The sequence below is a fragment of the Acidisoma sp. S159 genome (assembly GCF_009766125.1).
GTDB lineage: Bacteria > Pseudomonadota > Alphaproteobacteria > Acetobacterales > Acetobacteraceae > Acidisoma.
In genome coordinates this window covers 659662-716779 of sequence record NZ_LMUG01000059.1, presented here as the reverse complement: position 1 = coordinate 716779, position 57118 = coordinate 659662, and the positions used below count along the sequence as shown (strand labels likewise).

Below are 57118 nucleotides of genomic sequence, written 5' to 3'. Positions count from 1 at the left end.
GGGCCGCCGGTCCCACCGCCAGTCTATTACGCGCCCCGGCCTTACTACGCAGCGCCGCCGGTGTATTACGCGCCCCCGCCACTGCCGCCCACGGTCTATTATCCGCCCCCTGCGAGTTACGGTCCGGGACCGACCGCGCGTAGCTGCTACGCGAGCCCTGTCGTCTGCCCGATGGAGGTGCCGCGGCCCATCGGCGTCGGCTGCTATTGCTCCGATGGCGCGGGTGGACGTGTTTGGGGTCGGACCGGCTGAGGCTTGAGCGCCGCCGCTTTCTGTAGCAGGAGCGCGGCATGAGCAGTTCCTCCCCGCGCCGCGTCCATGCCCTCATCGTCTGTGCCGGGCGCGGGCAGCGCATGGGCGGCGGGGTTCCGAAGCAGTATCGCACGCTAGGTGGGACCGCGATCCTGCGGCGCACCGCCGTCGCCTTCCTCGACCATCAGGCAGTAAGCGGCGTGATGGTGGTGATCCATCCGGACGACCGACCGCTATACGACGCGGCTGTTGCGGGCCTGCCGTTGTTGCCGCCAGTTCATGGCGGGGCGAGCCGCGACGCCTCGGTGCGGCTCGGGCTTGAGGCGCTGGAAGCCGAGGCGCCGGATTGCGTGCTGATCCATGACGGCGTGCGGCCCTTCGTGACGGCGGCGACGATCGCGGCAGTTACCGAGGCGCTGACCTCCGGCCCGGCCGCCATCGCGGCGATGCCTGTCTTCGACACGATCAAGCGTTGCGAGGGCGGCGTTATCACCGCGACCATCGAGCGTGCGCCTTTGTGGCGAGCGCAGACGCCGCAGGGATTCCACTACGCCACGATCCTCGCCGCCCATCGTGCGGCTGCTTCCCGGCCTGGCCATCTCCCGGCTTTTACGGATGATGCAGCTGTCGCCGAGGAGGCTGGTATCCCGGTTCGGGTCGTCGAAGGCACCGAGGACAATTTCAAGATCACGACGGAAGCCGATCTACGCCGCGCCGAGCGGCATTTGCGCGAGCTCTTGTAGGTCGCCGGTCGCGCTCGCAAATCTCCGCTTGACTGGGAATCCTCTCCGGTCAGCCTGGTTGGCTCTTTTCGGTCCGCCACGCTCGATGCCGGCGCGACCAGCCCTCAAAATCGTTTCTGGAGCCTAAAGTCTCATGACAAGCACCACAAAGACCGCCCTCGTTACTGGCGCCAACAAGGGCATCGGCCGCGCCATCGCGAAAGGCTTGGCGAAGCAAGGCTATACCGTCTGGATCGGCGCAAGGGACGCCGGGCGCGGCGAGGCGGCCGCGGAGCAGTTGCGTGAGGAGGGGCTCGACGTTCGGTTCCTCCCGCTCGATGTCGGCGACGACGCCAGTGCCAAGGCTGCCGCCACGAGTCTCGCCGAGCAGACCGACCATCTCGATGTCCTGGTCAATAATGCCGGTGTAGCCCTGGAGGGGATGGACGGGGTCATCAAGCCGAGCACGCTCGAGATGGCGAAGCTCAAGGCAACCTATGAGGTCAATGTCTTCGGGCCAGTCCGTGTCACCCAGGCCTTCGTCCCGCTGCTTCGCGAGGCACCGGCGGCGCGGATCGTGATGATGAGCAGCGGGCTTGGCTCGATCGCGCGGCAAGCCGATCCGAATGGTGCTTTCACGAGCCTCAACCTGCTCGGATACAGCAGTTCCAAGACTGCCTTGAACGCGGTGACCGTCGCCTTCGCGAAGGAATTTCGTGAGACGCCGATCAAGATCAACGCCGCCTGCCCCGGCTATGTCGCAACCGACCTTAATGGAAACAGCGGGACGCGCACCGTCGAGCAGGGCGCCACGATCGCCCTCCGCCTCGCGACGCTTCCGGCGGACGGTCCGAGCGGCGGCTATTTCAACGAGGACGGCCCGCTGCCCTGGTAAGGGCGGACTACTTGGCGGGCGGTGTCAGCGAGACGCCATTCGCCTCCGCGACGAAATCGGACAGCATCGGAACGTAATCCTCGCCGCGTCCAGCGCCCACGGCGGAGGCGAAGGCGTTCCGCACGGCGGCGCCCATCGGATTGGCGAAGCCGCTCGCGCCGGCGAAGCCCGCGAGATAGGTCATGTCCTTGGCGGCGTTGCGGATGGCGAATTGATGGGCGTTGCGGTCACGCTCCAGGACGTATTTGAAGAAGGTCTGGTAGAAGGGACAGTCCATCCGGCCGCCGCGAATCACGCTGTCAAAGACCTGCGGCGTGAGACCGGCCTTGGCGCCTAGAGCGAGCGCCTCCGAATAGAGCGCCGCGTACCCCATCGAGACGAAGTTGTTCAGCAGCTTCATGGTGTGGCCGGTGCCGGTCGGGCCGGTATGCGCGACCCGGCCCGCGAAGGCGTCCAGGACCGGGCGGACCCGCGCCACTGTCGCCTCGTCGCCGCCCACCATCACATCGAGCGTTCCGGCGGCGGCATCCTTAGGCGTGCGGCTGAGCGGGGCGTCGATCAAGGTGATGCCGCTCGCCTTGAGGCTTTCGGCCAGACGCAAGGTTTGCGAGGGGTCGGAGGTCGAGCAATCGACGATCACCAGCGGCTTGCCGGCTGCTGCTAGACCCTGCGGTCCCTCCACCACCGCCGCGACTTCCGGCGAGCCCGTGACGCAGAGAACGACGATGTCGGAGCGCTCGGCGAGATCGCGTGGACTACTCGCTTCCACCGCGCCTTCGGCGACCAGATCCTCGATCGGCGCCCGGTTGCGGTGGGCCAGCACGGCGAGCGGCCAGCCCTTGACGAGGATGTTGCGCGCCATGCCTTGCCCCATGAGGCCGAGGCCGATGAACCCGATGCGTTCCTTGCGGGCGGCCTCGCTCATGATGGTAGTCCCTCTCGTGCAGCGTCAGGCCGTCTATCGCCCGGCGAGCGCGGGTGCGCGGGCGCCGAGGGGCAGAATGACGCGGCCATGCGCCTCGTTGATGATCTCGCCGGCCGAAACGTAGAAGGCGATGATGGCGGTGACCAGCCCGGCATAGCCGCCGATCTTAGTGCAGATGCCCATACCCCAAGCGCCCAGAGCTAGCAGCAGGAAGGTGATCCAGAGGGCGAGGAAGATGAACGACACGGCGCGGGCATGCGCGAGGCTACCGATCCACATGTAGAAGGTGAAAAAGCCCCACATGAAGAGATACCAACCGACGAAAGCTGGCGGAACGTGCGCGGCGAAGAACAGGACGAAAAGCGCGAAGGACCACCAGAAGGCGCCGTAACCGCAGAATGCCACGAAGCCGAAGGTATTGCCGCGCGGCAGTTCCAGCAGCCCAGCGCAGAACTGCGCCGCGCCACCGAAAGTAAAGGCGAGCGCCAGGACCATCGGCACAGCGGCGCCGCCGTACCAGCCGGCATTGACCATGCTCAGCATCCAGGTCGTCAAAGCGAAGCCGGCAAGCCCAAGGGGCGCCGGATTGGCGAGCTTGATCATAGGACTATCCTCCCGCTCGCCGGGCCGGCGTTTCGCCGCCCGGTCATTGCTATTGCACCCGCGCAGCAGGCGGGCGGCGCATTCTATCGCGTCCTAGCAACGACCAGGAAGAAGAAATGTAACATCAGCGGCCTAACGTCCAAACCTCATGGCAGGTTTCCGACGTCGGATGGCGGGCGTCAGCTTTCGTCGAGCTGGGACCGCACCCAGTTGTGCAGTTTATGCACGAGATACTCCTCGGGCATCAGCGTGCCAGTGCGATGACGGAGCGAGTGCAGGCCTTTTTGGTTGAGTTCGCAAAGTGCGACGTCCTGCCGCATCACCAGATCGGCGAATTCCACCGCTTTGGGCAGATCAAAGGCGGGATCGTTCAAGGTCTCGGCCGGGAAGAGCCACTCGGCGGTGAGTTCGGTCTGCTCCGGGCCGAGCGGACGCATATGCACGATGCGCACATAGTCGATATGGGCGACCATGTACATCGAGGGGAGCTTGGTGAAATAGGTCTGGCCGGCGGCGCGCTCCGCTTCGGTCAGCTTCGGGAAGGTGTACGGCAAGGCCCGCCCGTCCATCGACCAGGTCTCGGCGCCGATCTTGAGCCCGCCCTTCAGCTTGGGATCCGTGGTGTCGCCCTGCGCGCGCCAGTTGGGGTCGTCGCGCTGAGACAGCAGGCCGCGGCTGTAAATCGGCACGATGTCCGAGAGCTCGGGATGGGCATGGGCGCAGTGCAGGCACTCGTTGTAATTCTCCCAGAAGACCTTCCAGTTGCAGGCGAGAAGCTTGCGGACTGAGTGCCCGACGCGAAGATCGGCAAGAGGCCAGTTGTCGACGGGTGCTGAATCGTCGCGATCGGGCGCGGCATCGAAGGGTCCCGCATTCTCATCGAGGTTAATGAAGACGAAACCGTTCCACTCGGCCAGGGCGATCTTGTAGAGACCGTGATCCGCCTTGCTGAAGTCCGGCGCACAAAGCTTGGACGGCATACGCGCGAGTTCGCCGGTCAGCTTATAGGTCCAGGCATGATAGGGGCAGGTGATGGCGCGCGCCTGCAATCTGCCGCTGGGCTCGGTCTTCAGCACCGCGCCGCGATGGCGGCAGGTGTTGTGGAAGGCGTTCAGCGCGCCGTTCTCGTCCCGCACGAGCAGCACATTCTGGTCGCCGATCTCGAAGGTGCGGAAGGCGAGCGGAGCATCAAGTGTTTCGCTGCGGCAGAGATAGATCCAGTTACGATACCAGATATTGCGCAGCTCGCGGTGATACTGCGCCGGATCGAAATACCAGTTGCTGGGCAGCGTCGGCTTAACCTGGGTCAGACCATTGACCTCGGGCTCGGCCTCCAGAATGTCACTCATGCGATCCTCCAAAAATCTTCAGGCCCGCGCCGCGGCTTCGGCGGCGAAGGCGAGTTGTTCGTCACGCAGCCGCTTGCGCTCGCGCGACGCCATGACGAAGCCGGCGATGATCGTGCCGATCGTGACGAATGCGATGACGATGGCCGCGAGGGCGTTGACGTCAGGCTTTACGTCCAGCTTGACCTCGGAAAAGATCAGCAGCGGCAAGGTTGTGGAACCGGGACCGGCGACGAAGCTCGAAATCACCAGATCGTCGAGCGAGAGGGTGAAGGCGAGCAGCCAGGCCGATAGCAGCGCGGGGGCGATAATGGGCAAGGTGATGTCGAACAGGATGCGAAGAGGCCGGCAGCCGAGATCCATCGCGGCTTCTTCCAACGAGCGATCCAACGCGACCAGGCGGGATTGCAGCACCACCGTGACGTAGGAAGTGCAGAAGGTGATATGCGCGATGGCGATCGTCAGCATGCCGCGATCGGCCGGCCAGCCGATGAGCTGCCCCATGGCGATAAACATGAGCAGCAGCGAGATGCCGGTGATGACGTCGGGCATTACCAGCGGTGCGGTAATCATGCCGCTGAACAAGGTGCGCCCCCGGAAGGGGCCGAAGCGGGCCAGCGAATAGCCTGCCATCGTGCCCAGCACGACAGCACAGGTGGCGGCGGTCAGCCCAATCTCCAGCGTACGGCGAGCGGCGGCCATCATGAAGCCGTTGTGGAAGAGCGAGGCGTACCACTTTGTCGAGAAACCACCCCACAGCATCACGATGCGGGAGCTGTTGAAGCTGAAGATGATCAGCGTGATGATCGGGATGTACAGGAAGGCAACGCCGACCCCGAAGACCAGCCGGGCGACACCGAGTTTCCTCATGGCGCGTCGACCTGTTTCGCCTGGAGGTATTGAAACAGGATCATCGGGATGACGAGCGCGAGGAGCAGCGCGATGGCGACCGCAGAGGCCGTCGGCCAGTCTCGATTGGAGAAGAATTCGTCGTAGAGCACGCGGCCGATCATGACGTTGCTCGCATTCCCCAGCAGATCCGGGATCACGTATTCACCGACCGCCGGAATGAAGACGAGAAGCGATCCGGCGATGACGCCGGGGATCGAGAGTGGGAAAGTGATGTCCCGGAATACCGCAAACGGCTTCGCGCCGAGATCGGCGGCCGCTTCATCGAGCGTGCGATCGAGCCGTTCCAGGCTCGCGTAGAGCGGCAGGATCATGAAGGGCAGATAGGAATAGACGATGCCGACATAGACCGCGAAGGGCGTGTAGAGCATCTGCAGAGGGGCGTGCGTCACATGCGCCCATTGCAGGAAGCGGTTCAGTAGACCGTTGGTGTCGAGGATGCCGAGCCAGGCGTAAACACGTAGTAGAAACGGCGTCCAGAATGGCAGCACCACGACCAGCAGCATGATGTTGCGCGTCTGCCGCGTGGCCCGCGCGATGGCGAGCGCCATCGGGTAGCCGAGCAGCAGGCAGAAGACGGTCGAAATCGCGGCGATCTTCAGGGAGTTTAGATAGGCGCGGAGATAGAGATCATCCTGCCACAGACTGGCGAAGTTATCCCAGGTGACGGTCAGCGCCAGGTGGTCGCCGTCGGGGTAGCTCAGCAATGGCGTGAAGGGCGGACGAGCGACCACGGAATCGGCGAAGCCGATCTTCAGGACGATCGCGAAGGGGATGAGGAAGAAGAGCAGCATCCAGCCGAAGGGAACCGCGACCATGATGCGCTGCCAGGAGTTCCCTAAGCTGTGCAGCATGTTTCCCGGGAAGCGGAGGCGGTCATTTGGACGTGGGCCGGGCGGCAGACCGGCAAGCTCCTCCGGCACGATGGCGGCACCGGGACCGATCGGCGCCGGGGTGGCGAGACCGCCTGAGTCGAGAAACTCGCTCATGGCGTCACCGAGCCCCGTAACCCGTCATGCTCGGCCTTCGCGTGCCGTGACGGGTTGCTTTGGTCGCACGCCTTCGCGCGCCATGACGGTTGGGTTTGGTCGTGGGTCGGGCAGTGCATCCCCCCCGCCCTCATTCCGTCAGCAGCACGGCGGACGCCGGGTCCCAGGTCAGGAAGACGCGCTCGTCCCAGTCCGCCCGCAAAGCCAAGGCGCGATCGGCGTTGGTGACGTTGACGGAAACCAGCCGGCCGTCTCCGACATCGATGCGGTAGGAGGTCGTGCCGCCGAAATAGCCGAGATCCTTGACCTTCCCTGCAACCATGTTCTGCGTCGCCGCGACCGGCGTGAGTGACAGCCGGATCTTCTCGGGCCGCACGGCGACCCAGACCGGCGTGCCATCCGGCACCGGCGCGCCGGGATGGGCGAGGAGGAAATCTCCGCCCTCCTTGCCCTTCACGCGCAACAACCGGTCCTCAAGCCCCAGCACCACGCCCTCGAACATGTTCATCGTGCCGATGAAGCCGGCGGTGAAGCGGCAGTTGGGATATTCATAAATCTCGATCGGGCGGCCGACCTGATAGACCTGCCCGCGATCCATGACCGCGATACGAGTGGAGAGGGTCATCGCCTCTTCCTGGTCATGTGTCACCACGATGAAGGTGATGCCCACCTTGTCCTGGATGTTCATGAGTTCGTACTGCGTCGCCTCGCGCAGCTTCTTGTCGAGCGCGCCCAGCGGCTCGTCGAGCAGCAGCGCCTTGGGGCGCTTGACCAGGGACCGCGCCAAAGCCACGCGCTGACGCTGGCCGCCGGAAAGCTGGTGCGGCTTGCGCTCGGCATAGGGACGAAGCTGTACCAGCGCCAACGCCTCATCGACGCGCTTGGCGATCTCTGCGCGGGCGACACCGTCTTTCTTCAGGCCATAGGCGACGTTGTTGAAAACGCTCATATGCGGAAACAGCGCATAGGATTGGAACATCATATTGACCGGCCGCTCGTAAGGCGGGACGCCGGTCATGTCCTGGCCGTCGATGATGATGCTGCCGGAACTTGGCGTCTCGAACCCCGCGATCATCCGCAGCAACGTGGTTTTGCCGCAGCCGGAGCCGCCCAGCAGCGAGAAAAGCTCGCCCTTGTAGATTTTGAGGCTGACATCCTGCAGCGCGACGAAGGTGCCGAACTGCTTGCTGACGCCACGGATTTCGATGAAGGGCTTGGCCGCGCTATCGCGCCAAGGCTCCGTCACATCCGGTATCGCGGCGGAAACGCCCCCGGCCGGAAGATTGGTGTCTGGCCGAAGGAGCGTTTCCGCCATTGCATCAGCCTCGCTCAGGAACCGGTCTTGAAGTCGGAGAAGGCGCGGGTCTCGGCCTTGGTCGCCTTGGGCGGTAGCGGCTCCTCGCCGAAAGTGCGCTTCATGGTTTCCGCATCGGGGTAATTCGCCGGATCGCCGGTGATGCTTTTCGGGATGAGCGGTGTCGATTTGTAGTTGGCGTTCGCGTAGTTCGTGACCTCGGTGATGCCGGCCATCACATCGGGGCGCTGCAGGTAGTTGATGAACTTCAGCGCGCCATCGACGTTCTTGGCGTCAGACGGAATGAAGACCGCATCGAACCACAGGCCTGAGCCTTCCTTGGGGATGGTATAGGCGAGATTGACGTTCGCCTTGGCGCTCTGTGCATTCGCGACGGCGGTCGCGTAATCACCCGACCAGGTCATCGCGATACAGATCGATTTCTGCGGCAGCGCGGTGAGGTAATTTGAATTGTCGAAGACGCGGACATTGGACCGGATCTTGGCCAGCATCTCCTTGGCCTTGCGATAATCGGCCGGGTTCTGCGTATTCGGGTTGATGTGCAGGTAGCTCAGCGCCATCGGCATGACGTCGGTCGGGCCGTCGAAAAAGGACACGCCGCAGTCCTTGAACTTCGAGACGACGGCCGGATCGAACAACATCGCGAGCGAACCGACCGGGGCATCCGGCATCCGCTGCTTGATCATGTCGACATTGTAGGTGAATCCGGTGGTGCCCCACATATAGGGCACGCCATATTGCATATCCGGATCGTAAGAGTCGTAACGCTTGACCAAACTCGGATCCAGATTGGCGAGGTTCGGCAGCTTCGACTTGTCGAGCTTCATGTAGATGCCCGCCTTGATGTCCTGCGGGCCGTAATTCGACGCCGAATGGACCACCACGTCGTAACCGGTGTGGCCCGCCATGAGCTTGGCCTGCACGGTCTCGGACGAATCATAGGTGTCGTAGACCACCTTGATTCCGGTTTCCTTGGTGAAGTTCTTGAGTGTATCTGTGCCGATATATTCGGCCCAGTTGTAGACGTAGATGGTCGGCTGGTCGGCCGCGGCGGGCCTATGCCCGGAGAGGAGCGTGGCGGCGGCCAAGGCCCCCACCCAGATCAGCGTCTTCGAGCGCATCATCGGCACAGTTTCCTTGTCACTTGGCGTTTATCCTGCGGCGACCGGCCTCGCGCGCCCCGAGCGAGCTTGGACCCGACCTTGTTACGGCTGACATGATGGTCGCGGGACTTCCCGCTTGGCAACCATGTCCGACCAATCCTCCCAAAACTTCATTTGCCCGAAAATGCGCGAGGGAATACGGCGGCCAGGAAGCTGTCGATAGTCTGGCGGCCCGGCTCGCGGTCGATGCGGCCGGGGCTGAACAGCAGGCCGAGCCATATACCGTCGGTCAAGGCGCTCAAGCCGCTCGCCGCTCTTTCCGCCGCCATCTCCATTGCGGTCCCACCGCCGGCCTCGATCACAGCAGCGCAGAGCCCAACGAGTTCGGCATGATGCTCGGCCTCCCGTTGCGCGCAGCGGGCGAGGAAGGCTGGGCGAGCGCGGGCCTCGCCATAGAAGGCGTGCCAGACGGCGATGCGGCGGCGCGTGCAGACCTGCGGGTCGAGATCCGCCATCATCATCGCGCGCAGACGGGCAGCTGGGGCGGCGCCGGCATTGTCGATGGCGTGCCGCCAGCACAGGCGATATTCCTCGGACAGGTAATCGAGCGTCGCGTCGAGCAACTGGGCTTTGCTGACGAAGTGGAAGTTCACCATGCCGGTGGCGAGCTTCGCGCGCTGCGCCACCCCGGAGATCTTCAGACCCGAGAGGCCGTTCTCGGCGATCTCGGCGACCGTGCTCTCAATCAATTGACGGCGCCGGACCTCGCGGCTGGCGGTGCGGTCCAGGCCCCGACCGGAGCGTTCGGAAGAGATTGGGAGTGGCGCCACATCCTCGTCCTCGTCACGCATTTCTCGATCGAATTCGATCACTGCCCCCTGCCGTCCCGCGTCGCCGATTAAGCCCGATCATGCCTCAGGTAAGGCGAGACACGCAATGCTTTCCTGCCATATCTTGACTGAATATGCATTCAGTCGCTGGACAGAACGCTGGTCTGGGGCGTAGCCTTAGTCTCATAACAGCCCGTGATGAGAAGAATGTCCGTATCGAACCAGAGGCCCCTCACCCGCAGCCGGCAGCAGATGGCGAAAGCCCGAACCAAGCTGCCTTTCGGCGTGGCCTCGACGTTTCGCTACTGGGGCGAGAATACGATCTATGTGAAGGAAGGCCGCGGCGCCCGGATCTGGGACATCGACGACAACGAATATGTCGATTACCGGCTGGGCTATGGCCCCGCCATCCTGGGTTATGCCGATCCCCGTGTGGATGCGGCAGCCATGGAGGGCATGAAGGTCGGCGGCGTTTTCGCGCTGGCGACCGAGAAGGAATACGAGGTCGCGACCCGGATCAGCCGCATGGTGCCGGCGGCCGAGTTGATCCGCTTCTCCAATTCCGGGACCGAAGCCGTAATGGCGGCGCTGCGCCTGGCGCGTGGTTTCACCGGGCGGGACGAGTATGTGATCGTCGAGGGCAGCTATCATGGCCTGTTCGACGCCGCGATGTGGCAGACGGATATGGAAGGCTGGGACGGCACCGGCGAGCCGGAGCTGAAGGCTTATGGCCGTGGTGTGCCGAGCCGGCTGAAGCAGATGATCCATCTCACGCCGCTGAACGACATCGAGCGGCTGGAAGCGACTTTTCGCGCCCATGGCGAGCGCATCGCGGCCTTCCTGGTCGAGCCGATCATGGGCAATTGCTGTGCGCTGACGGCACATACCGAATTCCTCAAGGCAGCCCGCGCGCTATGCGACAAATACGGCGTGGTGATGCTCATCGACGAGGTGAAGACCGGTTTCCGCGTGGCGCGAGGCGGGGTGCAGGAATTGTTCGGTGTGCGAGCCGACCTTTGCACCTTCGCCAAGGCGATGGCGAATGGCTACCAGATCGCGGCCTTCGGCGGGCGCGAGGACATCATGCGCACCATCGAAAAAGGTGTCGCGCATGGCGGCACCTATACGGCGCATTCGATCGCCATTGCGGCGGCCGCGCGTTGCCTGGAGATCCTGGAAGAGACCGATACGCTGGAGCGTATCGCCGATTATGGCACGCGCATGCAGAAGGGCATGAGCGCGATCCTGACGGAAGCTGGGCTGCCGCATTGCTTCACGGGGCACCCGAGCATGGGCGGGCTGTTCTTCCGCGAGGAGCCGCCGACGAATTATCGCGACTGGAAGACCAGCAATTACACCTTCTACGACACCATGGCGCCGCATCTGCATGACCGCGGCGTGCTCTGCGAGCCAGATTCGCGAGAGCCTTGGTTCATCTCGGCGGCGCATGACGAGAGCTGCCTCGCCACGACGCTGAGCGCCTTCCGCGATGCGGTGGCGGTGACCCAGGCCGAGCTTGAGGCGAATCTCGGCGCCGACCGGAAGGGCGATGGAATCATCGGCACGCGGGTGATCGAGGCATCGGCCTCGTGAACGAGATCAGCTCTGTCGCCGGAACCATCGAAGCGCCGGACGCGATCAGCCGCCCCACCGCGCTCGGCGCGCGGAAAGGCGACAAGGTTTGGGACGCGATCGTCATCGGTGCCGGGCATAACGGGCTGATCAACGCCGCCTATCTGCAGCGCGCAGGGTTGAATGTGCTGGTGGTCGAGAAGAACGGCCATATCGGCGGCGCGGCTGTCAGCAGCGTCCTGCATGACGGCTGGACCTATTCCAACTGCTCCTATGTCTGCTCGCTGTTGCGGCCCGAGATTCAGCGCGACCTCGAGCTGTACAAGCACGGGTTGCAGGTCATTCCCTATGAGGGGGGGATGACCATGATGCGGAACGGTGACCGTTTCTGCAGCTACTACGATCACGATGTTTTCCGCGCCGAGATCGCGCGCTTCTCGAAGAAGGACGCGGACGCCTACGATCATTACGCCACGGCCGTGATGAAGATGTGCCGCTGGATCAAGCCGCTTCTCATGCGTACGCCTCCCGACCCGACGCGTTTCCGGCCGCGCGATATTTCCGAGCTCATCTACCTCGCGAAGCACTTCTCCGGCCTCGGCGAGCGCGACATGGGGGAGCTGATCCGTTTCTTCACGCTGTCGATCGCCGAGTTTCTCGACGAGTATTTCGAGACGGATGTGGTCAAAGCGCATTTCGCCGGATCGGGGATCATCGGCACGGCGCTTGGCCCTTACTCCCCCGGCACGGCCTATGTGCTGCTGCACCATTATATGGGCGATATCGACGGCAGCGTCGGCGCCTGGGGTTTTGCGCGCGGCGGCATGGGCTCCGTCAGCAAGGCCTGCGCGGGCGCTTTTCAGGCGGCGGGCGGCACGATCGAAACGAATGCCGAGGTTGGTCGCATTCTGGTGCGCGACGGCCGTGCCGAGGGCGTGATGCTGGCGGACGGCACGGTGCTGCGCGCGAAACGGGTGGTGTCGAACCTCGATGTGAAGCGCACCTTCACCAAGATCGTGCAGGAGCGCGAGCTGCCGTCGGACTTTCTCGACACCGTCAAGAAGTTCAAGATCCGTGGCTCCTCCGGCAAGCTCAATATCGCGCTGGACGGCATGCCCGACTTCACAAATGTCCGCGCCGGCCATCCCAGCCTGCGCGGCGACCTGCATTTTACCGATGGCATGGAGCGCATGGAGCGCGCCTATGACGACTGGAAAGCCGGCCGCTGGTCCCGCGATCCTTACGTTGACATGCTGATCCCGACGCAAATCGACCCCACCATGGCGCCCGCCGGCAAGCATTACATGAGCGTCTTCGTGCAATACGCCCCGCCTGTGCTGGCCGATGGCAGAAGCTGGGACGGTCCGGCGCGGGATGAGTTCCGCGAAACGGTTCTGTCGCAGATCGCCGAACAGAGCCCGAATTTCCGCGACCTGATCCGCCATGTGGAAACCCGCAGCCCCTGGGATATCGAAAACGAGGCCGGCTTGACCGAGGGCAATATCTTCCAGGGCGAACTCACGATGGACCAGCTCATCTTCAACCGCCCTGTACCCGGCTACGCGCAATACCGTGCGCCGATCGCCGGGATGTACATGTGCGGCTCCTCGACGCATCCCGGCGGCGGTGTGATGGGCGCGCCGGGCGCCAATGCGGCGCGTGAAATCCTGCGGGATCTTCGCATCAAAGGCTTCGACCCGCGCGAGGAGCATGACCTGTGAGCACGCGCTACGACCACATCGTCATCGGCGCCGGCCATAACGGCCTGGTCTGCGCCGCCTATCTCGCCCGCGCCGGCCGCAGCGTGTTGGTGCTGGAGGCGGCCGAGGAGGTCGGCGGCGCCGCGCGAACAGCGGAAATCGCGCCGGGTTTCCGCGTCTCGGCCTGCGCGCATCTGCTGTACGGCCTGCATCCGCGTGTGATCCGCGAGCTGAGCCTTCGCCGCCATGGCCTGGACTATGCCTCCGCGAGTTTGCAAACGGCTGTGATGGGCGCGGATGGTTCCGTGCTACGGCTCAAGACCGACCACGCGGCGGGTGCGATCGACGCGGCGGATATCGTGGCGCTGCCGGGTTTTCGTCGCCGCTTGCTGAAGATGGCGCGGCATCTGCGGCCGATGCTGCTTATGCAGCCCCCGCGTTTGGCGGGGCGCGATCTGAAGCAGAACATCGACCTAGCGCGCCTGGGCTTCGCCATCCGGTCGATGGGCCAGGCGGATATGCGCGACTTCCTGCGCATCGCCACGATGAATGTCTTCGATCTCGTGCAGGACAATTTCGCCTCGCCGCTGATCCAGGCGGCCTTCGCGGCGGATGCCGTGCTTGGCACGAATCTTGGGCCGCGTTCGCCCGGCACGGTGCTGACGCTGCTGTATCGCCTCATTGGCGAGGTTGGACCGGTACAGGGTGCGGTTGCCTTGCCGCGCGGCGGCATGGGCGCTGTGACGCAGGCGATCGCCGCCTCGGCCCGGGACTTCGGTGCGACCATCCGCATGGGCGCCGCCGTCGGCCGCATTCGTGTCGAGGGCGAGCGTGTGGTGGGGGTCGAGCTGGCAGATGGCGAGTTCATCGCCGCTGGCAGCGTGGTTTCCAATGCCTCGCCGCAACGGACCTTGCTGGATCTAGTGGGGCCGCGTCATCTGGATGCCGGTTTCCAGCGCGACATCGGCAAGATCCGCGCGAAGGGCAATACCGCGAAGCTGAACCTCGCCTTGAGCGGCCTGCCGGCATTCCGTGGCCTGGACGCAGCCGATCTTGCCGGCCGCATTGTGCTCGCGGGCAGCCCTTCGGCCATTGAGGCGCAGTTCGATCCGAGCAAATACGGCGAGTGGTCGCCCGAACCGCTGATGGAGATCACCATCCCCTCCGCGACCGATGCCACCGCGGCGCCATCCGGCCAGCACGTTCTCTCGGCCGTGGTGCAATATGCGCCCTATCGGCTGAAGGAAGGCTGGGACGCCGCCAGGGCGCGCTACCTGGAGGTTCTGCTCGACCATCTGGAGCGCTTCGCTCCCGGCATTCGGCAGCAGGTGGTGGCACAACAGCTTCTCACGCCGTTGGATCTGGAACGCGATTACGGGATGCCGGGCGGGCATTGGCATCACGGTGAACTCGCGATTGACCAGCTGCTCATGCTGCGGCCGGTCAATGGCGCGGCGCGCTATGCCATGCCTATCGCTGGTCTGTTCCTTTGCGGCGCCGGAGCGCATCCGGGCGGCGGGGTGACTGGTGCTCCGGGGCATAATGCGGCGCAGGCGGTTCTTGCGGAAGCCAAGCCCTTGGAGCGCGCGGCATGAACCCCGATCTCGCTCCGGCGCAGCACGATAGTGCCCGCGCCACCACGCGCATTGGCCTGAAGGAAACGCCCTTCGCGCCGCGCCTGCGTCCGCTCAACCAGTTCGAGGCGCTGGAATATTGGCAGGGCTATTGGTCGCCGGCGCATTTCGGCAATATGGAGCGCGAATACTTCGCGATCCGCAATACCGCGAGCGTCTTCGATATCTCGCCGATGAACAAGTATCGCATCACCGGGCCGGACGCGGATGCATTTTTGCAGCGGCTGGTGACGCGCGATGTCACTAAGATCAGCGTCGGTCGCGTCGCCTATACGGTATGGTGCGACGATGCCGGGCAGGTCATCGACGACGGCACGCTATTCCATCTCGGCGAGCAGGATTGGCGGCTGTGCTGCCAGGAACACCAGACCTTCTGGCTCGAGGCTTCCGCGCGTGGCTTCGATGTTTCGGTGCGTGAGGAAACCGAGGAGGTCGCCGGCCTGTCGCTCCAAGGACCGACGAGCTTTTCGGTGCTGTCCCGTCTCGGGCTGGGTGGGCTGGAGACGCTGAAGCCTTTCGGGATTCGGCGCTGGCCCTTCCGGGGTCATGAGTTGATGGTCTCCCGCACCGGCTTCACCGGCGACCTTGGCTACGAGCTGTGGATCGCGCCCGGCGGGGCGCTCGACCTTTGGGATGCCCTGATGGAGGCGGGCCAGGGCATCGGCGGCGTGGAGCCCACGGGCAGCCACGCGCTGAACATGGCGCGGATCGAGGCGGGGTTCCTCGGCGCCCAGCTCGACTTCATTCCGGCCGACAAGGCTATCCGGGCGGGGCGGACCCGGTCGCCCTACGAGCTGAACCTTGGGTGGCTGGTAGACCTTGCGAAGGGTCAATTTACCGGCCGCAAAGCGCTGGTGGAGGAGAAGGCTCGCGGATCTCGCTACTGCCTGGTCGCGGTCGATATCGAGGGCAAGGAACCGGCCGAAGGGTCGCTTGTCTACCACAAGCAGAAGACCGAGGTGGGCCATATCACCTCGGGCATCTGGTCGCCCACCGCCAAACGGAACATTGGGCTCGCCAGCCTCAAGCGGCCATTCGGCGATACGAAGACCGAGGATCTTTGGGTCGAGATCTATGCCCTGCACGAGCTGCGCTGGGAGAAGGTCATGGCGCGCGTCCGGGTGGTGAAGGCGCCCTTCTTCGAGCCAGCCCGCCGCCGCGCGACCCCGCCGCTGCCCTTCTGATTCGAGCCGGTCGTGGTAGGTTATCCGACGAACCCTGAGGGAGAGAGCGCATGAGCGCGACCAATTGGCATGAGAGAGCGGCGGCGCTGAAGCCGGAGACGCGGTTCTTCATCGGCGGCGACCTGGCGACCGGTTCGGGCGGCCATTTCGAGACCATCAACCCCGCCAATGGCCAGGTCATCGCCGCGGTCAGCGAGGGCACGCCCGCGGATATCGACCGCGCCGTGGCTGATGGGCTGAAGGCCTATCGCAGCGGAAGCTGGTCCCGCATGGCGCCGCGTGACCGCATGGCCGTGATGTATCGCTTCGCCGATCTCATCGAGCAGAATGTCGAGCTTTTCGCGCTGCTCGATACGCTGGATATGGGCAAACCGATCAGCGACATGGTGAATATCGATGTGCCCGCCTCGGTGCATTGCATTCGCTTCACCACCGAATGTATCGACAAGCTGACCGGCTCTACCACGGCGACGCCGTCCAATGTGCTGCATTACATCAATCGCGAGCCGCTCGGCGTGGTGGGCGCCATCGTGCCGTGGAACTATCCGCTGCTCATGGCGGTGTGGAAGATCGCGCCCGCATTGGCCGCCGGTAATTCCGTGGTGCTCAAGCCCGCCGAGCAGTCGCCGCTATCGGCTGTGCATCTCGCGCGGCTTTTCGCGGAAGCCGGCGGCCCCTCGGGCGTCTTCAACGTGGTGAATGGCCCCGGCGAGACGGTCGGCCGGGCCTTGGCGCTGCACAATGACGTGGCGAAGATCAGCTTCACGGGCTCGACCGAGGTCGGCAAGCTGATGCTGCAATATGCCGGCCAGTCCAACATGAAGAAGGTCGCGCTGGAATGCGGCGGCAAGACGCCTCAGGTGATGATGGCCGACCTGCCGGACCTCGCGACGGCCGCCAAAACCGCCGCCGCCGGCATCTATGGCAATATGGGCGAGGTCTGCAACGCCGGCTCCCGCTTGCTGGTGGATCGCAAGATCCATGACGAATTCGTCCATAGCTTCATGCGGGAAAGCGAAAGCTGGATTCCGGGCGACCCCCTGAACGAGGAGACCAATATGGGTCCCCTCGTCACCTTCGAGCAGCAGAAGCGCGTGCTGGGATATGTCGATATTGGCAAAAAGGGCGGCGCTTCGCTGGCCTTCGGCGGCAATGTTCCGCAGGGTCTGGAGAAGGGCGCCTATGTCGCGCCGGGTCTCTTTACGGGCGTCGACAGCGGCATGCGGATCGCCAAGGAAGAGATCTTCGGCCCGATCGCGGCGCTGATCCCCGTCGACGGCGTCGAGAACGCGATCGAGGTCGCCAATGACACGATCTACGGCCTCGCCGCCGGAATCTGGACCTCGAACCTCACCACCGCGCATACGCTCGCTCGCGAGATCGAGGCCGGGACGATCTGGGTCAATTGCTTCGACGAGGGCGACATGACGCAGCCCTTCGGCGGCTACAAGCAGTCGGGCAATGCACGCGACAAATGCTTCGACACGGTGCTGGCCTATACGCAGTCGAAATCGGTCTGGGTGAAGCTGGTCTGACCGTCGGCGGTCAACATGCGCGCGACTTCCCCGCCACCACCATCGCGGTGCGTGACGGGGAAGCTGAGGAAAAGCCTAGGCGGCGACTGCCCAATCCTGCTCGGCCGCCACGACATTGACGTCGATTCTGACTACGCGCTCGTGGTCGGAACGGCCGAGGTCCAGCAGCGCCTGCCCATCCGTCCAGCGCAGTCGGCCGCAGGTCTCGATGCCATGGAAGCCCAGCGCAAGACGGCCGTCATCCAGCGCTAGCGTATCGCCGTTGATGGTGACCGTGGTGATCCCGGCGCCCAAGCGGCGATGATCGCTGGCCGCTCTGGCGGCTACCGAAGCGAGGCGCACAAGGCCACTGCTTCCCGCTGGGACCGTCACGTCATGCGTGCCGACTGCTTCCAGCCATAGCGTCTGGGTCGCGCCTGCGCCCGCGCCGGTGGCGACGGCTCGTCCCTCGACCCGCGCACGGATCACGGCGAGGGCAACCCCGCCCTCGACGAGCGGGGCGCAAGCGCGCGTCCGCCATGCCTCAGAGGCGAGATCGGGGGCGAAGTCCCCGTGCAGATCGGCCGGCACAGCCGCGTTCGCGAACATGCCGCGATTGCCGGTGTCCAGCCAGCTCTCTGCCGCGGCGCCTTCCGCCATGAGCAGGTCGTGCTTCGGCAACTCGACATGGAAATAGGTGATCTCGGCCATGCTCGTGTCGCGAAGGATAGTGCTGCCGTTAACCAACAGCCGCGCCGGAACCAGCTTGCCGTCGAGGCCCATGGCATGCTCAGGGCTGACCAGGAGATCGCGCGACGGTACGCCCGCCGCCAGCGCGCCAGCGCGGATCCGGATCGGCGCTACATCCGGCCGTGCCGCGAGGCTGAAACGACGATGCCCGATCCAGGTCACCGCCGCGGCTTCGCCGGAAGCCGTCACCACGATGTCACCCGCTTTCAGCGACTCGACGGCGACGTAGCCCCCCGTCGTGGCGATCAGTGTGCCGAGCGCGAAACAGGTCGGCGTGCCCGGCGTGGTCACGAAGCCAGCAAGGGTTTCGCCGTTCGAGGTATCGGTGTTTCCGAGCAAAAAAGTTTGAAACTTCCACCCACCGTTCGAGGCGCCTTGGCTGGACGCCTGAACGACAACACCAGAGGAATTGACGCCGAGCACCGTGAAGGTCGTGCTTGCATTCGCCTGGTCGGTCGAAGCCGCTCCGAATGCGAGCTTGCCGCTATAGGTTGAGCCGACGACCAGATCAGAAAATGAAGATACGCCGTCAATCTCGACGAAATAGGCGTCGGTCACTCCGCTCGACAGGTTCTCATGCGATGCCGCGGCATTGAAGGTGCCGTTGGAAAAGCTGCCAGGCGATAAATCTCCGGAAGCTCCGCCATGCTGCGTGAAGCCGTTTGAGTTCTGATTGTAGAAATAGATCGACATTCTGCGGTCCTTCAGGATCGGGGGGGCGGCGAAGCCAGGCTGGCTCGCCACGTCGCGGATCCTGTGTCAGTCGAGGACAGTCATCGTCAACATCATGGAAACGATCCGCAGCTCCGATATCAGGTCAATCAACTTTCTGCTGAATAAGCGACGGATTTTTCCAATACAAACACTGGTCACCTCTAATTTTTTCTTGGTGTTCAGCACTTCAGCGATAGTCAATGCTGGGGCTAAGGGCTTGGTTGTGGAGTGACAAAGCGCGACAATGGGTCACAGCGAAGAAACCGACGCAAGCAGCCCGCATGGTGTCACACCATCAGGCTTGCCAAAGCCGCCAGGAGTGCGGGCGGCATGACGATGGCACCGCGCAAGAGGAACTTCGTGAAGCTCACTTCCTCACCCTCCCGCCGCAATGCCGTCAGCCAAAGGATTGTCGCCAGCGAGCCGGTGATCGAGAGGTTCGGGCCAAGATCGACGCCGACCAACAGGGCGTTCGTCACTACTCTTGGAACATGCGCGGCGGCGACGGCGGAGCCCGCGATGAGGCCCGCCGGCAGATTGTTCATCACGTTGCAAAGCAGCGCGAGCAGCACCCCAGCCCCCCAGGCCGTGCTCGCCGTCGAGACCTCAGAGGCGTGATGTAAGAGGTCGGCGATCCCGGCAACCACGCCGGTCGCGGCGAGGCCCTGGACGAGCACGAACAGCCCAGCCACGAGCGGCAGGACGAGCCACGAAACGCCGCGCAAGGTCTCCCAGGGTGCCTCCCGCTTAGCGGCCAGCACCACGGCTGTCGTGACGACGCCCGAGAGCGCGGTGGGCAAGCCGAGCGGGACGTCCGCACCGGAGGCGGCGAGCAAGACAACGGCCGTCGCCAGAATGCCGGCGGCCGCGACCTTGCCTCCGAAGGGAAGCTCGGCATGCGGGATTTCAGCGGCGATCGGCGCCCTGAGACCGCGCCATTCGACCAGCAGCAAAGTCCCGAGCGTGACGAGGACGCAAACGGTGGCTGGCAACAGGAAGTCAGCGAGCCAAGCCATCAGCGCTGGCATGTGATTGCCGTAGAGCACGAGATTGGCCGGGTTGGAGATCGGCAGGATGAAACTCGCCGCATTGGCGATGAAGGCGCAGATGAAGAGATAAGGCAGCGGATCGGCCTTGGCGGCTCGCGTGGCGGCAAAAACGGCAGGGGTGAGCACGACGGCGGTGGCATCGTTCGAGAGGAAGGCTGTGACAATCGTTCCAACGCCATAGACGAGCAGGAAAAGCCGCGTGGCCGAACCTCGTGAATGGCGCACGGCGAAAACGGCGAGCCAATCGAACAGCCCCTCCCGCCGCGCGACCTCGCTCAGCAGCATCATGCCGAGAAGAAAGAGGTAGACATCCGTGCCCTTGCCGATCGCGAGCAGTGCCTGATGCCACGGCAACAATCCGCTCGCGACGAGCAGGACGGCGCCGCCGACCGCCCAAACCGCTTCGGGCAGGCGCCAGGGTCGGACGATCACACCGGCGGTCGAAACGCCCGCTATGATCCAGGTCGGCGCCGCGGCACTTGCGGCGATCATGGGGTCGGGTTCCGCTCACGGCAAAGCGATGCCGGCATTATCGAATTTACTTCGCCGTTCATCGTGGCTGTTTGGCCTATGCGGGTTGGATAGTCGCTCTGGGAGTTCGTCGTCTACGCGCCGTCATACACACTATCTTGGGCGCATCTTGCGAGACGGCTAGTCCTCGCGAGGTGACGACGCAGCGGAATTTACTTGTTGCTGTCGCCTAAGCAGCAGTCGGTGTAGGGGCTGGGCGCGGCGCCCAGCCTGGCTCCAATCCTAGAGGCAATGCGTATTCACCGCTTTCCATCTTGCGTTGAACCGTGGCCAGCGAACGCGGTCGGTCGAAGTAGTATCCCTGCACATAGGTGCAGCCGACGGCACTCAGGAAGTTCCACTGTTCCGCCGTTTCGATGCCCTCCGCCGTCGTCGCCATGCCGAGCTTGGTCGCGAGTTTGATGACGGATTCCACGATGGCGATCGAGTCGCTGCGGGAGCCTAGATCGCCGATGAAGGAGCGATCGATCTTGATCTTGTCGAAGGGGAAATGCCGGAGATAGCTCAGCGACGCGTAACCGGTACCGAAGTCGTCAAGTGCGATCGTCACGCCGAGCGCCCGCAGCTCAAGCAACATGGAGCGCACCTCGTCGCCATCGCGCAGCAGCGCCCCTTCGGTGATCTCAAGCTCGAGCCGCGATGGCTGCAACCCCGCGTTGCGGAGCGCGGATTCCACGACCTTCGTTAGTCCTCGATCCTCGAACTGCGTTGGCGACAGATTGACCGCCACGCGAATATTGGCAGGCCAGTCCGCCGCATCCATGCAGGCACGCCTGATCACTGATTCGCCGATGGGAATGATCAGCCGGGAATCCTCGGCGACAGGGATGAAGCGGCTCGGGAGGATGGTGCCGAGCGTCGGATGGTTCCAGCGCAGCAGGCCCTCGAATTGCGCGAGGTGCCCGGTCGCGACCTCGAAGACCGGCTGATAGAGCACCTCGAAGCGGTCCTGCTCCAAGGCATCGCGAATATCGGCGGCGATGGTGCTGCGGACTTGGACGGCTGTCTCCATCTCGGCCTCGAAGAACCGGGAGGTGTTGCGGCCCTCCGCTTTCGAGCGATAGAGCGCCATATCGGCGCTGCGGAGGAGTTGTTCGGCGTCATTCGTCTCGTCATTGCAGATCGCGATACCGACGCTGACGCCGGCCACGACGCGACGGCCGTCGATGCTGTAGGGCTGACCCACCGCCTCCACCAGACGATGCGCCAGGGTGACGGTCTCGTCCCGTGTGCGGGGCTGCATTTGCAGGATGGCGAATTCGTCGCCGCCGAGCCGCGCGACCACATCCTCGTCGCGCACGCAGCCGCGCAGCCGTCTCGCGATCATCACCAGCAGGGCGTCGCCCGCCAGATGGCCAAGCGTGTCATTCACATCCTTGAAGTGATCAACATCGAGCAGCAATAGCGCGAAGAAGCGATCGGCGGCGCGGTCGCGCAAAGCCTCGGCCATGCGAAGCGTGAACATGAGGCGATTGGGCAGATCGGTAAGAGCATCGTGATGGGCGATGTAGTCGGTATTCGCCTCGACCTTGCGTCTCTCGGTGATGTCCTCATAGGTCGCGACCCAGCCGCCTTCGGCCATCGGCATGTGACCGACCTGGATCGAGCGGCCATCGCTTTCCGCATAGAACGAACCACGCTCCTTCTGGGCGACGAAGGCTTGAGTCTGTTCGCGGATGCGCTCAATCACCGCTCTCGGTTGGGACTGCCGTTGCCCCATTATGCGGAACAGGTCCTCCAGCGCGGCTCCCGCCTCCGCTTCGGCGGGACGCAGGCCGAACATTTCGAGGAACCGGGTATTGGAGACGATGAGGCGGTCGTTCCGATCGGCCATCAGCAAGCCATGCGACATGTTGTTGAGCGCAGCATCGAAACGCGTGTTCTGAATGCGCAGCGCCTCGTCGCGATTGCGGAGGGCCGCGTTCTGCGCCGCCAGATCTTCGTTCGCCTTCGCCACAGCGGAATGCGCGGAAGTGAGCGCCGCCCCCGCGACCTGCAGATCCTCGGTGAGCAGACTGAGATGCCTGTTGGCCTCCATCATCAGGCGATTGTCGCGCAGCAGCATGATGATGAGCAGGACGCCCACGACGATGAGCGCGAATATGACGCCGGACGAAATGAGGTGGAGATTTTTAAGATGCGCCTGGTCGATCTCGATCTGAGTACCCACCAGCGTGCTCGTGATCGACGACAGCCGGGTCATGTCGGGATCGAGCGGCGTAAGTTCCGCGATGATCTGCGCCGCGACGCCCTTCTCGGACAATCGCGGCATGAGCACCTTGATGTCTTTGAGCGCTACAGAGAGTTCATCGAGCACGCCATCAATCTCAGAATGGCCGGCGATGAAGCTCTTGAACGACTCACGGCTGAGAATTTCGAAGCGGTTCTCGAAAATCTCGAGCCTGAGGTTAACGATATCCTCAGATGAATCGGGTAATCCGAGTGCGAAGGCGGAGACCGCGTCCTGGAATCGCAGCAACTCGACGGCGCCTTGCCCAGCGTCGAAGGCATCGTCGTAGCGAGCCAGCCGGTGAACGGTCTGGTCCTGCTGGATCGCCAGGTAGGAGGTGCAGCCGGCAGCCAGCGCGAAGCAGAACAGAATCAGGAGGAGCGGTAGCTTAGCCTGATTTCGTCGCCGCACCTTCCCGGTGGCCGTCAGCGGCATCTTTCAGACGATCGCGAGCCGGTTGAGCTGCCACACGCTACGACCGTAGAAAGTCTGACGCTCCAAGGTCGAGCGGCTGTCGAAGGGATAGACGATAAAAAGTGGTCCCTTGCTAGAGACCGGCATGTATTTGCCGTTCATCTTGGTCGCCAGCAGCGTGCCATATCGCGCGAAGTCGCTGATGGGGAGTTCGGCGCTGTAGTCATTCAGCGCGTAGGCGACGACGGTCTTGCCGCTCGCCCCGACACGCCGCATCAGCGTGTCGAGCAGGACACCCTGAAATTGCGTCTTGCCAGGGTCCCAGGGTGTGCTGGTACTGAACTCAGTCAGACCGAGGGCCTCAAGCGACGGCATGTCGAAGACCGCCGTTTTGCCTCGGTTGGCGTTGCTGATTTTTCCAGAGACAGTCAGGACGATGGGTCCTTTCGGCTCGGCGAGCGGAAGAGGGGCGTCGTCAGCTCTAAGAGGAGACGTGGCCAGAGAGGCGGCCGCGGTGCCGATACCGACCAGGAACGTCCGGCGCATACTCATGGTTAGCCATCCCTTACGTTGCTGAGACCGCGTTTCGTGCCCCCCATGGGCCGGCCCGGTATCAGGAGCACCAAGACATCCTCCGCAATTCGCCGTCCGAGCTAACAAAGCGGACGGCTCGGCTGCGCTCCGCCGAATCCGAAGGATTTGGCGGTTGAGTATCAATAAGGCTTATATCCCCGATCCAGCCATAGTTCTCGCTCTGCAACCAGCGGTTTATAATAAGTGTGACTCTTACGCCAAGCTGTTAGCCGCTTTAACCGCTGGAAAGAGCTCGGCTACCCTCAAACCATGACACCCCCTGAAAGCAGCCTCATGAAGACGGCCCCCGCCCCCTTGCCCGACCCCGATCTGCTGGAAAGCAGCCTGTCCGCTTTGCCCCCCGGAGCCACGGTTCTGGACTATGGCTGTTATGGCTGGTCGGCGGCGCAGCTTGGTCTTCACCTCGGCCGCGACGATCTGGATCACCTTGGGGTTGATCTCTACGAGGAGCCGCCGGGGCGGCCGCCTTCCGCCCGATATCTGCGACTCAGCCATTCCGGAGCCGCGTTGCCCCGGGAAACGGCGGATCTGGTTATCGCCTCTCATGTATTGGAGCATTGCGCTGATGCGGTCGGTGTCTTCGGCAGTCTCATTGCCGCCGTCCGGACCGGCGGCGCCGTCTATGTCGAGGCACCGAGCGAACTGACCGCGCTTCAGCCGAGCGACCCGGATGTCGAGGGCCACGCCTTTACGAGCTTTTGGGACGATCCGACTCATGTGCGGCCCTGGTCCCCGGCGGCGCTTTATCGCCTCGGCCTCTCCTTCGGCGCCAGGCCCGAGCGTTGCGGGCACGCGATGCGCGGCGGCATTCATTGCAGCCTCGCGCTCATCCGCAGAATTGATCCGGAGGCGCCGCGATACCGCTACGTCTCCCTCGCCGGAGTGCCGCGCGGCGTCGAAGCGGCGCTTGCCCATGTCGGGCGGCGCTCGGCATGACGCGCTGCGTTCTCGGGCTAGACATCGGCACGACCTCAACTATCGGCATACTTGTGGCGCTCCCCGACCGGGTTCTCGGCCTCGCCTCCCGCAGCGTGACGCTGCATTCGACGCGGGCGGGCTGGGCCGAGGAGGACCCCGAACAGTGGTGGTCGAACGTCCGCGAGATCACGCGTGAGTTGGTGGCGACGAGCGGGATCGACGCGGCGGACATCGCGGCAATTGGCGTCACCGGCATGCTGCCGGCGGTTGTTCTGCTCGATGCGGATGGGCAGCTCCTGCGTCGCTCCATCCAGCAGAGCGATGCGCGCTGCGGCGCGGAGGTCGAGGAGATTGGGGCGGAAATCGCGGAGGCTCGGTTCATCTCCAAGGCCGGCAATGGCATTAACCAGCAACTCGTGGCGCCTAAGATTCGGTGGCTGGAGCGCCACGAGCCGGAGGTCTTCCGGCGGATCGCGACGGTCTTCGGCTCCTATGACTATATCAACTGGCGGTTGACCGGTGAAAAGGCGGTCGAGCAGAATTGGGCGCTCGAAGGCGGTTTCGTGGATGTGCAAGGCGGCCGCCTGGATGACGAGCTTATCGCGCTTGCCCATCTGCGTCGTGACGCGATTCCCCGGAAAACGATCTCGCACGAGATATTGGGGCGGGTGACGGCGGAGGCCGCGGCGGAAACCGGGCTGGTTTCCGGCACGCCGGTCGTGGGGGGCGCCGCGGATTTCATCGCGTCCGCGCTCGCCGCCGGTGTCGTGCAGGGCGGTCAGGTGTTGTTGAAGTTCGGCGGCTCGGTCGATGTCATGGTAGCGGCCGAGACGGCAACGCCGGATCGCCGGATGTATCTGGACTACCACCTCGTGCCGGGCCTCTTCATGCCCAATGGCTGCATGGCAACCGGCGGCTCCGGCCTGAACTGGTTCGCCCGCACTTTCGCCGGCGGCGAGTTGGAGGCCGCGAAGCAGGCGGGCCTTACGTTGCACCAACACCTGGACCGGCTGGCGGATGCGGTGCCGCCCGGTGCCGAGGGCGTGCGGTTCCTGCCCTACCTGCTCGGCGAGAAGACGCCGGTGCATGATCCCGCCGCGCGCGGAGCGATTTCGGGTCTCACCCTGTCGCACGGGCTAGGCCATCTGTGGCGCGCGCTGCTCGAGTCCTATGCCTACGCCATCGTGCATCACGTCGAGGTCCTCAATGATATCGGCTATCCGACCGGGGTTTTCCTGGCCTCGGATGGCGGCGCGGGCAGCCGGACCTGGATGCAGATCGTCGCGGATGTTCTGCAACAGCCGGTGCAGCGGCTGGAGGGGCATCCGGGCTCATGTCTGGGCGCGGCCTGGACGGCGGCGATCGGCGTCGGCTTGGTCACGGATTGGTCGGGCACTTCGCGGTTTGTGACCTATGGGGAGGTGTTGCAGCCCGACCCCGAGAATGCCGAATTGTATAGGGATGGATATCACGCGTATCGAGCGCTCTATCGTCCGGCGGCCGGGGTTCGCTGATCTCCTGGTGACGGGTTGGCTACGGTCACTGCCGCTTTGTTCGGGCGCGTGCCGCCGCTCAGTAGCGGTGGGTGAAAAGGCCGCGCCGCTGATAGGCGGATGCCGCCTCCTCCATCATCGCGGCAATCCTCTGCGCTCCGAAATCGCGGCGTAGGCGCTCCGCCATGGCGAGGATGTCACTCGCGGCTTTGGCACGGCCCGGCCGCAGGATCTCGTAGGCCGCCAGCAATACGGTTTGCGGGACGGTCGCGAGTTCGGCCGCGCGTTCGAGGTTTTCGGCGAGGCGATCCCGCTGCGCCGAGCGCGCGATCTCGGCCTGCAAAACTAGCGCCGCCGGAGTGATGGTGATGTCCGCGGCCGATACCTCGCCCGCCATCACCGCGTCGAGCGTGAGAGTGTCCAGCGTCTTGCCGGAGGAGGTCAGCACCAGATCGGGCCGATTTTCCGCGAGGGGGTAGAACTCGATCAGCTTGGCGGAATTCGTCATGCGGCGGCCTCTCTGAGGAAGACGGGCCTCACCTCAACGGGTAGCGCCCCGGCTACCGTCAGCGCCGTCTCGACCGCGTGGATAAGCGCCACTTGGACATGAAAGCGCGCGCTGAGTGCCTGGCCGTGGCTTGGCACGACCACTGGGTCAGGCCGGCTTCCGCGCGCGTGTAGCGCGGCATTGCGCGCCAGGGCGTGATAATGCGCGAGGCTGGTAACGGGCGCGTTGGAGAACAGCTCGAGATTGAGATGCGGCAGACGGTCCGCGCGATGCAGCACCGTCGTGCCCTTTGCCTGGAGTCCGATGCCGATCCCCGAACCGGACAGCTTTGCCGCCGTGAGACCAATGAACGAGGTATCCGCCGTGTGGCGGCAGCGCACGAAACGCGCCGTGCCGCCGCCCTCGGAGATGCCCGCCATCAGAGCCCGGATCACCGCGGAAAGCGGATGGCCCGCCGTGGTCTCATGCAGATTCTCGCCGAAGCCGGGACTTATGCCGACTACAACCTCATGCGGGTCGGTTCCCCGAGCCGCTGGTCCCAGATTTTCCAGGGTGTAGCGCCGGCGTTCCTCCGTGCCGCGGATCGCCTGTCCCGCCAGCACGTCCTTGCGTGACAGGGTGCCGCGCAGGCGCTTGATCTTGGCCCATCGCTCTTCCGACATCTGGTAGCCGGTGCCGGGGCCCGCATAGTGGTTCGGATCGTTGATGGCGCTGATGACCCTCCCATCCCGGATGATCGCTGAGGTTTGCAGGTAATCTCCGCTGACCCGCTGCCGAAGCATCATCAGCACATGCTCCGCCTCAGCGACGAAGCCGCGTTTCGCCAAAGCACGCACCACGTCCACCGCCGTGATGCCGCGCGCGTCGATCGCCTCGCTCATCGGCGTGACCGCGCCGGGCTCGTAGCCCTGGGTCTCATCCGATCCCGATGCGAATACGACCGAGCGGCGCATCGCCGCGGTGGGATGCGCGAGGTCCAGCTCCTCCAGCACCGCGGTAATTGCATCGACCGCTCGCGTGCGGAGATCGATCGCCTCATCCTCGCCGATCGCGGTGAGGCCGCCATCGACCCGGAAATCGCGTTGCAGGACCAGGTAGTCCTCGATGTCCTCGCCGTTGAACAGGGAGACATTAAAGGAGTTGTCGTAGCCCTTGATGGAGCCGAAGCCGGAACAGATGAATTCGGAACCAGCAAGGAGAAAGGGCGCGATCTTGGCTCCCACCCGGATTTCCGAAGCACTCGTACGTACGTCGTTGCCTGATGCGCATTCGAGCCCCAGCCAAACGGCGAGAAGGTTCTCCGCCATCAGTTCCCGCACGCCGCTGGGCAAGGATGCGGTCAGTGAAGCGCCATCGACCCCGCCGTTCTGCGTGCCCTGAATGCCCATGGCGCGCTGCAGGCAAAGGCAGCGCGCTTCGAGGTAGAGGATCGACTTCCGCTCATGGAAACCCATGAGCAGTTCCGAGGCCCCGCCCGAGGTGCAACGCGCCTTGATGCCACGCGAGGCATAGGCGGCGGCGAGGAAAGCCTTCGACCAGGGCGTGTCGTCGCCATCGATGAAGCTCTGCTCGGTACCATAGACGGAGACTGTCTCGGCATAGGAGGCGAGACCGCTCATCCCGATCCGCAACTCCTCCGCCTCCTCGATCGAACATTGGAACAACACGCTGCCGCGCCCGACCGCGGAGCCCACGGTACAGGCCAAAGCGTTCGCCCAGGAATTGCTGGCGACCCGCATCGTGGTCTCGATCTCGTCGAAGCCGAGCGCCGCCGCCGTGGCGGCATCGGCGGCGAGTTGCAGAGGATCGTCCTTGGCATTGGTTACGTGGGCCTGGTTGCCGGGCCGCTGCCGGCTCCGCATCTTGGCGAAGGCGAAGGTGATTTCGAGGGCGGACATCTCGGCCACGACCTCAGCGAGCCGCGCGGGCGTCATCCCCGTCGCCAGACGCTGCAAATCCTCTCGCGGGACATGGATATCAACCAGCATCCGGGCGACATCAAGCGGTGCCAGGGCCATGGCCTCATCGACCACGGCGGGATCGAGGTGGTGGCGCGCGACGAATTCGTCGATGAGGTCGAAGTCGTGCTCGCCCTTGCCATCCAGCACCGTGACGCGGCCGGCGGAGATGGAACAGGAAGCCTTGGGATCGAAGGGGCTGCCGATTGCGCAGAAGCCCTGCTCCGGCGCTTCCTCGGCGAAGCGGTCCTGCCTCAGGGGCCGCGCATCCCATTCGTCGAAGCGCCGCCAGCGATTGGGCGTCGGAGGCTCGCGCGGGTCCATGGCGTCCATTCCTTCGCTGCCTCGGCCGATCCAAACACAGCAAGCTTTGGCGCCGCATCGACCGTCGTCGTTGATGCCATCAAGGCGTTGCCCGGCGGCGGTCACCGGCGGGCGCACCCACCCCTAACCCGTCCCTGGAAGGGAGGGGAAGCCCAAGCTCGCGGCTGGCCGCGGGCGGGTAGTGCTTCCTCTATTTTTAGAACGGCTCTAGGCTGAGATAATAGTTTGATCTCATGGCCAAGACGCCACCGAATCACGTTCGGCTTCTCGCTGACCAGCGGCTGGGCTTGCCCAATTGGGATGAAGAGCGCCGTCATTCCGGCCGGTCGCTGTCGCTAACGATTTTGATGGAAAGTCTCGACCAAGCGCGATGATCGCCCCCAAGCCGGCAAAGACCGATCTATTGCAGGGCTGCCTCCAGGCCTCGCGGCTGGGTCTGATGGATCAGGCCCGGGACCTCGCCCATCGCCTGATCGCCGCCGCACCTGCAGCGGAAGCGCCTCGGATCCTCGATGCGCGGATCCGGCTGATCTGGATTGAGTTCCAGGACGGACATCACGCGACAGCCCGGAGCGTCGCCCATACCGCCATCGCCGAAGCGGCGGCATTGGAAGACGTTCCCCGGGAATCGATCGCCCGATCACATTACGCGCGGTTGCTGGCGGAGGACCTCGAAACCTCTCGCGCGGCCGACGAGGCTTTGACCGCGTTGCGCCTCGCCAGGGTCTCGGGCGACGCGCTGGCTCTTTCGATCGCGTTGGTCGTGCCCGCGATCATCTGTTCCCGCGTCGGGCTTTACGAGGCCGCCGTCGAACTGGCGGATCAGGCGGTGCTCGAATCCCAGCGGTCAGGCGATACGGAGGCCATCGCGCATTCCATATCCAACTACGGATCGCTGCACGCGGACTACCTCTACCGCTTCGCGATCGCCACGCCGGAGCAGCGCCGGGAGTATCTGGACATCGCGATCACCCAAAGCCGCCGCGCCACGCAATACGCCCGCGGTCTCGAAGACAGCGAGATGCAGCGGCTGCCGGGCTACAACCTCGTGGAGTTTCTGCTGCTGGCCGGAGAGAAAGACGAGGCGGAAGCCGTGATGCGGGAGACCGATGCGGCGCCTGGCCGCCCATCCCGCCGCTCCGAGGTGCAGCGGGGCCATGTGCTGGCCAACCTTATGCTGGCGCGCGACGATCGCCAGGCGGCCATCGCCGCCCTGCGCGAAAGCCTGGAGCGCTGCGTCAACTATCCTTTTCTCGAACTGGCGGTTTTCGCTGCGAGAAATCTGGTCGATGTGCTGGCGGAGACCAGGGATTTCGAGGCGGCTTATGAGGCGCACCGGCGCTTCGACGAACTCTATTGCCTCCACGTCAACGAGGATGACAGCCGGCACATGCAAACCTCGATCCTGCATGACCGGATCGCCGAGATGCGGCTTCTGATCGCGGCTGAGGAAGGCCGCGCCAGCCGGCTGCTGGAATCGAATGCCAAGCTGGCGGAAGCGGCGGAGCGGCTGGCGCGCGAGACGCTTGAGGATGCCCTGACAGGAGTCGGGAACCGCCGCCAGCTCGATCTCACCCTGACGGAACTCGCGGCGCGGCGCGGTGGCTACGCGATCGCGATCCTCGACGCCGACCATTTCAAGCAAGTCAATGACCGCTATTCCCACACGACCGGGGACGCGGTGCTTCGGGGGATCGCTCAGGTCGTGAGGGACGCGCTTGTGAGGTCGGGCGGCGGTGGCGACTCGGTTGCCCGGCTCGGCGGCGAGGAATTCGCCGTGATCCTGGCCAATCGCTCGGACGTGCTGGCAGCGGCGGTTTGCGAAGATCTGCGGGAGGCCGTGCAGCGCCATAATTGGAGTGGCGTCGCGCCGGGCCTCGCCGTGACGATCAGTATCGGTATTGCCTCGTCGGATGAGGCTGAAGATGCGGCGGGCTGCCTCGCTTTAGCGGATCGCCGCCTGTACGAAGCCAAGCGGGCCGGTCGCAACTGCATTGTCTGGGCAGGTTGCGCGCCGCTTGCCCATCAGCATGCGGCTCAACACACCGGCCTGGTGCCATCGGAGGCTAAGCCGGGACTGGCCTCACCACACTGAGCCGCCGCTGGCTTCGCACCTTTCAGGCCGGCACGACATCGGTAGCCCCAGCGTCGCGTAGCGCCGCCTCGGCCTTGGCATGAAGGTCGGCATTCTTGGTCTGGACGGTCAGAATGAGCGTGCCGGCGGAAGCCTTTCCGTCGCGATCGCGCTGCTCTTCGTCATTGGCGACGGTCGTCGCGGCGAAGGCACCGCCCCCTGCGGCCGCGCCAGCCGCCAAGGCGACACCGATGGCCGCAGCGGCGACTCCGCCCGTGCCTATGGTGATCGCCGCACCGGCCAGAGCCGCCACCGTGGCCGCGCCGCTCACATGGAGGGTTCGCGCCTGCTGCGCGTCCTCATCCGTGTAAGCCGTCTTGGCCTGGGCACCGGGTGTAGGCGCTCCCCCGGCCATACCGCCCTCCGAGATCGCGAGATCCGCGCGGTCGAAGCCGAGAAGGCTGAGTCGGCCGATCGCGTCCTGCATCTGGTCGGAGGACGCGAAACGGCCGGCGACACGATGTAGCTCGATTGCCATTGGCGACGGCTGGAGAGTCGGTGAAGCATTCGGGTCGGTCTGGGCCATGATCGCCTCCGCGGGAATGCGCCACCGGGCGGCGCTTCTGTGTCTTGAGCTAGGGTGCGATCGGTCAGCGCGCCGTCACGATCCCTTGAGGCTCGGCCAAGTCAGACAGGTGTCAGCGCACCCCGAGGGCGGCGGTCAGGCCGCCATCAATCCTGATATCCTCGCCCGTCATGAACGCCGCCTTGTCGGAAGCGAGGAACGCGATCAGCTCGGCAACCTCCTCTGGCTCGCCGATCCGGCCGAGGGGATGCGCCGCGCCGAAGCGCGCGAAGGCCGCCTCGAGATCGGCATCCGGACCATCGAAACGGCGCGCCGATTGCTCGAGAATTGGGCTCCGCACGGAGCCGGGGCTGACCGACAGAACGCGGATGCGCGAGGGAGCGAAATCCAGCGCCATGGCCCGCGTCATCGCATGGATGGCGCCCTTCGACGCGACATAGGCCGCGACCCCTGCCTGACAGGCATGGCCCTGGACGCTGGAGAGATTGACGATCACTCCGCCGCCCCGGCGCCGCATCACCGGCACCCCGAAATGCGCCGTCAGGTGAACGCCGCCGACATTGACGGCCAGGCAGCGTGCGAAGGTTTCGGGATCCGTCTCCACCACATCGCCAAAGGGATGCACGGCGGCCGCATTGACGATGATGTCGAGGCCGCCGAACAGGCGGTCCGTTTCCGCGACGGCTGTCGCAACTTCTTCCGGCTGTGAGACATCGGTGAGGCGTGTTTCCACCTGCAAACCCTCGGCGAGGGCTGTGGCCGCCAAGGCGGCGTTGCCGGACGCATCGATTCCGAGCGCCATAACCCGGACGCCGTCACGAGCTAGGCGCAGCGTTGTGGCGCGGCCGATGCCGGTCGTGCCGGTGACCAAAGCGACGCGCTCTTCTTTCTCCGCCATGAAACCTCCGCATGTATTCCGCGTGACGCTACACCCTTTCCAACGGCGGCCGCCAAGGCCAGGATCCGGCGCAACCGGGAGGGCGAACATCATGCTGCAGAGCTGGCGCTGGTTTGGTCCGGAGGATCTGATACCGCTCGACCATGTGCGGCAGGCGGGCGCGACGGGCATCGTGACCGCCCTCCACCACATCTATGACGGCCGCGCCTGGACCTCGGCTGACATCGCCGAGCGCCAAGCGATGATCGCGGCGGCCGGTCTGCGCTGGGACGTGTGCGAATCGATCCCCGTGCACAGCGCTATCAAGCTGCGGAGCGGCGACTGGCGCCGCTATCTAGACAATTGGAAGGACAGCCTCGCTGCTCTGGGCCGCGCTGGGGTGCCGGTGATTTGCTACAACTTCATGCCGGTGGTGGATTGGACGCGCACCGACCTCATGTTCAGGGTATCGAGCGGCGGTTTCGCGCTGCGTTTCGACCTTGTCGATTTCATCGCCTATGACGCTTTCGTCCTGCGCCGCGCGGGGGCCGAGAACGACTACGCGGCGCCTCTCCTCGATCTTGCGGAATCCCGCGTGGCCGTGATGGACGAAGCCGCGACGACCAGATTGGAGACCACCATCATTGCCGGGCTGCCGGGCGGCGAGGATAGCTATTCGCGGGAAGGCATTCGCGCCCGCATCGCCGAGTTCGGCGGGATGAGTGCCGACGAGTTGCGTGCCAACCTCCTCGCCTTCCTTTGCGAGGTCGTGCCGGTGGCTGCCGAGGTTGGCGTCCGCCTAGCGATCCACCCGGATGACCCGCCGATTTCGCTTTTCGGTCTGCCGCGCATTGTCTCAACCGCCGAGGACATTCGCGCCATTACGTCTGGTGTGGATCATTCGGCGAACGGTCTCACGCTCTGCGCCGGGTCTTACGGTTCCCGCCACGACAATGATGTTGTGGCGATCGCCGCGGAGTTCGCGACGCGTATCCAGTTCGCGCATCTGCGCAATGTGACCCTAGACCCTGACGGTTCCTTCATCGAGGACGATCACCTCGGCGGGAGGGTCGATATGCCGCGCCTCGTGCAGTTGCTGCTGCGCGAAGAGTCGCGGCGTCTTGATGCCGACGACACGCGGGAAATCCCCATGCGCCCCGACCATGGCCACCTGCTGGCGACCGATATCGGCACGCGCAGCAATCCGGGATATTCCTATATCGGACGCCTCAAGGGGCTCGCGGAACTACGTGGCGTGATGGCGACAGTGGGTGCGCTGGGGCTGTGATAGGCGCGATCCGTTATCTTGGATGTGCGGGCGCGGGTTAGCGATAGGCGTCCGGGGTGTCGAGGTAGGTGCGGACGAAATGCGTCACCGCCTCCTCCAGTTCTGTGGCCGGACGGTTATAGCCGGCGGCATGCAGGCGGGCTGGGTCGGCTTGGGTGAAATACTGGTAGCGGTCGCGAAGTCCGTCAGGCATCTCGACGAAGCTGATGCGGCGGGGCAGGCCGAGCGCATCGAAGATCGCGCCCGTTAGATCGATGAAACTGCGAGCCCGCCCGCTGCCGAGGTTGAACAGCCCTACGCCGCTCTCCTGGTCGAGCAGCCAGAGAATGACGTCGGTGACATCGGCGACATAAATGAAGTCCCGCAGTTGCTCGCCATCGGCATAGTCGGGACGGTAGCTGCGGAAGAGATCGATGGTCTGGCCCGCCTTGATGGCCGCGAAATACTTCGAGACCAGGCTCATCATCGGGCCTTTATGCGCCTCGTTCGGACCGAAGACGTTGAAGAACTTGAGGCCGATGCAGAGTGGCGGCAAGGCATCACCGGCTTCGCGCCGCGTCGAGACCACCTGATCGAAAAGATGCTTGCTCCAGCCATAGAGATTGAGCGGCCGCAAGGTCTGCAGGTGGCTGAGCGCCATATCGTCATCGAAGCCTTGCGCGCCATCGCCATAGGTGGCCGCGGAAGAGGCATAGATGAGTTTTACCTGGCGCGCGGTGCACCAGTCGAGCAAGCGAAGCGAGAAGCGGAAGTTGCGCTCGATCACCTCATCCGCATCGGTCGCCATGGTCGAGGAATTGGCGCCCATATGCACCACCGCCTCGATATCGTTGCGGGGTTCGAGCCAGGCGAGCAGCTCGGCCGGAGGAATGATGTCCTGCACGATGCGTTTGCGCAGGTTCTGCCATTTGCCGTCGGCGCCCAGCACGTCGCAGACCGCGACGTCCCGCCGCGCCTCTTCGTTGAGAGCGGCGACGACGTTGGAGCCGATGAAGCCGGCGCCGCCGGTGACGACGATCATGCGGGTGATCCTTCCCGGTGGCGTGGCGAGGCGAGCAGCCGATGGGCAAGCACCCCGGCGCAGGTCAGGTGGTAGAGGCTGCTGGCCGGAGCGTGGTCGCGCGTGAAATGACCTTCCGCCACACGCCGCTCGTACCATAAACCGCGCGGCTCGATATCGAGATAAGGTTCGAGCACCGCGAAGGCGGAGCCGATGCGCGCCGTGGTCGCATCAGGGCGCACGAGTTCCGCTTTCAATCGTTCGGTTTGCGGCCAGAGCCTGGCGCCGGTGGCTCGTGGCGCGCCGTCGCTCCAAACCTCGTCGAATAACGCGCCGGTTTCCGGATGCAGGCCATGATTGTCGATGAAATGCAGCAGAGCGCGGATGGCGTGACGGGACTCTGGTGGCGGGACGCGGCCGCGACGGCGGCAGAGCGATCCATGCCAATCGAGCAGCCAGACCCATTCAGCGTGATGGCCCGGCTCGACAACGAAGCGGCCGCCTTCACGCAGAGGGGTCAGCCGGTCATCGTAGAATTCAGGCAGCGCGCCCTCGTGCCATTGGAAGAGATGGCTGAGGAAAACCTCCACCAACTCATCCGCACGCTCGAGGAATTGTGGCTCATCAAAGGCCTCGGCGGCGGCGAGATAGGCTTCCACGAGATGCATATGCGGGTTCTGCCGCCGAGGCAGGCTTGGCGGCAGGCCTTCGAGATAGGCGAGCCCGCGATGGCGCAGCTTGCCCTGTAGAAAGCGGTCGAGCGATTGCACTTCCGCCCGCAGAGTCGAGGATGGCAGCACCCGGTAGGCGGTGGCGAGAGCGAGCAGCACGAAGGCGTGGTCATAAAGGTCGTGCCGCGCATCCGTGACCGCACCTTTGAGGTCGAAGCGCCAGGCATAGCCACCGGTCGGGGTGCGCGCGAAACGGTCGAGGAAGGCGAGGCCAAGCGACACCGCTTCCAGCGCGGCAATGCGAGCCGCTGGCGGCAGCCCGTCATGTTCGAGCCGCGCCGCCTCCGCGAAGACGATGATCTGACGCGTTACGACACGGAGCCGCCGGAAACCGGCGGTGCTGGCGACGGTGTCGAGTGCGAGATGCTCGTGGAAACCAGCATGGGCACGGTCGATGCCTTGAGCGAGCCAAAGCGGCCAAGCATCGTCTCGCAACCACCACAATAATTTGCTGGCAGCCGGCGCAAGGATCGCACGATTGGCAGGCGACAGAATTGTCATCGCCGTCAACCCAGCTGCAGGCTCGGCTCTCGCTCCAGAGACATTCCCTTCGCCATGCGCTTGATCATGAGCGTCGTGCTGGTGTTTGGCACGTAGTCGATGAGTTCGACACGTCCGCCATAAGCCTCCACCACCTCGCGCCCGACAACCTGATCGGGCCGGTAGTCACCGCCTTTGAAGAGGACGTTCGGACGCAGCGCGGCAATGAGTTCCAGCGGCGTGTCATTGTCGAAGACGGTCACCGCGTCCACCGCCTCCAGCGCCGCGGCGACGGTGACGCGCGCGGTCTCATCCTGCACCGGCCGGTCCGGTCCTTTCAGGCGCCGCACCGAGGCGTCGCTGTTGAGGGCGAGCACAAGCCGGTCGACGCGATTGCGGCAGGCGGCGAGATTGAAGATATGGCCGGGATGCAAAAGGTCGAAACAGCCATTGGTGAAACCGACCGATAGCCCTTCGGCCTGCCAGGACCGTACTTGCGCGGCCAGCAGCCCCGCCTCGCGGTAGATCTTGGGCGACACCCGATGCTCATAACGATGCAGCAGGAGATCCGCGAGTTCGTCGCCTTCGGGAAAGGCAGTCCCTTTTTTTGCGACCGCGACGCCCGCTGCGCCGTTCGCGATCCGCAGGGCCTCGGGCAGAGCGGCGCCCGCCGCCATGGCCACCGCCATCGCGGCGACCAGCGTGTCCCCCGCACCGGAAACGTCAACCACGCGGCGCGCAAAGCTGGGATAGCGCGCCGCCGTGCGGCCATTCACCACAAGCTGCACGCCGGCCTGGCTGCGCTTGACCGCGATTGCCGAAACGCCGCTGGCGGCACTTATCTCGCCGGCGGCGCACTCGACCTCGGCATCATCTTGCGCGACGGCGCGGCCGAGCAACAGCGCGACTTCCGCGAGATTCGGGGCGATGACCGTGGCGCCGCGATAGCGCTCGAAGTCTCGCCCTTTGGGATCGACGATGACCGGTATGCCGAGCGAGGCCGCCGCTTCGACCACAGCGCGGATCACCTCCGGCTGCAGGACGCCCTTGGCATAGTCTGACAACACGACGGCGTCACAGCCGGGCACCGCGCCCGCCGCCCGATCGATGAGTTCCGCCAGAACCGCCCCCTCGGCGGGACCGGCGATCTCCCAATCCAGCCGCAGCAGATGCGTGTTGTATTGCGGATTGACCAGCCGGATCTTGAGCGTGGTTGTGCGCGCGGGGTCGGCCACGAGTTCCGGGTGGATACCGTCGAACAGCGCCAGTTCGGCGGCCAGATCGCGCGCCGTGATATCGGTGCCGACCAAGCCCACCAGCCGGCATTCAGCGCCCAGGGCCACCACATTGCGTGCGACGTTCGCCGCACCGCCCAGCATCTGCTCCTGCCGCTCAGCGGCCAGGATGAGGGACGGCGCTTCTGGGGACACCCGGTCCGTGCGGCCATAGACGAAACGGTCCAGCATGAGGTCGCCGACCACGAGGACACACTTCCCCGGCATCGCCAGGAGAATATCTGCGATCGGTTTGCTCATGACGGGCGGTGCCTCCTGCGGCGAAGCAGCCGGAGGTTGCGTCCTTCCGGCTTCGCCAGAGGGTAGCGCCGCAGTCTGAACATTAAATGAAGACGAAGCGGAACGATCCGCGTTCATAACAGTCTCTTCGTCGGTGGGACGGCAGCCGTTAATGCCGCGCCTATTGCCCGGGATTGGCCTTTGCCGCTGGGCCGGGAGTCGCGGCACTGTTGATGAGGGGCTTCGGCGCGGCGTCGTCCAGATCCGCCGCCGAGACCATCACCACGAGGTCGCGCGGGTCAACGAGGTTGAGCATGCTGCGCGCTTGCCCGTCCAGCGCATCGAGATCAAGCCCCCGGTCGCGCATGCCGTTCAGGCGGGCCTGCCACTGTGCCTCCTCGGCATTGGCATGGTCGAGCTGCAGCTGGGCGACCTGGATATCGATCTTATCCTGCTGCTGGGCCACCAAGCCGCGATCGCCACGCGTGGCGTTCCAACCGAAATAGCCGGCCAGCAGAAGGAAGATGAGGGGCGGCAGGGCGGCGCGGAGGCGACGCTTAAACGCCACGGCCATCGACATCGGATACAGCTCCGGCGCGAGATGCGCTGCCGCTCTTCATGCCTTCTTCGCCGTGCCCGACGCAAGCGCGTTCGCGGAACAGCGAGCACTTGCCCGCAGCAAGTATCAGCCGCCCGCGTCAGAAGCCGGCATGAACGATGTCGATCTCCACTCGGCGCGCTTCCTGTGGCGTGAACTGGTAGGTGGTGGCGCCGCGCGACATGGTGACGACGCGGTCACCCGATATCCCATCCGCGACCAGTTGAGCCTCGACCGCCGCCGCTCGGTTGCGGGCCAGATCCATATTGGCCGCCACGTCCCCGACGGTGCTGGCGAATCCGATGACATTGACCTTGGCGTTCGGATCCGCCTGCGCGGCGGCAGCGGCGGAGCTCGCCGCCTTCAGCCCGGCCGCATCGAGCGTGGCAGACCAGGGGCTGAAGAAGACCAGGAATTTCGGAATCGCGTGATGATACTGCTGGGCGGCGTAGTCGGTCGGACTATTGGAATAGCCGCAGCCCGACAGGCCGGTCAGCATAAGGGCAAGCAGCGCGGCGCGGCGGGGCATGTCTTCACTCCAAGAGTCTTCGTTGAGGGCATTCCGGCCTGAGCGCCAGCCACACGTCAAGCGTCAAGCCGCCGCGGCAATCGCCTTACCACCGGAAAGGCGCCAAATCCGGTCTAACTTCTCGACACCGAGAAGTCGATGCGCGATGAGAATAAACGTTCGCCCCCGGCCCAGCGCGTTCAGCGTGGTCAGAAACGCCTGCTCGGTTTCCAGATCGAGGCCCGAGCCGGGCTCATCGAGAATGACGATCATCGCTGGCGACAGCAGCACCCGGGCGAGCGCCAGCCGCCTGCCCTGCCCGCCTGAGAAACGCAGCCCGCCCTCGCCTACCCAGCTATCGAGCCGGTCAGGCAGAAGCCGCACCATGTCGCCGATCTGCGCCGCGTCCAAGGCCGCCCAGAGGGCCGATTCGTCGGCGTCGGGACGGGCCAGCAGGAGATTCGCGCGAATCGTATCGTCGAACAGATGCGTGTTCTGGGACAGCAGCGCGATACGGGAGCGCAGATCCGTGGCCCTCAGTCCTGCGATATCGGCCCCGCCGAGGAGGATCCGCCCCTCCTCCGGCACCGCCAGACGCAAGGCAAGCGCCGCCAGAGTCGATTTGCCGGCGCCCGAGGGGCCGAGAATCGCGACGCGCGTGCCTGGCGCGATATCCATGGTCAGGCCGTCGAGCACAGCCGCCCGGCGCTCCTGCCAACGGAAGTGGACGCCCTCGAAGCGCAGCCCGGTTTCGCGCGGCAGCGGCGCCGGCTCCGGCGGATCGGGCGCGATCAGCGGTTCGGCCACGGCGCCCAGGACGCGCCGCGCGCTAGCGATGGCATAGCCCGCCAAGGCGCCAGCGCGCGGCAGACCGCCGATCGCCTCGAAAGCCGCGATGGTCAGGAAGGCTGCACCCACCGCGGCAGCGGGCGGTGCGCCGGCGCCGAGCAGGACTGCCAGGGTGGCGGCCTGAGCGCAGAGGAAGGAGCCGGCCTGGGCGAGCCGCGCATAACCGGCGACCTGGCGCTGCGCAGCGAGCAGATTCGCTTCCCGGGCCTGCACGGCTGCGAGCATACGCCCCTCGGCACCGAAGACCCGCACTTCGCGGAGACCGGACACGGCGTCCAGCACACTGACCCGGAGCGCCGAGATCGCCTCAGCGAGGCGCTGACCCGCGGCGGCGGTGGCGCGTGCCGCCAGCCAGGGCAGCAGGAAAGCAGCGGCCGCGAAGAGCACGCCGACGATGAGGGCGAGCCACGCATCCTGGGCACCGAGCACGAGCAACAGCAACAGGAGGGTCAACAGCGCGCCCACGACCGGGACGAGAATGCGGGAATAGAGACCGTCCAGCGCCTCGACGTCGCTCACCAGCCGGGACAGGACATCGCCGCTGCGGCGGAACCCGAGGCCTCCAGCCGCGCCGGCGGCAAGGTTGCGGAAGAACCACAGCCGCAGGTCGGCAAGCGCTCGAAAAGTTGCCTCATGCGTGATGATGCGTTCGAGATAACGCAGCACCACCCGCGCGACACCCGTCAGACGCAGCAGGATCGGCGCCGCCAGGACGCCGAGCGTGACGGCCGCCGCGGTCATCCGTCCCGCCAGCGCCATCAAGGCGAGTCCCGCGGCGAGGGCGAGCAGCGACAGCACGAGGCCGGCCGCCATCCAACCGAACCGGCCGCGCCACAAGGCAAAGATGCGGAGGATTTCGGTCATGCGACGCCGCTCCGCTCGCCCTGCTGAAGCCGTCCAGCCACGATATTGAGCCTGCGGCCACTAAGGAGATGCGCCTGAGCGGAGTGGCTCACCATGATCACCGTGCGCCCGAGTGCCAGACGGTTAAGGCTGTCGAGCACCTCGGCCTCGGTCGCCGGGTCGAGATGGGCCGTCGGTTCGTCGAGTAGCAGTAGCGGCGCGTTCTTGAGGAAGGCGCGGGCGATGGCGACCCGCTGGGCCTGACCGCCCGAAAGGCCGTAGCCACCCTCACCGATCAAGGTGTCCAGGCCATCCGGCAGGTCGGCGACAAAGCTCTCGACATGGGCGAGGCGGATTGCTTCATCGAGTTCCTCGGCGCTGGCCTCCGGCCGGGCGAAGCGGATGTTTTCGCGGATTGAGGTGGCGAAGAGCACCGGGCGTTGACCGATCCAGGCGGTCAGCCGCGCCAGCGCCTGCGGAACGATGCTGGAAATCTCGATGCCGTTGAGCAGCACCTTGCCCGAGTCGGGCCGCACGAAGCCGAGCAGGATTTCGATCACCGTGGACTTCCCGGCGCCCGATGGGCCGGCCAGGATCAGCGTGCCGCCAGCCGGCAGCCGGAATGTGACGCCGTCGAGCGCCTTGCCGCGCGCCTTGTCCCAACTCAGGTGGACGTCCTCGAAAGCGATGCTGATGCCATGGGCCGCGACGGTCTGTGGTGCGGTCGCGGGCGGCTCGATGCCCCTTTCGGCTCCGTCTTGTGTTGTTGGGGGCAGCGCCACCACCGCCTCGGCCGCCGCGAGACCGCTCATGCGATCCTGATAGGCAAGCGCGAAGGCACGAAGCGGGGCAAAGAATTCCGGGACGAGGAGGAGCAGGAACAAGGCGCGGGCGATGCCCGGCGCGTCTCCTGGGGTGAGCAGGCTGCGTCCCTGTTCGATCGCAATCGCCACAAGAGCGACGGCGGCGGCGCAGTCGAGCGCGGCGGAGGAGAGAAAGGCGACCCGCAGCACGCGCATCGTGCGCCGGCGCAGGTCGTCAGCTGCGAGCTTCAGCGCCTCGGCCTCCGATTCGGCGCGGCCGGCGAGGACTATTGTGCCGATGCCGCGCATACGGTCCACGAAGCGCGTCTGAAGCCGCGTCATCGCCTGCATCTGGGATCGCGAAGCCGCCGCCGCGCCGATGCCCGCGGCCGCCATGCCGACTGGTACGAAGAGCCCGCACAGAGCGAGGATCAGAGCGGACAACGGGTCCGCGATCAAAGTGGCGAGGAGCACGAGAACGGGGCCTGCGATGGCAAGCGTTGCCGCTGGAATCCAGCGTGCGAAGAGGCCGTCGAGCGCCTCGATCTTATCGACGACGATGCTGCTCAGCGTAGCGCTATGCTCGTGCCTCAATAGGCTTGGGCCGATGGACAGCAGCCGGCCCAGAATCTCGCTGCGAAGCCGCCGCCGTCCCGCCGCACCCGCCGTGAAGGCCGCACTGTCGGCGAGCACTGAGAGCGCGGCGCGGGCGAGTGCCAGCAAGCCGAACAACAGACCGAGCGTGATGAGTGGCGTGCCAGAGGGCTTGATGAGTCCGCGCAACAGGAACGCGGCGACGCCCGCCTGGATGATCGCGAGAAGAATACCGAACAGACCGAGCAGGATAGCTCCGGCGGCCGCACGGCGGCCGAGGCTGCCCTGCTGCTTCAGCCAGGTGGTCGCCGCTTTCTTCGTCACATCCATCGGAGGCGGACATAGCGCGCCCCGAGGCGGCTGCGAAGCGCCTCAGCGGTGCCAGTTGCGCGACACTCGGTCCCGCCGTGTGGGATGACGGCTCACGCCGGAGCGCTAAGCTTGAACGCGAGGCGCATTTAGCGCGTCTCGCGTTCATAAGTGCCGCCCCGGCAGATCGTCAGGCAGGTTCCTGGACGTGGGCCTCCAGGAACCACAGCGACTTGTCGAGGTCGCGGGAAAAGGCGGTGAAGATATCGGCCGTGTCGGCGTCACCCGCCTCATCCGTGTCGTCGATCGCCTTGCGGACGGAATTGGCGACCGCCGCATAGTGCTCGATCAGCGCCGCCAAGTGATCCTCGATCTTGTAGATGTTCGTCGGATAGGGCTTGAGGCTGGAATCGTTGGCCGCCTGGCTGGTGCCGATCGCGGTGCCGCCGAGCTGCACCACCCGCTCGGCAATGATGTCGACATGCTCGTCGATCGTGTCGCGGAACCCGTCCAGCATCTCGTGGATCATGATGAAGCGCGGGCCCTTGAGGTTCCAATGGGCCTGCTTGGTAATGAGCGCGAGGTCGATCGAGTCCGCCAAACGCTCGTTGAGGATCGCGATCGCCACCTTCTTCGCGTTGCTGTCGAGATTGTTGCGCGTCTTGTGCGGCTTGGTCGCGGCGTCAGCCATGCTTCGCTCCTGCTTGTTTTGGAGCCTATGCAGGTAAGCTGCCCTCTGCAGCCGTCAATCCGTCAGGGTCAGGAGGCTCGGTCGACCGTGTATGCCGCGACGTCGATGAGGGCTTGGCGCATCTCGGAATGGGGGAAGATATCGAGCGCATCCTGCGCGCTGCGGACGAAACGAGCGGCGCGGCCGAGGGTGGCGGCGATCGCGTCATGGCGCGCAAGCAGCTCCATCGCGCGCGGCAGATCCGCCTCGGTCTGTTCGCCCACCTCCAAGGTGCGTGACCAGAAAGCCCGTTCCTCAGTATTGCCGGCGGCGTAGGCGATCAGGATCGGCAAGGTGATCTTGCCTTCGCGGAAATCATCGCCGACCGTCTTGCCGAGAACCCGCTCATCGGCCGCGTAGTCGAGGGCGTCATCGACAAGCTGGAAGGCAATGCCAAGGTCCATGCCGTAAGTCGCGAGAGCATTCTCCTCCGCCGGCGGCCGGCCGGCGACCACCGCGCCGACCTCGCAGGCGGCAGCAAACAGGGCCGCGGTCTTGCCACGAACGACCTCCAGGTAGCGTTCCTCGGTCGTCGCCAGGTCATGCTGCGTGACAAGCTGCAACACCTCGCCTTCGGCAATGGTCGCAGCGGCATGGGAGAGGATTTGAAGGACGGAGAGCGAGCCGTCCTCGATCATGAGCTGGAAGGCGCGCGTGAACAGGAAATCGCCGACGAGGACGGGGGCCTTGTTGCCGAAGACGGCATTGGCGGAGGCCAGGCCACGGCGCAGCCGGCTTTCATCCACCACATCGTCATGCAGCAAGGTCGCGGTATGGATGAATTCGACACAGGCCGCGAGATTCACATGCCGCTGTCCGCCCTGGTAGCCGCATAGCCGGGCCGCCGCGAGTGTGAGCAAAGGGCGCAGCCGCTTGCCGCCCGCGGCCACGATATGCGCCGCCAGCTGCGGTATGAGCGCGACGGGACTATCCATCCGGGCGACGATCGCGCGGTTGCAGGCTTCCATATCCTCATGGAGGCTCGCCAGCAGAGTCGCGAGCGCGTCCGGCCCTTCGGCAAGGGCGGGTTCGCGGGAAGACGATGCGGTGGCCAGAACGCCCAAGCTTGATCCCTTCGTGACGCGCGGCCCAGCGGCAATGCGCGCTCCTGCGATCGCTAGCGGGATCGCATAATTCGCGCCGGACCGCTACCGCCCCACAGGCGAACGCGCAACACTTGGCCATGCACGGGAGACCGGTGCAGAGCCGCGTTTAGGAGCATACGGGATTTGGAGGCAAGCCAAGGCCATCTGCTCGGCGGCGCGGTCCGCTACGATCAGCCGCGACAAGGCTATCGCACCGGGATCGAGCCGGTGCTGATGGCGGCCGCGGTCCAGGCTCAGCCGGGTCAGGCGGTGCTGGAGGGCGGCACGGGTGCGGGTGCCGGGCTGCTGTGCCTCGCGCACCGTGTTTCGGGACTGGTCGGTTGGGGCGTCGAGATCATGCCCGAGATGGCCTCCCTCGCGACGGCCAACCTTGATGCCAACGGCTATGATGGGCTTCGTGTATCCTGCAGCGACATCAGGCGGGAAGAAGAAGAAGAAATATCGCGTCCAGAATGGATTGACGCGCTGTTTGACCATGCCATGGCCAATCCGCCGTGGCACGATGATGCGGGCACCGTGCCCGCTGAACCATTGCGACGGGCCGCGAAAATGGCGCGCAAAGGGGAGTTGGAGGCGTGGATCAGCGCGTTGTCTCGCCGTCTACGCCCGCGCGGCAGCATCACGCTCATCCTGCCTTCCGCCGCGACGCCCGCCGCGCTCGCCGCCCTGACTGCCTCGAATTGCGGGGGCGCACGGTTGTTGCCGCTCTGGCCGCGATCCGGTCAGACTAGCCGCATCGTCATCCTGCAGGCGCGCCTCGACGATCGCAGCGAGTTCCGGCTGCTCCCCGGCCTCGTCCTCCACCGCGACGGTGACTCTCGCTACACCGAAGCGGCTGAGGCGATCCTGCGCGGGGGCGCAGGGCTGGCCCTCGACTAGAAGCGGTTGGTCGGATGTCGCAGGTGCCAGAGTCGCTCATGCGCGGCGACCAAGGTCTCCATGGAGCGGCGCCGATTGGCCTCTACCTGGCGCGGGCGCCGCGTTAGCATTGTTTCAAGAACCTGGAGGAGCTGTTGCGCCACCTCAAACTCCTGCTGGTCGCAGGCTTGGTGGAAAGCGATCAGAACCTTGTCGGTCAGCCGGCGAGTATAACGCGGGGCTTCGCCCCGAACCCCAATTTGAACCAGCTCCTGAAGATCTTCCGTCACGGGCTTTCCAAGACCTCTCGCTGAAAATTTTAGGCCGATTCCCGTCTGGGGCGGCGGATCCACGATATACGAGGCTCAAATTAACTAGGTAACTAAAAACACGTCCGTTGAGACGTTGGTCATAAATGATCTTCTAGATGCTGGATCCATCCCTGCCAAGGGTTTTGCGCCAGGCCTGAGCGAGAACCGTCGGGGATAGACCGGGCGGGAACACTCCAGCGAGACGGCCCTTTTCGTCCATCAGATAGATAAAGGCGGAGTGATTGACGGCATAGGGTGCCCCGGAGGTCGCGGCGGGCACTTTCTGAACATAGACGCGATACGCGGAAACCACCCGATCAACCGCCTCCTGGCTTCCTGTGAGACCGATGAGCCTTGGGCTAAAGAGGGCGACATACCGGGCCAGTGCTTCTCGTGTATCGCGGGCCGGATCGACCGTGATGAAGATCGGCACGACCTTGTCGCCCGCCTTGCCCATCTGCTGCAACGCGGCGACGATGCGTTGCAAATCAGTCGGGCAGACATCCGGGCAGAAGGTATAGCCGAAGTAGACCAGCATCCATTTGCCATGGAAGCTCTTGTCGGTGACAGCAGCCCCGGTTGAGGCATTCGTCAGCGAGAAGGGTCCGCCGATCGGCACCCCCGCGAGGGCGGAATCCCCCGTGGTGGGCGAGACGAAGCCGGCATCCTGTTCCAGTCGTGTTGCCCAGCCGCCAAAGACCAGCGCACCGAAGGCGCCGATCAGTACAAGACCGAGCAGGCCAACACCGAACCAGCGCAACGCCCGGATCAGCTGATCGCCTGCGCCCTTCGGCCCCCCCCCTGGTAGCTCGTCGCCCTTATCCGCCACGAATAATCCTCAACCAAATTCTTAGGAATTATACGCGACATGGAGCCAACCGTATGCGGAGCTTTCCTCATGGCTGTACGTGAGATCCTGGGCTTCCCGCATTCAGGCCTCCGGGCGGTGGCGGAGCGTGTCAACTCATTCGACGCCGAGCTTCGCTCGCTCGCGAATGACCTGCTTGAGACGATGCGCGCGGCGCCCGGCATCGGCATAACGGCGCTGCATATCGGCGTTCCGCGCCGCCTAGCTGTTATCGAACTGCCCAGCAAGACGGCCTGCTTCTACGTCAATCCCCAGATCGACTGGGTTTCCGCCGAGTTGGTCCGCTACCCGAAAGCAGCGTTTCAATGCCTGGCGTCACGGATGACGTCGAGCGTCCTTCCCGCATTCGGCTGCGCTACCGGAATCTGGCTGGCCGCGGCGAGGTGGCTGAAGCCACAGGGCTTTTGGCGGTCTGCCTGCAGCACGAAATCGACCAACTCGACGGCATTTTCTGGCTCTACAGACTGTCCCGGCTGAGGCGAGACCGGCTGATCAAGCGCTTCGGGAAGCTGCGTCGTGCATTATGAGTCCTAGGGAAACGCCGCCGCATAGATCTCGGGCTTGAACCCTATGATCAGTTGGCCGCCACCTTCCAGAACGGGGCGCTTGATCACGGAAGGCTGGGCCAGCATCAGAGCGACCGCCTTCGTCTCGTCGAGGTCCGCCTTGTCCGTGTCGGGAAGCTTGCGGAAGGTCGTGCCGGCTCGGTTGAGCAGCCTGTCCCATCCGGCCTCACGAGCCCAGCCCTCCAGCTTGCGCCGCTCCACGCCTTGCAGCTTATAATCGTGGAATGTGTAGGCGACGTCGTGGCCTTCGAGCCAGGCGCGCGCCTTTTTCATCGTGTCGCAATTCTTGATGCCGTAAATCTTGACCGGCTTGGCCATCAGTCTTTGACCCCTGCCCTACCATGTTGCCCGTCGCAAAAGCACGATTCCGACGAGTTCTCAGTGCGCGATACTACCAGTCCTCGACGGGCACGAGCGGGTGGATTTTGAACTGGTCCCGTGCGGTTCGGACAAATGTCGTGAGGCTGGCTGAGGCTATTCGCCGCGCCGGATAGACGGCGCTCACCGGTATCGGCGGCGGCGCGAAGCTTTGGAGGATCGGGATCAGGCGACGGGCCATCACGGACTCCTGGACCTGATAGGAAAGCGCACGCGTGATCCCCATACCGGCCTCCGCGGCCGCGATTGCGGTATCGGCGTTGTTTACGGCCAGGCGGGGCTTTACCCGCACGAGTGCCTCGCCAGCGCTGAAGCGCCATTCATTGGTGGCATTGACGTTCTCGAAAGCAATGATGTCGTGGTCGGCAAGTTTCGCCGGGGAAAGCGGAATGCCATGTTGCTCCAAATAGGCGGGGCTGGCGACCAGGACGCGGCTGACGACACCAAGCCTCACCGCGATCAGATTGCTATCGGCAAGCTCGCCGATACGAACCGCGACATCGATGCCTTCTTCCACGAGATGGAGGTTGCGATCGGACAAAGTGAGCCTAATCGACAAAGCCTGGTGCTGGCGCAAGAGGCGGTCGATGACTCGCAGCACATGGAGGCGACCGAAGACAATCGGAGCCGTGACTTTCAATTCGCCCCGAGGTTCTGCGTTCTCGCCGCGAACTCTTCGCTCGGCGTCGTCGATATCGGCCAAAATCTGCTGGCAGCTTTCCAGGTAGATCCTGCCGCGTTCGGTGACACCGACCGATCGGGTCGTCCGGCTCAGCAGCGTCAGGCCGAGCTCATCCTCGAGCTGCGCGATCGACCGCGTGACGACCGAGGGCGATAGCCGCTTCTGCCGCGCCGCCTCCGCGAAGCTTCCGAGCGTTGCGACGGCGACGAAGATCCGCATGGCGCCAAGGCGGTCCATCGGCTATTGCTGCATTGGCAATAATGTCTTGTCAATCAGGCCTATTATCGCGCCTCGCGCATGATCCCACTTGACTGAAGAGTTGGGGCGTCGCCTGAACAAGCACTCGCCCGCGGAATGTGGAGTGACCGAATGCCCTATGGGTTCCTCGATATGGTCTCGACACCAAGCGTCCGCGCCGCCCAGGCGGCGAATGGCAGCCTGGGAATGTGGGAGCAATTTAGCGGCGACCGCGCATCCGATCGATTCACGGAGAGCGAAACAGCCTTCATCGGCGAGCGGGACAGCTTCTACATGGCGACGGTTACGGAGAATGGCTGGCCCTATGTGCAGCATCGGGGGGGTCCGCGCGGCTTCCTGAAGGTCCTCAACGATAAAACCCTTGGCTTCGCTGATTTTCGCGGCAACCGGCAGTATATTAGTCTTGGCAACGTCGCGGCGGACGACCGGGTCGCGCTGATCCTGGTAGACTATCCGAATCGCGGCCGCCTCAAAATCCTGGCGCATATGGAAACGCGTGATATTCGTGACGAGCCCGCTCTCGCAGAGCGCCTTATCGTTCCGGGCTACAAAGGAAAACCTGAGCGTGCGTTTCTGCTACACCTCGAGACTTTCGACTGGAACTGCCCGCAACACATCACGCCGCGCTTCACCGTGCCTGAAATTGAGAGCGCTTTGTCGCCACTGCATGAAAGGATCGCCGCCCTGGAGTCCGAAAACCAGATACTTCGGGCACAAGTTGCCGGCGCCGCCTGATTGAGCTTGGAGCGCAGATCATGAACCGCACAATACACGAGTATCTGATATTCGAAACCGCGAGCGGTTTTTGTGGCATCGCTTGGAATAGCGCCGGGATCACGCGGTTCCAGTTGCCGGCTCGAAGCGCTAAAGTGACGGAGGGCAATGTGTTGCGCCGTCTGCAGGGCGCCAAAGCTGGCTCGCCCCCGACGAAGGTGCTTGAGGCGATCGCGGCCGTGCAGCGCTACTTCGAGGGCAAACAGGTCGATTTCGGCGATATCCGGCTCGTGCTGGATGGCCAGGAGGAGTTCTACTCGCGGATCTATGCCGCCGCGCGACAGGTCGGGTGGGGCCATACGACCACCTATGGCACCTTGGCGAAAGAAGTGGGTGCCGGGCCCGAGGCCGCGCGCGACGTTGGCCAGGCCATGGCGAACAATCCGGTGCCCTTGATCATCCCGTGCCACCGTGTTTTGTCCGCCGGCGGCAAGGTCGGTGGCTTTTCGGCACCGGGCGGCTCGGTCGCGAAGATCCGTATGCTGGAACTGGAGGGCATACATCTCGGGCCGCCGCCGCCTGCCCAGCGATCGCTTGGGCTTTGACTAGGAAAAGCGGCCTGGCCGAGCCAGACGTCGTGTAGAGCTTTTTTCCGGTCGAAGTGATTCGGAGGAAAGCTCTAGCTCTTTGTTTTGGCGAGCATCTTATCCGATCGAAGAGCAAGGTCGACCGGATGATGCTTTAGCGATTCGGCCCGAATGACGCCATGAGCGGTTCCACGAAGACCATATGGTCATCGACAGCGACGACCCCGGCAAGGTTTTCCACCGCCACACGAATGGCTCCGCGCAACCGCTGGTCATGGATGACGCCGCTGAGCGTTACCACGCCACCTCGTGTTTGGCAGATGACGGAACTGTCTTCCAAACCGGGAATCCCATGCAGCTGGGCGGCAAGTCTCGCCTCGATGTCCTCGTCACTCGTGCCCGCGAGTGGAAGTTCGGCAAGTCTGCGACCTAGCGCCGCAACGAGATCCGCGCGGCTCAGAACACCCATGAGGCGATCGCCTTGGACCACAGGAACCCGCCGGATACGGTGCTTCTCCATAAGATCCACGACCTCGCTGAGCGGCGTCTCCTCGGTGACGGTGACGACCTGCGCGGTCATGATGTCATCGACGCGGCGGCTATGCGTGCGCACATAATCCGCCGCCCTGTCCCTGGGGCCGATCAGCAAACTCAGGAGGCTGAGATGGCGGTCGCTAGTGCCTGTCTCGACCCTCCGCAACAGGTCGCCCTGCGTCAGGATGCCGACGAGTTTGCCATCGCTTGCGACCACTGGAATGCCGCTTACCCGGTTGACCACCATGATGTCGATGGCGGCGTCAATCGACGCAAGTGATCCTATCGTCAGAACGCGCCGCGTCATGATATCGCCGGCTTTCATCGGCCCAGCTCCCTTTCATCATCCGGTCGTCTTGGCAACGAGAAAACCTGGTAGAAGGAGGATGCCTGTGGCGCCGGATTGGCGGATATCGCGATAGGTTAGGCGAGCAATTATGTCCTGTCGATGTCGCGCCTATGCCGTCAGCGGGCTTTCCCAAAATCACTCACGGCTGGCCGCCAGTTCCGGCATATGGGAGAACAATGGCGTGTCTATTGGGGAGCAATTGCGATGATTGAGGTCGGCCTCGCCGGTGTCTATCAAGATTACATTGCATGCCTCAATGAGCAGAATTGGCCGATGTTGAAACGATTCGTTCATGATGAAGTTCGCCACAATGGTCGAGCCGTCGGAATAGCGGGTTATCGCGAGATGCTGGAGAAGGATTTTCGTGACATTCCAGACCTTTATTTCAATATCCAGCTTTTGATCTCCGATCCCCCGTTTATAGCAAGCCGTTTGCAATTCGACTGCACCCCGAGGGCAAACTTCCTCGGTCTCGCTGTGCACGGAAAGAGAGTCATGTTCACCGAACATGTATTCTATGAGTTCCGGACAGAGAAGATATCGCAGGTTTGGTCGATTGTAGACAGGGCGGCGATCGAAGCTCAGCTTTAGCGCGTTTTTATTGCAGTCGGGTGTTGGGCCATGAAGATTGCTACCTTCAACGTCAACGGGATCAACGGGCGGCTACCCGCGCTTTTGAGGTGGCTGGAAGAAGCCAAGCCGGATGCCGTCTGCCTCCAGGAATTGAAGGCGCCGCAGGAGAAATTCCCTGACGTGGCCCTGGTGGAGGCCGGATACGGAGCGATTTGGCACGGGCAGAAGAGCTGGAACGGCGTCGCTATTCTCGCGCGCGGTCAAACGCCGGTGGAGACGGCACGCGGCTTGTCAGGAGAGCCCGAAGACACCCATAGCCGCTATATCGAAGGCGCTGTGAGCGGTGTCCTCATCGGCTGCCTTTATTTGCCGAATGGCAATCCTGCGCCCGGACCAAAGTTTGACTACAAGCTTCGGTGGTTCGATCGCCTCATTGCCCACGCCAATGAGCTGCTCCTGTCCAAAGCCCCAGTGGTTCTCGCGGGTGATTACAACGTCATGCCGACCGACCTCGACGTCTATAAGCCGGAGCGCTGGGTCGATGACGCTCTCTTTCGGCCCGAAGTTCGCGACGCTTTTCGCCGACTACTTGAGCAAGGCTGGACCGATGCGATCCGCGTACTGCACCCGCAGGAAAAGATCTACACGTTCTGGGACTATTTCAGGAACGCCTATAGCCGGAATGCCGGCCTCCGCCTTGATCATTTGCTCTTGAGTCCGTCGCTCAAGAAGCGCCTCATCAGCGCCAATGTAGACCGTGAAGTCAGAGGCTGGGAAAAAGCGAGCGACCATGCGCCGACATGGATAGAACTTGAGGATGACGAGAGGACGGCTTCACGCGGTCCCGACGCGACCGGAAAGACCCGGCATCGAGGATCTCCGCGCAAATCCTAAAACGCCAGACTTATGCCGCCGCCCAGCGCTCTGTCGCTGCCGCCCTGATACCAGGTGTCCTCTCCGTAGGCGGAGAGCCGAAGAGCCGCATTGAGGTTCCAATGGATGGTGCCACCGAAGCTGTTCTGACGCACATAGCTCCCGGCGGTATAGTTGCGATTTGCGGGCAGGTAAGATGCCACGATGTACACCTGGTCAAGAGGATGGAGCACGGCTATGAGCGTAACGCCGCGAATCGTTTGCGGCTGGTAATATTGCGTGGCGCTGATTGGTGTGATGTTCTCGAAGTTACCAAAAGCGTAGCCGATTTGTAGCTGCGGCAACCAGGCGGCGACATCGAGATCGAGTTTCGGCATGACCTGAGAAAAATTGCCCCGAACGTAGTTCTCGAAGGTGGTATCGGCCTCAAGCGCAACTCGCTTCTTGCCCTCGAAGCTCCAGGGCAAAACATACTGCGGCGATATATACGTGCTCCACTGATAGGTGTAGAGGGCATGGACACCTACGCCCGCGGTGACGTTGAGGCTGATGTCGTCGTTGGGCTTGTAATTGAACCCGCCAACAAAGTTAGCAAGGGTGATCGAGCCCTGTTGCTGGTAGAGTTCCTGGCCGAGAATCTTCCAGCTTTCGTTGATCCGGTAGAAGCCCTGGGCAGCTTCGGTGTACAGATCGCTTAGCGCTGGTCCGCTCGTCCAGCTCTGGATATTGCCGGAGATGGAGATCGGCAGGGGACCGGGTTGGCTCGCGAGACTCACCTGGTCTGACGTTGCCTGTAGATGCGAGGTGTCGCCGAAGAAGTGGATCGGCTCGGAGGCGTCGTCGCCCGCTGCGGAGGTCGCGGTCGCGGAGCAGGAGGCGGTGCTGTCGCAACCACTGGCCGTCGCAGGCAGGTAAGACGCCACCGCAAACACAACCACAGTAGCGGCGGCCCTAAGCTGCTGCCAGCCCCCATCGCCCCGGCGCACGCCGTAGATCCTCACCGTTCGCTTGAGGGAGGGAAATACCACTTGCCGTCGCGGATCGGCAAGAAGCTGCCGTCGTCTACGCCGACCTCCGACGCGATGAGATCATTCGTAACGGTATTCAGGGCAACCAGCTTGTCGCCATTCTTGACTGGATCGCTCGCAAGATTGTTCATCTCATCCGGATCCTCTTGGAGATCGTAAAGCTCCAGGTCGTTCTTGCCGAGTAACTCTTCCAGCGTTTTTGGAGTGTTGAACTGCATCGGGCCGAAATAGCGCGAGAAGCGGTATCGCCCGTCAAAGACGCTGCGGATCGCAACACGATCGTAGAAGTCCGGGTCGTTTTTCAACATTGTCTGGATCTTGTCGGCATTGGTCACCGAGCCGGAGAACATCAAGTCGACAAAGTGCTCTGCCCAGACGACATCCTGGTAGGAAAGCATATTGTAGTTGAACAGGGCAGCCGCCCGCAGGCTATCGGCCTTCGCTGCCGCCGGAGCCGCGAGCAGACCGGAGAAGTCACGCCCCTTGAGGCCGTCTGCCGCCTTGGCACGCGCGGTCTCGTCCAGCCCGGTGAGCGCGATCATCGTCGGCACGAGGTCGATCTGTGAAGTAATCGCTTCGCAGTCCATTCCACCGGGATAGGCCGGATGCACGATCATGAGAGGCACGTGGTTCTGCTCTTTGTAAGTGCAGTTCCCTTTGCCCCGCATCTGATGATGGCCGCCGAGTTCACCGTGATCCGCATTGAAGACAACAATCGTGTTTTTATCCATCCCGTTGTCCTCGAGCGCCTTGAGCACCTGCAATACCTGCTGATCACAGTCGCGGATGCAATTGTAGTAATAGTCTCGAAGCACATGCCACCGGCGATCCTCGTCGGGCCACTGGCCGACCATCATATCCTGGATCGATTGATAGATCGCATGGGCCTTGGGGCGGCCGGGCGCATTCAGGGGCTGGCTGCGATTCGCGGGCAGCGGCAGATCATCCCATCGCGTCTGATACAGTTTGTCTTCAGGCGTCGGGAAGATCGAGATGGCATATTTTTTGCCCTGGACCACGTGATCCGGCAGGTCGGAATTGATGTACATTACATCGTGCGGATTGACGAAATTGACGGCAAGGAACCAAGGCTGTCCTTTCGCTCGCAGCTCCTCACCCTGCCGGCGCATCCAGGTGGTCACGGTATTCGCCGTCATTCCGTCAAAGGTATAGCCGCCGAGACCGCTGTCGATGAGGTCGCCGACCCCGTAGAAATCGGCGAAACCGTAGCTCTCAATGATCTTGCGGTAGTCAGCGGTGGGCGCGTCGATCGCCGTCTTGGTCTGGTCGAGATTATAGCTGAGATGCCACTTGCCCTGGTAGGCAGCGTGATAGCCGAGCTCCTGCATGCGATCGCCGATCGTTCGCACGGACGTCGACATGTCAGGCTGCCACAGGTAGTTGAGATTGTCGAAGACGCCGGAATGCTGGATGTGCTCACCGGTGTAGATGACGGACCGCGCCGGCGAGCAGACACAGGACGCAGCCTGGTGATTGGTGAAGGTGATGCCTTTCGACTTCAACCACTCCCGCGCCGGCACCGGAAAAGGCCACTTCGGAAAGAAGTGCTCCTGATCGACCAGAATAAAGAGGATGTTGTAGCCCGCAGGCGGCGAATCGGGCGCCTGGATCGGCGCGGCCGGAGCCTGATCGGCTGCCCTGGCAGATCGTGCCGCTCCAGGAAATAAGTTGAGGCCAAGCAACGCCGCCGTCCCCGAGCCGAGAATCGCGCGACGGGATGGTTTGGGAAGGCCGTCCGGCTCTGTCATATAGTCAATCCTCTGTAGCCTAACTCAATCCTTTGCCGTTGCCTCTTCCTTATCCTGCACTATGCGCTCGTCTGCGCAGGATTGCCGGAGCACGGCGAGAATAACATCGTAAAATCGGCGGTCGAACTTTCGCTGGTTCGTAATACTCGATGACAGAAATATTTTTATCCGAAGGATTTTGGCCTTGCAATAGATTTCCATCTTAGTGGTGGAACCGGCATTTACGGGGATGTGACGGAGCTGTCGCCATGAACTTCGTTTGGTCATACGCCATTGCCTGTGCGTGATCTGCCCTTGCAGGAAGAGCTCAGCTTGCCGTCTATGCTTTCAAAACATGCCAGGGCATTGCAAAGGCCGGAACGAACGAGTCGCGTCCTGCATTAAGGCCGCTTAGTATCCCAGCGCGTTGGTGAGCGGGGCGCATGGGCACGCACCTCACATCATCGCGAGCACAGGGGAGGACAGTTGTGCAACTAGAAAAAATAGTTGATACGGCCAAAAAGATGATCCGCCTGCACGGAATGCGCGCACAAGCGATCGCTCAGGAGCGTGCGGACGAAATGCGGCATCAGGGCGACAGCGCCGACTTCGAATACTGGCAGCACGTCAACGGAGTGATCTGCGAATTGCGTCGGGAGGGGGCCTCCCTCCGGCCTGGCTGATCGGCCCGAACCTACACGCCGATTGCCCAGCGGGCGGTGTGCGGGGCGGGCTGCCGATCACGCAACTCGGGTGTCGTGGTCGGCACGATGGAGAGGTACGATGCATGCTCGGCCTCTCCTTTTTCTCGCACTTGTCCCTGTATTTGCGCTGTGCGCTGTGCGTGGCGTGGCTGAACCCGTTCAGCCAGATCGCGACGAGAGCCAGCTCGCCTACCGGCTGCAGGGACATGCAGGGCCCACTGTCGTCTTCGAGTCGGGGCAGGGTTTGGGTATGGCAAGCTGGGACCGGGTGGGGCCACGTCTCGCCGCATGCGTGAGGGTCGTCGTCTACGATCGTGCCGGCGTCGGCGCTAGCCCAGCGCGGCCGAACAACCTGCCTGTGATGGCTGACAGCGTCGCCGATGATCTCGCGCGGCTTTTGCGAATGATCGGCGCTGCACCGCCCTATATCCTCGTCGGCCATTCCCTCGGCGGGCTCTACGTCCAAGCCTTCGCGCGCGGTAATCCCAAAGATGTCGCGGCGGTTGTGCTGGTGGACGCCGCGAGCCCTTTGGAACCACCGGGTGTCTTCGTCTCAACCGCGCCGCTTACACCTGGTTCGATTTCCGCCGCTGAGGAAGCCGGCGTGGCACCCAGCGAGGCGGCCCTTCTTTCGGGACCGCCCTTCCCTCCGGTCCCCCTGATCGTCCTGGCGGCAACGAATCACGACGACACGCCGCAGCGTGAGGCGCTATGGCGGCAGGTGCAGTCGCGCACGGCCGCGCTCTCCCCGAGAGGTCACCTCGAAGTCGTCAACCACAGCGGCCACTTCATCCAGGTCGATCGGCCTGACGTCGTTTACGCTGCGGTGCTGGAGGCCGCGCGGCTAAGCGGCGTCATCTTATCGGGATGCTCGGCTAGCAATCCTCAAGAGAATTGACAGCGGAAGATGCCATGGAGGCGCCTTGGCGCCATCTCACTGCCTATACCTTCTAGGCATCCCCCTCACCCTACAAAGTCTTTTCCTCCCGCCATCATCAACGCTTAGATGTTTGTCGCCAGATTCCACCTGAGCACGAGCGGCGAAGCTGGCGGCAAGGTAGCCGACGAGTTGAAGGGAATCGAGCGGCGATGACTGCTCCCGCTCCCTCAGTTGAGATCAGTGCAACATTCGACTCCAAATAACAGCGCTAACGCTTAAGGAAATCCATGATGGCAAGCCTGACCAACAAAACAGCCCTCGTCACCGGAGGTTCGCGCGGAATTGGCGCAGGAATCGCAAAACGATTGGCCGCCGACGGGGCGAGTGTCGCGATTACCTACACCAAAGGTGCTGACGCGGCTGCCTCCGTCGTGACAGAGATCGAACGCGCCGGTGGAAAGGCGATTGCGATCGAAGCGGATGCCGCCAATGCCGAGGCAGTCACGGCCGCTGTGGAAAAGACAATCGCCACCTTCGGTCGGCTGGACGTGCTCGTGAACAATGCCGGCACCGCCATTCCGAAGCCATTCGAGGAAACAAGGCTGGAGGAGCTCGATAAAGTCATCAACATCAACCTTCGCGGTACGTTCATCGCGACACAAGCCGCGTTGCGGCACATGCAGGACGGCGGCCGCATTATCATGATTGGTTCTTGCGTCGGCGAACGCATGATGACACCCGGATTGGTTGCCTACGCGGCCACGAAAGGCGCAGTGAAGATGTTCACGCAGGGGTTGGCACGAGAAATCGGCAGCCGCGGTATCACGGTCAACAATATCCAGCCGGGTCCCATTGACACGGATCTGAATCCCGCCGCGGGTGATTGGGCGGCTCCGCAATTGGCCAATACGGCGCTCAAGCGCTACGGTCACGTCGAGGATGTCGCCGCGTTGGTGGCCTTCGTTGCGGGCCCGGAAGCAGCTTATATAACCGGAGCGAATTTGACCGTGGACGGCGGCACCAACGCGTGATTCGCGCGTGCTCGTCAGTCAACTTCTGCCCATAGGACAATAAGACAAGCCACGCCCAACAGCATCTCTGGAAAGGTGTATATCATCCGACTGTGCCGGCCGCGCTCACCGAAGACGGCGTTCAGGGTTTCTGAGGCGCCGTTCAGGACTTTCGGAGCGTCGTCGGTATAACCATGCGCGATATTGATCGAGCCCTCGAGCCGCACGATACGCCGGACGCGCTCCAGATTACCGACGGCATCCTTGAGCTGGGCGATGGCGTTCAAGGTGCTGAGCTTGCAAGCCTCAACGCCCTGATCGACCGTCAGTT

General features: G+C 63.9%; 53 protein-coding genes and 2 pseudogenes (2 of these 55 running past the window's edge). 22 read left to right on the top strand and 33 right to left on the bottom strand.

Annotated elements, in window-relative coordinates:
* The 3 genes and pseudogenes from GSQ92_RS20135 to GSQ92_RS20125 form a co-directional block, all read left to right on the top strand.
* Nucleotides 1-252: the 3' portion of a hypothetical protein gene (locus tag GSQ92_RS20135; RefSeq protein ID WP_159013873.1), read on the top strand. 132 nt of this gene lie to the left of the window's left edge; the window shows 252 of its 384 coding nt (coding positions 133-384); its start codon lies beyond the left edge, outside the window; its stop codon occupies nt 250-252.
* Nucleotides 253-290: 38 nt separating this feature from the next.
* Nucleotides 291-983, top strand: a pseudogene (ispD, locus tag GSQ92_RS20130) (2-C-methyl-D-erythritol 4-phosphate cytidylyltransferase); the annotation flags it as partial.
* A 145-nt stretch (nt 984-1128) separates the two neighbouring features.
* The gene (locus GSQ92_RS20125; RefSeq protein ID WP_158804534.1) at nt 1129-1869 is read left to right on the top strand and encodes an SDR family oxidoreductase; all 741 of its coding nucleotides are present in this window, start codon (nt 1129-1131) and stop codon (nt 1867-1869) included.
* A gap of 7 nt (nt 1870-1876) precedes the next feature.
* Here GSQ92_RS20125 and GSQ92_RS20120 read toward each other — a convergent pair whose 3' ends face one another.
* The 8 genes from GSQ92_RS20120 to GSQ92_RS20085 form a co-directional block, all read right to left on the bottom strand.
* The gene (locus GSQ92_RS20120) at nt 1877-2794 is read right to left on the bottom strand and encodes an NAD(P)-dependent oxidoreductase (RefSeq protein ID WP_158804535.1); all 918 of its coding nucleotides are present in this window, start codon (nt 2792-2794) and stop codon (nt 1877-1879) included.
* A gap of 33 nt (nt 2795-2827) precedes the next feature.
* The gene (locus tag GSQ92_RS20115) at nt 2828-3463 is read right to left on the bottom strand and encodes an acetate uptake transporter (protein WP_371418568.1); all 636 of its coding nucleotides are present in this window, start codon (nt 3461-3463) and stop codon (nt 2828-2830) included.
* 113 nt (nt 3464-3576) lie between these two features.
* Nucleotides 3577-4746, bottom strand: a complete 1170-nt coding sequence (locus GSQ92_RS20110) for an aromatic ring-hydroxylating dioxygenase subunit alpha (RefSeq protein ID WP_159013872.1) — start codon at nt 4744-4746, stop codon at nt 3577-3579.
* Between the two features lie 18 nt (nt 4747-4764).
* Entirely contained in the window at nt 4765-5613 is an 849-nt protein-coding gene (locus tag GSQ92_RS20105; RefSeq protein ID WP_158804538.1) for an ABC transporter permease subunit, read from the bottom strand.
* Nucleotides 5610-6641 (bottom strand): ABC transporter permease subunit, encoded by a 1032-nt coding sequence (locus tag GSQ92_RS20100; RefSeq protein ID WP_158804539.1) that lies wholly within the window; start codon nt 6639-6641, stop codon nt 5610-5612. The genes GSQ92_RS20105 and GSQ92_RS20100 overlap by 4 nt, the downstream gene beginning before the upstream one ends.
* A 130-nt stretch (nt 6642-6771) precedes the next feature.
* Nucleotides 6772-7956, bottom strand: coding sequence for an ABC transporter ATP-binding protein (locus tag GSQ92_RS20095; RefSeq protein WP_158804540.1), 1185 nt, complete (start codon nt 7954-7956; stop codon nt 6772-6774).
* A 14-nt stretch (nt 7957-7970) separates the two neighbouring features.
* A complete protein-coding gene (locus GSQ92_RS20090) occupies nt 7971-9080 on the bottom strand; it encodes a polyamine ABC transporter substrate-binding protein (protein WP_216850359.1) in 1110 nt (369 codons plus the stop codon).
* Between the two features lie 149 nt (nt 9081-9229).
* Nucleotides 9230-9931, bottom strand: coding sequence for a TetR family transcriptional regulator C-terminal domain-containing protein (locus tag GSQ92_RS20085; protein WP_216856876.1), 702 nt, complete (start codon nt 9929-9931; stop codon nt 9230-9232).
* 165 nt (nt 9932-10096) lie between these two features.
* On the opposite strand from GSQ92_RS20085, the gene GSQ92_RS20080 reads away from it, so the two are divergent.
* Genes GSQ92_RS20080 through GSQ92_RS20060 form a run of 5 tightly spaced genes read left to right on the top strand, consistent with a single transcriptional unit; the run spans nt 10097 to nt 17514 of the window.
* Nucleotides 10097-11482 carry an aspartate aminotransferase family protein gene (locus tag GSQ92_RS20080; protein WP_158804542.1) on the top strand — a complete coding sequence of 462 codons (1386 nt, stop codon included), beginning with the start codon at nt 10097-10099 and terminating at the stop codon, nt 11480-11482.
* Nucleotides 11479-13182, top strand: a complete 1704-nt coding sequence (locus tag GSQ92_RS20075; protein ID WP_216856875.1) for an NAD(P)/FAD-dependent oxidoreductase — start codon at nt 11479-11481, stop codon at nt 13180-13182. Before GSQ92_RS20080 ends, GSQ92_RS20075 begins: the two co-directional genes overlap by 4 nt.
* A complete protein-coding gene (locus GSQ92_RS20070; protein ID WP_158804543.1) occupies nt 13179-14756 on the top strand; it encodes an NAD(P)/FAD-dependent oxidoreductase in 1578 nt (525 codons plus the stop codon). Before GSQ92_RS20075 ends, GSQ92_RS20070 begins: the two co-directional genes overlap by 4 nt.
* On the top strand, nt 14753-15979 hold the full coding sequence (locus GSQ92_RS20065) for an aminomethyltransferase family protein (protein ID WP_158804544.1): 1227 nt from the start codon (nt 14753-14755) through the stop codon (nt 15977-15979). The genes GSQ92_RS20070 and GSQ92_RS20065 overlap by 4 nt, the downstream gene beginning before the upstream one ends.
* 50 nt (nt 15980-16029) lie before the next feature.
* Nucleotides 16030-17514, top strand: a complete 1485-nt coding sequence (locus GSQ92_RS20060) for an aldehyde dehydrogenase family protein (RefSeq protein ID WP_158804545.1) — start codon at nt 16030-16032, stop codon at nt 17512-17514.
* A gap of 75 nt (nt 17515-17589) precedes the next feature.
* On the opposite strand, the gene GSQ92_RS20055 is transcribed toward GSQ92_RS20060, so the two are convergent.
* The 4 genes from GSQ92_RS20055 to GSQ92_RS20040 all read right to left on the bottom strand — a co-directional run bounded on the left by GSQ92_RS20055 (nt 17590) and on the right by GSQ92_RS20040 (nt 23733).
* Nucleotides 17590-18987, bottom strand: coding sequence for a Hint domain-containing protein (locus GSQ92_RS20055; protein ID WP_159013871.1), 1398 nt, complete (start codon nt 18985-18987; stop codon nt 17590-17592).
* Nucleotides 18988-19244: 257 nt separating this feature from the next.
* Nucleotides 19245-20498 (bottom strand): arsenic transporter, encoded by a 1254-nt coding sequence (locus GSQ92_RS20050; RefSeq protein ID WP_158804547.1) that lies wholly within the window; start codon nt 20496-20498, stop codon nt 19245-19247.
* A gap of 208 nt (nt 20499-20706) precedes the next feature.
* Entirely contained in the window at nt 20707-23202 is a 2496-nt protein-coding gene (locus tag GSQ92_RS20045; protein ID WP_158804548.1) for a bifunctional diguanylate cyclase/phosphodiesterase, read from the bottom strand.
* Between the two features lie 3 nt (nt 23203-23205).
* Nucleotides 23206-23733 (bottom strand): molybdopterin-dependent oxidoreductase, encoded by a 528-nt coding sequence (locus GSQ92_RS20040; protein WP_216850363.1) that lies wholly within the window; start codon nt 23731-23733, stop codon nt 23206-23208.
* 315 nt (nt 23734-24048) lie between these two features.
* On the opposite strand from GSQ92_RS20040, the gene GSQ92_RS20035 reads away from it, so the two are divergent.
* Both GSQ92_RS20035 and GSQ92_RS20030 read left to right on the top strand, forming a co-directional pair.
* Entirely contained in the window at nt 24049-24711 is a 663-nt protein-coding gene (locus GSQ92_RS20035) for a bifunctional 2-polyprenyl-6-hydroxyphenol methylase/3-demethylubiquinol 3-O-methyltransferase UbiG (RefSeq protein WP_158804549.1), read from the top strand.
* Nucleotides 24708-26207 (top strand): FGGY-family carbohydrate kinase, encoded by a 1500-nt coding sequence (locus GSQ92_RS20030; protein WP_158804550.1) that lies wholly within the window; start codon nt 24708-24710, stop codon nt 26205-26207. Before GSQ92_RS20035 ends, GSQ92_RS20030 begins: the two co-directional genes overlap by 4 nt.
* A 58-nt stretch (nt 26208-26265) precedes the next feature.
* On the opposite strand, the gene GSQ92_RS20025 is transcribed toward GSQ92_RS20030, so the two are convergent.
* Nucleotides 26266-26694, bottom strand: coding sequence for a diol dehydratase small subunit (locus GSQ92_RS20025; RefSeq protein ID WP_158804551.1), 429 nt, complete (start codon nt 26692-26694; stop codon nt 26266-26268).
* A complete protein-coding gene (locus tag GSQ92_RS20020) occupies nt 26691-28976 on the bottom strand; it encodes a propanediol/glycerol family dehydratase large subunit (RefSeq protein ID WP_174246694.1) in 2286 nt (761 codons plus the stop codon). Before GSQ92_RS20020 ends, GSQ92_RS20025 begins: the two co-directional genes overlap by 4 nt.
* 370 nt (nt 28977-29346) lie before the next feature.
* On the opposite strand from GSQ92_RS20020, the gene GSQ92_RS20015 reads away from it, so the two are divergent.
* On the top strand, nt 29347-31071 hold the full coding sequence (locus tag GSQ92_RS20015; RefSeq protein ID WP_159013870.1) for a GGDEF domain-containing protein: 1725 nt from the start codon (nt 29347-29349) through the stop codon (nt 31069-31071).
* Nucleotides 31072-31093: 22 nt separating this feature from the next.
* On the opposite strand, the gene GSQ92_RS20010 is transcribed toward GSQ92_RS20015, so the two are convergent.
* On the bottom strand, nt 31094-31636 hold the full coding sequence (locus tag GSQ92_RS20010) for a hypothetical protein (RefSeq protein WP_158804554.1): 543 nt from the start codon (nt 31634-31636) through the stop codon (nt 31094-31096).
* Between the two features lie 112 nt (nt 31637-31748).
* Nucleotides 31749-32534: an SDR family NAD(P)-dependent oxidoreductase gene (locus GSQ92_RS20005; protein WP_158804555.1), complete on the bottom strand. Its 786-nt coding sequence runs from the start codon at nt 32532-32534 to the stop codon at nt 31749-31751.
* A 91-nt stretch (nt 32535-32625) separates the two neighbouring features.
* Here GSQ92_RS20005 and uxuA point away from each other — a divergent pair, with 91 nt between their 5' ends.
* Nucleotides 32626-33801, top strand: coding sequence for a mannonate dehydratase (gene uxuA, locus GSQ92_RS20000; protein ID WP_159013869.1), 1176 nt, complete (start codon nt 32626-32628; stop codon nt 33799-33801).
* A 37-nt stretch (nt 33802-33838) separates the two neighbouring features.
* Here uxuA and rfaD read toward each other — a convergent pair whose 3' ends face one another.
* The 9 genes from rfaD to GSQ92_RS19955 all read right to left on the bottom strand — a co-directional run bounded on the left by rfaD (nt 33839) and on the right by GSQ92_RS19955 (nt 43728).
* Nucleotides 33839-34822 (bottom strand): ADP-glyceromanno-heptose 6-epimerase, encoded by a 984-nt coding sequence (gene rfaD / locus GSQ92_RS19995; protein WP_158804557.1) that lies wholly within the window; start codon nt 34820-34822, stop codon nt 33839-33841.
* The gene (locus tag GSQ92_RS19990) at nt 34819-36033 is read right to left on the bottom strand and encodes an AGE family epimerase/isomerase (protein WP_158804558.1); all 1215 of its coding nucleotides are present in this window, start codon (nt 36031-36033) and stop codon (nt 34819-34821) included. Before GSQ92_RS19990 ends, rfaD begins: the two co-directional genes overlap by 4 nt.
* Nucleotides 36034-36038: 5 nt before the next feature.
* Nucleotides 36039-37547, bottom strand: a complete 1509-nt coding sequence (locus GSQ92_RS19985; RefSeq protein WP_158804559.1) for a PfkB family carbohydrate kinase — start codon at nt 37545-37547, stop codon at nt 36039-36041.
* Between the two features lie 160 nt (nt 37548-37707).
* Nucleotides 37708-38106, bottom strand: coding sequence for a septum formation initiator family protein (locus GSQ92_RS19980; RefSeq protein WP_158804560.1), 399 nt, complete (start codon nt 38104-38106; stop codon nt 37708-37710).
* A gap of 118 nt (nt 38107-38224) precedes the next feature.
* On the bottom strand, nt 38225-38653 hold the full coding sequence (locus GSQ92_RS19975) for an OmpA family protein (protein WP_158804561.1): 429 nt from the start codon (nt 38651-38653) through the stop codon (nt 38225-38227).
* A 63-nt stretch (nt 38654-38716) separates the two neighbouring features.
* Nucleotides 38717-40345 carry a thiol reductant ABC exporter subunit CydC gene (gene cydC / locus GSQ92_RS19970; protein WP_158804562.1) on the bottom strand — a complete coding sequence of 543 codons (1629 nt, stop codon included), beginning with the start codon at nt 40343-40345 and terminating at the stop codon, nt 38717-38719.
* Nucleotides 40342-42051 carry a thiol reductant ABC exporter subunit CydD gene (gene cydD / locus GSQ92_RS19965; RefSeq protein WP_158804563.1) on the bottom strand — a complete coding sequence of 570 codons (1710 nt, stop codon included), beginning with the start codon at nt 42049-42051 and terminating at the stop codon, nt 40342-40344. Before cydD ends, cydC begins: the two co-directional genes overlap by 4 nt.
* 169 nt (nt 42052-42220) lie before the next feature.
* Nucleotides 42221-42721, bottom strand: coding sequence for a DNA starvation/stationary phase protection protein Dps (gene dps, locus GSQ92_RS19960; RefSeq protein ID WP_158804564.1), 501 nt, complete (start codon nt 42719-42721; stop codon nt 42221-42223).
* A 68-nt stretch (nt 42722-42789) separates the two neighbouring features.
* Complete coding sequence (locus GSQ92_RS19955) at nt 42790-43728, bottom strand: polyprenyl synthetase family protein (protein WP_158804858.1); 939 nt, start codon at nt 43726-43728, stop codon at nt 42790-42792.
* Nucleotides 43729-43989: 261 nt separating this feature from the next.
* On the opposite strand from GSQ92_RS19955, the gene GSQ92_RS19950 reads away from it, so the two are divergent.
* On the top strand, nt 43990-44745 hold the full coding sequence (locus GSQ92_RS19950) for a tRNA1(Val) (adenine(37)-N6)-methyltransferase (protein WP_158804565.1): 756 nt from the start codon (nt 43990-43992) through the stop codon (nt 44743-44745).
* On the opposite strand, the gene GSQ92_RS19945 is transcribed toward GSQ92_RS19950, so the two are convergent.
* A complete protein-coding gene (locus GSQ92_RS19945) occupies nt 44742-45014 on the bottom strand; it encodes a hypothetical protein (RefSeq protein ID WP_158804566.1) in 273 nt (90 codons plus the stop codon). The genes GSQ92_RS19950 and GSQ92_RS19945 overlap by 4 nt on opposite strands.
* 133 nt (nt 45015-45147) lie before the next feature.
* A complete protein-coding gene (locus GSQ92_RS19940; protein WP_158804567.1) occupies nt 45148-45864 on the bottom strand; it encodes an SCO family protein in 717 nt (238 codons plus the stop codon).
* A gap of 39 nt (nt 45865-45903) precedes the next feature.
* Between GSQ92_RS19940 and GSQ92_RS31790 the strand changes: the two are divergent.
* Both GSQ92_RS31790 and GSQ92_RS31785 read left to right on the top strand, forming a co-directional pair.
* Nucleotides 45904-46122: pseudogene (locus GSQ92_RS31790) on the top strand (peptide deformylase); the annotation flags it as partial.
* Between the two features lie 86 nt (nt 46123-46208).
* On the top strand, nt 46209-46430 hold the full coding sequence (locus GSQ92_RS31785; protein WP_371418043.1) for a peptide deformylase: 222 nt from the start codon (nt 46209-46211) through the stop codon (nt 46428-46430).
* 3 nt (nt 46431-46433) lie between these two features.
* Here GSQ92_RS31785 and GSQ92_RS19930 read toward each other — a convergent pair whose 3' ends face one another.
* Together GSQ92_RS19930 and GSQ92_RS19925 are read right to left on the bottom strand one after the other, a co-directional pair.
* A complete protein-coding gene (locus GSQ92_RS19930; protein ID WP_158804568.1) occupies nt 46434-46787 on the bottom strand; it encodes an ArsC family reductase in 354 nt (117 codons plus the stop codon).
* 73 nt (nt 46788-46860) lie between these two features.
* A complete protein-coding gene (locus GSQ92_RS19925; protein WP_159013868.1) occupies nt 46861-47766 on the bottom strand; it encodes a LysR family transcriptional regulator in 906 nt (301 codons plus the stop codon).
* A gap of 132 nt (nt 47767-47898) precedes the next feature.
* On the opposite strand from GSQ92_RS19925, the gene GSQ92_RS19920 reads away from it, so the two are divergent.
* Nucleotides 47899-48522, top strand: coding sequence for a pyridoxamine 5'-phosphate oxidase family protein (locus GSQ92_RS19920; protein WP_158804570.1), 624 nt, complete (start codon nt 47899-47901; stop codon nt 48520-48522).
* A gap of 20 nt (nt 48523-48542) precedes the next feature.
* The gene (locus GSQ92_RS19915; protein ID WP_158804571.1) at nt 48543-49106 is read left to right on the top strand and encodes a methylated-DNA--[protein]-cysteine S-methyltransferase; all 564 of its coding nucleotides are present in this window, start codon (nt 48543-48545) and stop codon (nt 49104-49106) included.
* Nucleotides 49107-49242: 136 nt separating this feature from the next.
* On the opposite strand, the gene GSQ92_RS19910 is transcribed toward GSQ92_RS19915, so the two are convergent.
* A complete protein-coding gene (locus GSQ92_RS19910) occupies nt 49243-49947 on the bottom strand; it encodes a CBS domain-containing protein (protein ID WP_158804572.1) in 705 nt (234 codons plus the stop codon).
* A 228-nt stretch (nt 49948-50175) separates the two neighbouring features.
* On the opposite strand from GSQ92_RS19910, the gene GSQ92_RS19905 reads away from it, so the two are divergent.
* Both GSQ92_RS19905 and xth read left to right on the top strand, forming a co-directional pair.
* A complete protein-coding gene (locus GSQ92_RS19905; RefSeq protein ID WP_158804573.1) occupies nt 50176-50562 on the top strand; it encodes an ester cyclase in 387 nt (128 codons plus the stop codon).
* A gap of 30 nt (nt 50563-50592) precedes the next feature.
* The gene (gene xth / locus GSQ92_RS19900) at nt 50593-51438 is read left to right on the top strand and encodes an exodeoxyribonuclease III (RefSeq protein ID WP_158804574.1); all 846 of its coding nucleotides are present in this window, start codon (nt 50593-50595) and stop codon (nt 51436-51438) included.
* Here xth and GSQ92_RS19895 read toward each other — a convergent pair.
* A complete protein-coding gene (locus GSQ92_RS19895; RefSeq protein WP_158804575.1) occupies nt 51435-52403 on the bottom strand; it encodes a hypothetical protein in 969 nt (322 codons plus the stop codon). The two genes, xth and GSQ92_RS19895, sit on opposite strands and share 4 nt — an antisense overlap.
* A gap of 11 nt (nt 52404-52414) precedes the next feature.
* Nucleotides 52415-54214 (bottom strand): sulfatase-like hydrolase/transferase, encoded by a 1800-nt coding sequence (locus GSQ92_RS19890; protein ID WP_158804576.1) that lies wholly within the window; start codon nt 54212-54214, stop codon nt 52415-52417.
* Between the two features lie 467 nt (nt 54215-54681).
* Here GSQ92_RS19890 and GSQ92_RS19885 point away from each other — a divergent pair, with 467 nt between their 5' ends.
* The 3 genes from GSQ92_RS19885 (at nt 54682) to GSQ92_RS19875 (ending at nt 56808) form a co-directional block, all read left to right on the top strand.
* A complete protein-coding gene (locus GSQ92_RS19885) occupies nt 54682-54876 on the top strand; it encodes a hypothetical protein (RefSeq protein ID WP_158804577.1) in 195 nt (64 codons plus the stop codon).
* Between the two features lie 166 nt (nt 54877-55042).
* Nucleotides 55043-55795, top strand: coding sequence for an alpha/beta fold hydrolase (locus GSQ92_RS19880; protein WP_216850365.1), 753 nt, complete (start codon nt 55043-55045; stop codon nt 55793-55795).
* A gap of 272 nt (nt 55796-56067) precedes the next feature.
* Entirely contained in the window at nt 56068-56808 is a 741-nt protein-coding gene (locus GSQ92_RS19875; RefSeq protein ID WP_158804859.1) for a 3-oxoacyl-ACP reductase family protein, read from the top strand.
* A gap of 14 nt (nt 56809-56822) precedes the next feature.
* Here the strand turns inward: GSQ92_RS19875 and GSQ92_RS19870 are convergent, their stop codons facing one another.
* Nucleotides 56823-57118: the 3' portion of a RidA family protein gene (locus GSQ92_RS19870; RefSeq protein ID WP_158804579.1), read on the bottom strand. The gene runs 172 nt beyond the window's last position; only the last 296 of its 468 coding nucleotides appear in the window; its start codon lies beyond the right edge, outside the window — the gene reads right to left on this strand; the stop codon is at nt 56823-56825.

Coding starts and splice junctions, on each gene's coding strand:
- GSQ92_RS20125 (WP_158804534.1), top strand. CDS start 1,129: ATGACAAGCACCACAAAGACCGCCCTCGTTACTGGCGCCAACAAGGGC.
- GSQ92_RS20120 (WP_158804535.1), bottom strand. CDS start 2,794: ATGAGCGAGGCCGCCCGCAAGGAACGCATCGGGTTCATCGGCCTCGGC.
- GSQ92_RS20110 (WP_159013872.1), bottom strand. CDS start 4,746: ATGAGTGACATTCTGGAGGCCGAGCCCGAGGTCAATGGTCTGACCCAG.
- GSQ92_RS20105 (WP_158804538.1), bottom strand. CDS start 5,613: ATGAGGAAACTCGGTGTCGCCCGGCTGGTCTTCGGGGTCGGCGTTGCC.
- GSQ92_RS20100 (WP_158804539.1), bottom strand. CDS start 6,641: ATGAGCGAGTTTCTCGACTCAGGCGGTCTCGCCACCCCGGCGCCGATC.
- GSQ92_RS20095 (WP_158804540.1), bottom strand. CDS start 7,956: ATGGCGGAAACGCTCCTTCGGCCAGACACCAATCTTCCGGCCGGGGGC.
- GSQ92_RS20090 (WP_216850359.1), bottom strand. CDS start 9,080: ATGATGCGCTCGAAGACGCTGATCTGGGTGGGGGCCTTGGCCGCCGCC.
- GSQ92_RS20080 (WP_158804542.1), top strand. CDS start 10,097: ATGTCCGTATCGAACCAGAGGCCCCTCACCCGCAGCCGGCAGCAGATG.
- GSQ92_RS20065 (WP_158804544.1), top strand. CDS start 14,753: ATGAACCCCGATCTCGCTCCGGCGCAGCACGATAGTGCCCGCGCCACC.
- GSQ92_RS20060 (WP_158804545.1), top strand. CDS start 16,030: ATGAGCGCGACCAATTGGCATGAGAGAGCGGCGGCGCTGAAGCCGGAG.
- GSQ92_RS20050 (WP_158804547.1), bottom strand. CDS start 20,498: ATGATCGCCGCAAGTGCCGCGGCGCCGACCTGGATCATAGCGGGCGTT.
- GSQ92_RS20045 (WP_158804548.1), bottom strand. CDS start 23,202: ATGCCGCTGACGGCCACCGGGAAGGTGCGGCGACGAAATCAGGCTAAG.
- GSQ92_RS20040 (WP_216850363.1), bottom strand. CDS start 23,733: ATGAGTATGCGCCGGACGTTCCTGGTCGGTATCGGCACCGCGGCCGCC.
- GSQ92_RS20035 (WP_158804549.1), top strand. CDS start 24,049: ATGAAGACGGCCCCCGCCCCCTTGCCCGACCCCGATCTGCTGGAAAGC.
- GSQ92_RS20030 (WP_158804550.1), top strand. CDS start 24,708: ATGACGCGCTGCGTTCTCGGGCTAGACATCGGCACGACCTCAACTATC.
- GSQ92_RS20025 (WP_158804551.1), bottom strand. CDS start 26,694: ATGACGAATTCCGCCAAGCTGATCGAGTTCTACCCCCTCGCGGAAAAT.
- GSQ92_RS20020 (WP_174246694.1), bottom strand. CDS start 28,976: ATGGACCCGCGCGAGCCTCCGACGCCCAATCGCTGGCGGCGCTTCGAC.
- GSQ92_RS20015 (WP_159013870.1), top strand. CDS start 29,347: ATGATCGCCCCCAAGCCGGCAAAGACCGATCTATTGCAGGGCTGCCTC.
- GSQ92_RS20010 (WP_158804554.1), bottom strand. CDS start 31,636: ATGGCCCAGACCGACCCGAATGCTTCACCGACTCTCCAGCCGTCGCCA.
- GSQ92_RS20005 (WP_158804555.1), bottom strand. CDS start 32,534: ATGGCGGAGAAAGAAGAGCGCGTCGCTTTGGTCACCGGCACGACCGGC.
- uxuA (WP_159013869.1), top strand. CDS start 32,626: ATGCTGCAGAGCTGGCGCTGGTTTGGTCCGGAGGATCTGATACCGCTC.
- rfaD (WP_158804557.1), bottom strand. CDS start 34,822: ATGATCGTCGTCACCGGCGGCGCCGGCTTCATCGGCTCCAACGTCGTC.
- GSQ92_RS19990 (WP_158804558.1), bottom strand. CDS start 36,033: ATGACAATTCTGTCGCCTGCCAATCGTGCGATCCTTGCGCCGGCTGCC.
- GSQ92_RS19985 (WP_158804559.1), bottom strand. CDS start 37,547: ATGAGCAAACCGATCGCAGATATTCTCCTGGCGATGCCGGGGAAGTGT.
- GSQ92_RS19980 (WP_158804560.1), bottom strand. CDS start 38,106: ATGTCGATGGCCGTGGCGTTTAAGCGTCGCCTCCGCGCCGCCCTGCCG.
- GSQ92_RS19975 (WP_158804561.1), bottom strand. CDS start 38,653: ATGCCCCGCCGCGCCGCGCTGCTTGCCCTTATGCTGACCGGCCTGTCG.
- cydC (WP_158804562.1), bottom strand. CDS start 40,345: ATGACCGAAATCCTCCGCATCTTTGCCTTGTGGCGCGGCCGGTTCGGT.
- cydD (WP_158804563.1), bottom strand. CDS start 42,051: ATGGATGTGACGAAGAAAGCGGCGACCACCTGGCTGAAGCAGCAGGGC.
- dps (WP_158804564.1), bottom strand. CDS start 42,721: ATGGCTGACGCCGCGACCAAGCCGCACAAGACGCGCAACAATCTCGAC.
- GSQ92_RS19955 (WP_158804858.1), bottom strand. CDS start 43,728: ATGGAAGCCTGCAACCGCGCGATCGTCGCCCGGATGGATAGTCCCGTC.
- GSQ92_RS31785 (WP_371418043.1), top strand. CDS start 46,209: ATGCCTGGCGTCACGGATGACGTCGAGCGTCCTTCCCGCATTCGGCTG.
- GSQ92_RS19930 (WP_158804568.1), bottom strand. CDS start 46,787: ATGGCCAAGCCGGTCAAGATTTACGGCATCAAGAATTGCGACACGATG.
- GSQ92_RS19925 (WP_159013868.1), bottom strand. CDS start 47,766: ATGGACCGCCTTGGCGCCATGCGGATCTTCGTCGCCGTCGCAACGCTC.
- GSQ92_RS19920 (WP_158804570.1), top strand. CDS start 47,899: ATGCCCTATGGGTTCCTCGATATGGTCTCGACACCAAGCGTCCGCGCC.
- GSQ92_RS19915 (WP_158804571.1), top strand. CDS start 48,543: ATGAACCGCACAATACACGAGTATCTGATATTCGAAACCGCGAGCGGT.
- GSQ92_RS19910 (WP_158804572.1), bottom strand. CDS start 49,947: ATGAAAGCCGGCGATATCATGACGCGGCGCGTTCTGACGATAGGATCA.
- GSQ92_RS19905 (WP_158804573.1), top strand. CDS start 50,176: ATGATTGAGGTCGGCCTCGCCGGTGTCTATCAAGATTACATTGCATGC.
- xth (WP_158804574.1), top strand. CDS start 50,593: ATGAAGATTGCTACCTTCAACGTCAACGGGATCAACGGGCGGCTACCC.
- GSQ92_RS19890 (WP_158804576.1), bottom strand. CDS start 54,214: ATGACAGAGCCGGACGGCCTTCCCAAACCATCCCGTCGCGCGATTCTC.
- GSQ92_RS19875 (WP_158804859.1), top strand. CDS start 56,068: ATGGCAAGCCTGACCAACAAAACAGCCCTCGTCACCGGAGGTTCGCGC.